The organism is Streptomyces sp. NPDC030799, assembly GCF_055572255.1.
This window is the reverse complement of sequence record NZ_JBVIDS010000019.1, coordinates 1-54705: the sequence shown is the minus strand read 5'-3', so window position 1 is coordinate 54705 and position 54705 is coordinate 1. Positions and strand designations below refer to the sequence as shown.

At 70.9% G+C, this 54705-nt stretch carries 53 protein-coding genes, 3 tRNA genes and 2 pseudogenes (1 of these 58 only partly in view); 32 read left to right on the top strand and 26 right to left on the bottom strand.

All coding sequences use genetic code 11. The features are described 5' to 3' along the window. Positions 1-669 carry the final stretch of an FG-GAP-like repeat-containing protein gene (locus ACZ41I_RS37425; protein WP_468516257.1) on the top strand. The gene continues 807 nt to the left of window position 1, outside the view, so the window shows 669 of its 1476 coding nt (coding positions 808-1476); its start codon lies beyond the left edge, outside the window; it ends in the stop codon at positions 667-669. 50 nt (positions 670-719) lie between these two features. Here the strand turns inward: ACZ41I_RS37425 and ACZ41I_RS37420 are convergent, their stop codons facing one another. Beyond that, the gene (locus tag ACZ41I_RS37420) at positions 720-1589 is read right to left on the bottom strand and encodes a DUF6924 domain-containing protein (RefSeq protein ID WP_468516256.1); all 870 of its coding nucleotides are present in this window, start codon (positions 1587-1589) and stop codon (positions 720-722) included. 93 nt (positions 1590-1682) lie between these two features. Here ACZ41I_RS37420 and ACZ41I_RS37415 point away from each other — a divergent pair. After that, a pseudogene (locus ACZ41I_RS37415) lies at positions 1683-1819 on the top strand (haloacid dehalogenase); the annotation flags it as partial. 67 nt (positions 1820-1886) lie between these two features. On the opposite strand, the gene ACZ41I_RS37410 reads toward ACZ41I_RS37415, so the two are convergent. Both ACZ41I_RS37410 and ACZ41I_RS37405 read right to left on the bottom strand, forming a co-directional pair. After that, a complete protein-coding gene (locus ACZ41I_RS37410) occupies positions 1887-2105 on the bottom strand; it encodes a DUF397 domain-containing protein (RefSeq protein ID WP_468516255.1) in 219 nt (72 codons plus the stop codon). After that, entirely contained in the window at positions 2106-2951 is an 846-nt protein-coding gene (locus ACZ41I_RS37405; protein ID WP_468516254.1) for a helix-turn-helix domain-containing protein, read from the bottom strand. It lies immediately after the preceding gene. Between the two features lie 219 nt (positions 2952-3170). Here ACZ41I_RS37405 and ACZ41I_RS37400 point away from each other — a divergent pair, with 219 nt between their 5' ends. Then, entirely contained in the window at positions 3171-3806 is a 636-nt protein-coding gene (locus ACZ41I_RS37400; RefSeq protein WP_468516253.1) for an ATP-binding protein, read from the top strand. Here the strand turns inward: ACZ41I_RS37400 and ACZ41I_RS37395 are convergent. Beyond that, positions 3803-4561, bottom strand: a complete 759-nt coding sequence (locus tag ACZ41I_RS37395; RefSeq protein ID WP_468516252.1) for a hypothetical protein — start codon at positions 4559-4561, stop codon at positions 3803-3805. The genes ACZ41I_RS37400 and ACZ41I_RS37395 overlap by 4 nt on opposite strands. Before the next feature lie 619 nt (positions 4562-5180). Here ACZ41I_RS37395 and ACZ41I_RS37390 point away from each other — a divergent pair. From ACZ41I_RS37390 to ACZ41I_RS37375, 4 genes are read left to right on the top strand one after another with little or no spacing between them, the layout of a single operon-like run. After that, the gene (locus ACZ41I_RS37390) at positions 5181-5834 is read left to right on the top strand and encodes a hypothetical protein (protein WP_468516251.1); all 654 of its coding nucleotides are present in this window, start codon (positions 5181-5183) and stop codon (positions 5832-5834) included. Between the two features lie 20 nt (positions 5835-5854). Further along, positions 5855-7273 carry a hypothetical protein gene (locus tag ACZ41I_RS37385; protein ID WP_468516250.1) on the top strand — a complete coding sequence of 473 codons (1419 nt, stop codon included), beginning with the start codon at positions 5855-5857 and terminating at the stop codon, positions 7271-7273. Then, positions 7270-9087: a DEAD/DEAH box helicase gene (locus ACZ41I_RS37380; RefSeq protein WP_399768641.1), complete on the top strand. Its 1818-nt coding sequence runs from the start codon at positions 7270-7272 to the stop codon at positions 9085-9087. The genes ACZ41I_RS37385 and ACZ41I_RS37380 overlap by 4 nt, the downstream gene beginning before the upstream one ends. A gap of 44 nt (positions 9088-9131) precedes the next feature. Further along, positions 9132-9599, top strand: a complete 468-nt coding sequence (locus tag ACZ41I_RS37375) for a very short patch repair endonuclease (protein WP_171155861.1) — start codon at positions 9132-9134, stop codon at positions 9597-9599. Here the strand turns inward: ACZ41I_RS37375 and ACZ41I_RS37370 are convergent. Beyond that, on the bottom strand, positions 9525-10859 hold the full coding sequence (locus ACZ41I_RS37370) for a DNA cytosine methyltransferase (protein ID WP_468516249.1): 1335 nt from the start codon (positions 10857-10859) through the stop codon (positions 9525-9527). The genes ACZ41I_RS37375 and ACZ41I_RS37370 overlap by 75 nt on opposite strands. A gap of 324 nt (positions 10860-11183) precedes the next feature. Then, positions 11184-12206, bottom strand: coding sequence for a hypothetical protein (locus ACZ41I_RS37365; RefSeq protein WP_468516248.1), 1023 nt, complete (start codon positions 12204-12206; stop codon positions 11184-11186). A gap of 549 nt (positions 12207-12755) precedes the next feature. On the opposite strand from ACZ41I_RS37365, the gene ACZ41I_RS37360 reads away from it, so the two are divergent. Further along, entirely contained in the window at positions 12756-13559 is an 804-nt protein-coding gene (locus ACZ41I_RS37360) for a class E sortase (protein WP_468516247.1), read from the top strand. A 123-nt stretch (positions 13560-13682) separates the two neighbouring features. On the opposite strand, the gene ACZ41I_RS37355 is transcribed toward ACZ41I_RS37360, so the two are convergent. Then, a complete protein-coding gene (locus ACZ41I_RS37355; protein WP_468516246.1) occupies positions 13683-14519 on the bottom strand; it encodes a serine hydrolase domain-containing protein in 837 nt (278 codons plus the stop codon). Positions 14520-14723: 204 nt separating this feature from the next. On the opposite strand from ACZ41I_RS37355, the gene ACZ41I_RS37350 reads away from it, so the two are divergent. The 3 genes from ACZ41I_RS37350 (at position 14724) to ACZ41I_RS37340 (ending at position 16849) form a co-directional block, all read left to right on the top strand. Beyond that, complete coding sequence (locus ACZ41I_RS37350) at positions 14724-15035, top strand: DUF6412 domain-containing protein (RefSeq protein WP_363216211.1); 312 nt, start codon at positions 14724-14726, stop codon at positions 15033-15035. Between the two features lie 95 nt (positions 15036-15130). Beyond that, positions 15131-15859, top strand: a complete 729-nt coding sequence (locus tag ACZ41I_RS37345; protein WP_468516245.1) for a YidC/Oxa1 family membrane protein insertase — start codon at positions 15131-15133, stop codon at positions 15857-15859. A 129-nt stretch (positions 15860-15988) separates the two neighbouring features. Continuing rightward, positions 15989-16849 carry a fumarylacetoacetate hydrolase family protein gene (locus tag ACZ41I_RS37340; RefSeq protein ID WP_399768655.1) on the top strand — a complete coding sequence of 287 codons (861 nt, stop codon included), beginning with the start codon at positions 15989-15991 and terminating at the stop codon, positions 16847-16849. A 77-nt stretch (positions 16850-16926) separates the two neighbouring features. On the opposite strand, the gene ACZ41I_RS37335 is transcribed toward ACZ41I_RS37340, so the two are convergent. The 3 genes from ACZ41I_RS37335 to ACZ41I_RS37325 all read right to left on the bottom strand — a co-directional run bounded on the left by ACZ41I_RS37335 (position 16927) and on the right by ACZ41I_RS37325 (position 19484). Beyond that, complete coding sequence (locus tag ACZ41I_RS37335) at positions 16927-17793, bottom strand: LLM class F420-dependent oxidoreductase (protein WP_468516244.1); 867 nt, start codon at positions 17791-17793, stop codon at positions 16927-16929. Between the two features lie 90 nt (positions 17794-17883). Further along, the gene (locus ACZ41I_RS37330; RefSeq protein ID WP_468516243.1) at positions 17884-18405 is read right to left on the bottom strand and encodes a heme-degrading domain-containing protein; all 522 of its coding nucleotides are present in this window, start codon (positions 18403-18405) and stop codon (positions 17884-17886) included. Then, positions 18405-19484 carry a Gfo/Idh/MocA family protein gene (locus ACZ41I_RS37325; RefSeq protein WP_468516242.1) on the bottom strand — a complete coding sequence of 360 codons (1080 nt, stop codon included), beginning with the start codon at positions 19482-19484 and terminating at the stop codon, positions 18405-18407. The genes ACZ41I_RS37330 and ACZ41I_RS37325 overlap by 1 nt, the downstream gene beginning before the upstream one ends. Positions 19485-19532: 48 nt before the next feature. On the opposite strand from ACZ41I_RS37325, the gene ACZ41I_RS37320 reads away from it, so the two are divergent. From ACZ41I_RS37320 to ACZ41I_RS37270, 11 genes are all read left to right on the top strand, one after another. Then, positions 19533-20741: an ROK family transcriptional regulator gene (locus tag ACZ41I_RS37320; RefSeq protein WP_468516300.1), complete on the top strand. Its 1209-nt coding sequence runs from the start codon at positions 19533-19535 to the stop codon at positions 20739-20741. Positions 20742-21099: 358 nt separating this feature from the next. Next, the gene (locus ACZ41I_RS37315) at positions 21100-21456 is read left to right on the top strand and encodes a hypothetical protein (protein WP_399768662.1); all 357 of its coding nucleotides are present in this window, start codon (positions 21100-21102) and stop codon (positions 21454-21456) included. Between the two features lie 24 nt (positions 21457-21480). Next, positions 21481-21765, top strand: a complete 285-nt coding sequence (locus tag ACZ41I_RS37310; protein WP_468516241.1) for a hypothetical protein — start codon at positions 21481-21483, stop codon at positions 21763-21765. Positions 21766-21860: 95 nt separating this feature from the next. Further along, on the top strand, positions 21861-22808 hold the full coding sequence (locus ACZ41I_RS37305; protein ID WP_468516240.1) for a hypothetical protein: 948 nt from the start codon (positions 21861-21863) through the stop codon (positions 22806-22808). Positions 22809-22863: 55 nt separating this feature from the next. After that, positions 22864-23619 (top strand): GntR family transcriptional regulator, encoded by a 756-nt coding sequence (locus ACZ41I_RS37300; RefSeq protein WP_468516239.1) that lies wholly within the window; start codon positions 22864-22866, stop codon positions 23617-23619. A gap of 133 nt (positions 23620-23752) precedes the next feature. Then, positions 23753-24877: a TIGR03364 family FAD-dependent oxidoreductase gene (locus ACZ41I_RS37295; protein ID WP_468516238.1), complete on the top strand. Its 1125-nt coding sequence runs from the start codon at positions 23753-23755 to the stop codon at positions 24875-24877. A gap of 6 nt (positions 24878-24883) precedes the next feature. Next, on the top strand, positions 24884-25582 hold the full coding sequence (locus tag ACZ41I_RS37290) for an HAD family hydrolase (protein WP_468516237.1): 699 nt from the start codon (positions 24884-24886) through the stop codon (positions 25580-25582). 130 nt (positions 25583-25712) lie between these two features. Further along, a complete protein-coding gene (locus ACZ41I_RS37285) occupies positions 25713-26492 on the top strand; it encodes an HAD-IIA family hydrolase (protein WP_363216199.1) in 780 nt (259 codons plus the stop codon). Between the two features lie 136 nt (positions 26493-26628). Further along, positions 26629-27186: a hypothetical protein gene (locus tag ACZ41I_RS37280; RefSeq protein WP_399768674.1), complete on the top strand. Its 558-nt coding sequence runs from the start codon at positions 26629-26631 to the stop codon at positions 27184-27186. A gap of 8 nt (positions 27187-27194) precedes the next feature. Continuing rightward, a complete protein-coding gene (locus tag ACZ41I_RS37275) occupies positions 27195-27860 on the top strand; it encodes a class F sortase (protein ID WP_363216197.1) in 666 nt (221 codons plus the stop codon). Between the two features lie 97 nt (positions 27861-27957). Next, positions 27958-28995 (top strand): glycoside hydrolase family 6 protein, encoded by a 1038-nt coding sequence (locus ACZ41I_RS37270; protein ID WP_468516236.1) that lies wholly within the window; start codon positions 27958-27960, stop codon positions 28993-28995. Positions 28996-29036: 41 nt separating this feature from the next. Here ACZ41I_RS37270 and glxA read toward each other — a convergent pair whose 3' ends face one another. The 4 genes from glxA to ACZ41I_RS37250 all read right to left on the bottom strand — a co-directional run bounded on the left by glxA (position 29037) and on the right by ACZ41I_RS37250 (position 34082). Next, a complete protein-coding gene (gene glxA / locus ACZ41I_RS37265; protein ID WP_363216195.1) occupies positions 29037-30974 on the bottom strand; it encodes a radical copper oxidase GlxA in 1938 nt (645 codons plus the stop codon). After that, entirely contained in the window at positions 30971-32956 is a 1986-nt protein-coding gene (locus ACZ41I_RS37260) for a glycosyltransferase family 2 protein (RefSeq protein ID WP_399768681.1), read from the bottom strand. Before ACZ41I_RS37260 ends, glxA begins: the two co-directional genes overlap by 4 nt. Before the next feature lie 268 nt (positions 32957-33224). After that, a complete protein-coding gene (locus ACZ41I_RS37255; RefSeq protein WP_399768683.1) occupies positions 33225-33938 on the bottom strand; it encodes a FadR/GntR family transcriptional regulator in 714 nt (237 codons plus the stop codon). Between the two features lie 70 nt (positions 33939-34008). Further along, positions 34009-34082, bottom strand: a tRNA-Lys gene (locus tag ACZ41I_RS37250). 187 nt (positions 34083-34269) lie between these two features. On the opposite strand from ACZ41I_RS37250, the gene ACZ41I_RS37245 reads away from it, so the two are divergent. The 5 genes and pseudogenes from ACZ41I_RS37245 to ACZ41I_RS37225 all read left to right on the top strand — a co-directional run bounded on the left by ACZ41I_RS37245 (position 34270) and on the right by ACZ41I_RS37225 (position 39557). Continuing rightward, positions 34270-35334 (top strand): peptidoglycan-binding protein, encoded by a 1065-nt coding sequence (locus tag ACZ41I_RS37245; RefSeq protein WP_468319774.1) that lies wholly within the window; start codon positions 34270-34272, stop codon positions 35332-35334. A gap of 59 nt (positions 35335-35393) precedes the next feature. Beyond that, a complete protein-coding gene (locus tag ACZ41I_RS37240; RefSeq protein WP_363216191.1) occupies positions 35394-36536 on the top strand; it encodes an SPFH domain-containing protein in 1143 nt (380 codons plus the stop codon). Between the two features lie 130 nt (positions 36537-36666). Then, positions 36667-37272: a lytic polysaccharide monooxygenase auxiliary activity family 9 protein gene (locus ACZ41I_RS37235; RefSeq protein ID WP_363216190.1), complete on the top strand. Its 606-nt coding sequence runs from the start codon at positions 36667-36669 to the stop codon at positions 37270-37272. Between the two features lie 119 nt (positions 37273-37391). Beyond that, positions 37392-37859, top strand: a complete 468-nt coding sequence (locus ACZ41I_RS37230; RefSeq protein WP_399768690.1) for a DUF3592 domain-containing protein — start codon at positions 37392-37394, stop codon at positions 37857-37859. 40 nt (positions 37860-37899) lie between these two features. Beyond that, positions 37900-39557 (top strand): annotated as a pseudogene (locus ACZ41I_RS37225) (long-chain-fatty-acid--CoA ligase). Here ACZ41I_RS37225 and ACZ41I_RS37220 read toward each other — a convergent pair. The 6 genes from ACZ41I_RS37220 to ehuB form a co-directional block, all read right to left on the bottom strand. Then, positions 39523-39596: transfer RNA gene (locus tag ACZ41I_RS37220), tRNA-Lys, on the bottom strand. The pseudogene ACZ41I_RS37225 and the gene ACZ41I_RS37220 overlap by 35 nt on opposite strands. An 85-nt stretch (positions 39597-39681) precedes the next feature. Next, on the bottom strand, positions 39682-40440 hold the full coding sequence (locus ACZ41I_RS37215) for an IclR family transcriptional regulator (RefSeq protein WP_399768693.1): 759 nt from the start codon (positions 40438-40440) through the stop codon (positions 39682-39684). A 212-nt stretch (positions 40441-40652) separates the two neighbouring features. Beyond that, positions 40653-41435: an ectoine/hydroxyectoine ABC transporter ATP-binding protein EhuA gene (gene ehuA / locus ACZ41I_RS37210; protein WP_468516235.1), complete on the bottom strand. Its 783-nt coding sequence runs from the start codon at positions 41433-41435 to the stop codon at positions 40653-40655. Continuing rightward, on the bottom strand, positions 41425-42075 hold the full coding sequence (gene ehuD, locus ACZ41I_RS37205) for an ectoine/hydroxyectoine ABC transporter permease subunit EhuD (RefSeq protein ID WP_363216186.1): 651 nt from the start codon (positions 42073-42075) through the stop codon (positions 41425-41427). Before ehuD ends, ehuA begins: the two co-directional genes overlap by 11 nt. Further along, entirely contained in the window at positions 42072-42815 is a 744-nt protein-coding gene (gene ehuC / locus ACZ41I_RS37200; protein ID WP_468516234.1) for an ectoine/hydroxyectoine ABC transporter permease subunit EhuC, read from the bottom strand. The genes ehuD and ehuC overlap by 4 nt, the downstream gene beginning before the upstream one ends. Further along, positions 42812-43738 carry an ectoine/hydroxyectoine ABC transporter substrate-binding protein EhuB gene (gene ehuB / locus ACZ41I_RS37195; protein WP_399768699.1) on the bottom strand — a complete coding sequence of 309 codons (927 nt, stop codon included), beginning with the start codon at positions 43736-43738 and terminating at the stop codon, positions 42812-42814. Before ehuB ends, ehuC begins: the two co-directional genes overlap by 4 nt. A 47-nt stretch (positions 43739-43785) precedes the next feature. Between ehuB and ACZ41I_RS37190 the strand changes: the two genes are divergently transcribed. Next, complete coding sequence (locus tag ACZ41I_RS37190; protein WP_363216183.1) at positions 43786-44280, top strand: DUF3830 family protein; 495 nt, start codon at positions 43786-43788, stop codon at positions 44278-44280. Positions 44281-44310: 30 nt separating this feature from the next. Here the strand turns inward: ACZ41I_RS37190 and ACZ41I_RS37185 are convergent, their stop codons facing one another. Further along, the gene (locus tag ACZ41I_RS37185; protein ID WP_468516233.1) at positions 44311-45753 is read right to left on the bottom strand and encodes an amidase; all 1443 of its coding nucleotides are present in this window, start codon (positions 45751-45753) and stop codon (positions 44311-44313) included. A 15-nt stretch (positions 45754-45768) separates the two neighbouring features. After that, the gene (locus ACZ41I_RS37180; RefSeq protein WP_468516232.1) at positions 45769-46719 is read right to left on the bottom strand and encodes a D-2-hydroxyacid dehydrogenase; all 951 of its coding nucleotides are present in this window, start codon (positions 46717-46719) and stop codon (positions 45769-45771) included. Positions 46720-46878: 159 nt separating this feature from the next. Between ACZ41I_RS37180 and ACZ41I_RS37175 the strand changes: the two genes are divergently transcribed. The 3 genes from ACZ41I_RS37175 (at position 46879) to ACZ41I_RS37165 (ending at position 49686) form a co-directional block, all read left to right on the top strand. Beyond that, positions 46879-47670 carry a maleate cis-trans isomerase family protein gene (locus ACZ41I_RS37175; RefSeq protein ID WP_363216180.1) on the top strand — a complete coding sequence of 264 codons (792 nt, stop codon included), beginning with the start codon at positions 46879-46881 and terminating at the stop codon, positions 47668-47670. Beyond that, a complete protein-coding gene (locus ACZ41I_RS37170; RefSeq protein WP_363216179.1) occupies positions 47667-48398 on the top strand; it encodes a maleate cis-trans isomerase family protein in 732 nt (243 codons plus the stop codon). The genes ACZ41I_RS37175 and ACZ41I_RS37170 overlap by 4 nt, the downstream gene beginning before the upstream one ends. A gap of 190 nt (positions 48399-48588) precedes the next feature. Continuing rightward, positions 48589-49686, top strand: coding sequence for an LLM class flavin-dependent oxidoreductase (locus ACZ41I_RS37165; protein WP_468516231.1), 1098 nt, complete (start codon positions 48589-48591; stop codon positions 49684-49686). Here the strand turns inward: ACZ41I_RS37165 and ACZ41I_RS37160 are convergent. Then, complete coding sequence (locus tag ACZ41I_RS37160) at positions 49665-51470, bottom strand: putative bifunctional diguanylate cyclase/phosphodiesterase (RefSeq protein WP_363216177.1); 1806 nt, start codon at positions 51468-51470, stop codon at positions 49665-49667. The two genes, ACZ41I_RS37165 and ACZ41I_RS37160, sit on opposite strands and share 22 nt — an antisense overlap. A 323-nt stretch (positions 51471-51793) precedes the next feature. On the opposite strand from ACZ41I_RS37160, the gene ACZ41I_RS37155 reads away from it, so the two are divergent. Then, complete coding sequence (locus tag ACZ41I_RS37155; protein WP_468516230.1) at positions 51794-53053, top strand: M6 family metalloprotease domain-containing protein; 1260 nt, start codon at positions 51794-51796, stop codon at positions 53051-53053. 145 nt (positions 53054-53198) lie between these two features. Here ACZ41I_RS37155 and ACZ41I_RS37150 read toward each other — a convergent pair. The 3 genes from ACZ41I_RS37150 to ACZ41I_RS37140 all read right to left on the bottom strand — a co-directional run bounded on the left by ACZ41I_RS37150 (position 53199) and on the right by ACZ41I_RS37140 (position 54346). Further along, a tRNA-Lys gene (locus ACZ41I_RS37150) sits at positions 53199-53272 on the bottom strand. After that, entirely contained in the window at positions 53263-53832 is a 570-nt protein-coding gene (locus ACZ41I_RS37145; protein ID WP_363216175.1) for a bifunctional DNA primase/polymerase, read from the bottom strand. Before ACZ41I_RS37145 ends, ACZ41I_RS37150 begins: the two co-directional genes overlap by 10 nt. Before the next feature lie 145 nt (positions 53833-53977). Then, positions 53978-54346, bottom strand: a complete 369-nt coding sequence (locus ACZ41I_RS37140; RefSeq protein WP_363216174.1) for a hypothetical protein — start codon at positions 54344-54346, stop codon at positions 53978-53980. Between the last annotated feature and the right edge of the window lie 359 nt (positions 54347-54705).

The following is a 54705-nucleotide window of genomic DNA, read 5'->3' as shown; positions in this document are numbered from 1 at the left end:
GGGCTGCGCCGGACCCCGGCCACCGTCCGGGGCGGCGACAGCGTCGTGATCGCCGATTTCGACAAGGACGGCTACGGCGACATGGCGGTGGGCGACCCGGCGTACGAAACGGACTCCGAGCGCCGCGCAGGCCGGGTCCAGATCAGCTACGGCGCCTCCGGTGGCGTGGACGAGAACCGCGGCACCAAGGTGTTCACCGAGGACAGCACCGGCATTCCGGGCGGCGTCGAGGCGGGGGACAACTTCGGCGCCGACGTCACCGCGGGCGACCTCGACCGGGACGGATACTCCGAGCTGATCGTCGGCGCTCCCGGCGAGCGGCACGCCACCTGCGAGCACTGCTACATCAGCGGGGGCGGCATCTACGTGCTCAAGGGCTCGGCCAAGGGGACGACCGGCACCGGTGCGGTGTTCTACGGCCACGATGCGGCCGGTCTGCCCCGCCCCGCCGGCGTCTACCGCATCCCCCAACTGCTCAAGATCACAGACCTGAACGGGGACGGCCGGCCCGAGATCGACCTGCCGGTCCGGGCGAACACCTCGGACGTCTGGTCGGTCCCGACGAAGGACGGCAAGCTCGCCGGAACCACCCCCACCCGCGTGGTGAAGCCCCCGGTAGACCCCCAGGTCCCCTGGCCCGGCAGCGAGTTCGGCGTACTCACCCGCTGACCGTTCCCACCCCTGCCCGCAGTCACGCGAAGCCCCCAGCAACAGCGCTGTCAGTAGTGCTCTTTCCGGTAGACGCCGTCGGGGTCGGCACCACGGCCCCACTCGGCAAAGCTGGTGTTCGCCAGTTCCATGTTGACGACGAAGGAACCGGCCGCTGTGAGGGTGATCCTGAACGGATCGTCGTCATCGTCGGGCAGGTTGTTCACGGCCAGCAACGGGAATTCGTCGGAGGCCAGGGCTCGTTCATCGGCGATGAGGACGAGAGTACTGTCGGGCCAGTCCTCGTCATTGCGCCCGATCCGTGCCTGGATCTGCTCCGCCGTGAAGCCGGCGTAGGCGCGGTTGTCGATGACGGCGATCGACTCGTGGTGATCCGAGCTTCCTTCGAGGGCCCGGAGCAGGCGTGCCCACTCATCTGGCTGCGCGAAGGATGTCCTCACCAGGAGCGGACCGGCGGACTCCTCGATCGTGGCGGAGGGCGGCCGGGGCTCGGCCCCCGTACGATCGCCGGGGATGACCTGGATGAGGAAGCGGGGCTTCTTGCCATCCGACGACCGGTCACTGGCATGGACACGGATCAGGTAGGAACCGACTCCTGCGGTGGCGAGATTCTCTCTGCGCAGCGGCTCGTATCCGCTGTCGCACAGGGCGAGGAAGCCGGTCGTGGAGATCACGGTGATCTCTTCGACCTCGTCCCAGCCGCTCTCTGCTCCCGGGTCATCTCCGGCGTAAAGGGTGACGGTGGGGTTCTCCAGGGCGCTTCCGGCGTCGATGCGCAGCCAGTCTTTCTCGGCCGCCAGAAACCTGCGTCCACGCGGCAGTTTGCCGGCGTCGGGGTCCATGATGGCCAGGTCGCCCCACTCCTTCATCTTGAGCGGGCGGGTACGGCCGTCCAGGAGGGGCCAGTTGTAACGCTGCATGAAGAACTCCCGTCGGGCTTGTTGCAGCAAACGCTGCCTGGTACGGCACCAGTTGACCTCGGGATCGGGCCCCGTTCGGCTGCTGGTGCCTCCGTCGGCTACCGCATCGACAACGCCATCCGGCCGGCCGCCGCCGCAGGCATGCATACCGCCTTGGTCCACCGAGGACCGTGGGCCACGGTCCAGTGGCCCACGGCGGAAGCTGAGAGGCCCCGACCATCAGGGTCGAGGGTCGGAGCACTGTGCTGACTGATCAAGGGCTTCAACGCGTCATCGGACTGACAGCCGTCTGTCAAGCTACGTCGACGCGCGGTCAGACGAAGACCGAGCGCCCATCACAAAATTTCTCCACGCAGACGATGAGACAGTGAGGCGAAGGCTGCCAGGGCGCTTAGAGTCCCGTATGAGCAGGCCCCCTGGGACGAGAGCCGCCTCCACGCACTCGGTCGTGTTGCCGCCGCTGTACGACGACTTGAACCAGACAAGATCGGTATCGGGCTGGCGGTCGGCGGTCATTTACAGCTCCTTGCGGGCGCGGTGGATCAGACTGGAGGAGGCCTCCATGTCCAACGCTTGTGCGCGCAGGTACTCGAACGCAAGTCTGTATCGCTCAAGTTCTTCATCCTTCTCCAAGAAGAGGGATCCCGTGTGGAAGTCCACGTAGACCACATCAAGGGTCGACTCCCGGCCGGCGATTACGACGAAGCTGCCGAGTGCTGCGGCGTGAGCTCCCTTGGAGAAGGGCAACACTTGCAACGTGATGTGGGGAGACTCGTTGGCCTCAAGCAGCCGGTCAAGCTGCTCCCGCATGATCTGCGGGGAGCCGACAACCCTTCGGATGACGGACTCGTCCAGGATGGCCCACAGGCGAAGCGGCTTCGGTCGGGCGAGGATCTCCTGCCGCTTCATGCGGATGTCGACCAAGCGCTCGATCTCCTCCACACCTAGGGGTACTTCGTTTGCCTTCTGCAGGGCGGTGCTGTAGTCGCGTGTCTGGAGTAGTCCCGGGACGTAGACGCACGAAAAGTGGCTCTCTCCCACTGCTTCGTCCTCAAGAGTGAGCAGCAGGTTCATGCTCTCCGGGATCGAGTCGGCGAAGGTGCTCCACCAGCCCTGTTGCTTCGCGTCCTTCGCCAGCCCGACAACAGCCCGCCGCTCGGCGTCGGTGGCGCCGTACTCCTGGCACAGGGCATCGACAACGATCCACCTCACCGGCCCCGCCTGGGTCTCGTATCGGCTGACCGTTGCCTTCGACACACCGACGAGCAGTCCGGCCTCCTCAAGTGTCAGCCCTTTCCGGGCGCGCAATTTACGCATCATTGCGCCCAGTTGGCGTCGGCGGGTGGTGGTGCGTTCGGTCATGCGGCTCCTTCGCCGTGGTCCGGCCGGCGGCCAGGAAGACGCCCATCAGGCTAGGCAGCTCCAACGCGAGTCACCATCAAGTTCACCCGATCCATTCTCGTGAGAAGTTGCATAGCAAGACTTCTCCTGTGCCATGCTCACTCACAGACCGCTACGCACTGCATCCGTATGGACACGGTCGGCGCAGGCAGGCGCGTGGCTTCGCGAGGAGGAGTAGCCATGCCCGGCCCCGACCCCACCGACCCCCGTTTCCGCTGTGTCCTGCCGTTCGAAGCGGTGCCGACAGAGGTGCGGCTGCTGCGCAGAGCGGCGGCCTCTCAGATGCACCGCTGGGGAATGCCTACCTGCGTTGAGGAGGCGGAACTCCTCGTCACCGAACTGGCGACGAACGTGGTAAAGCACGTCGGTGAGGGAACGTCGGCCACGCTGGTGTTGGAGTGGAGGCTCGATCGTCTCCGGCTTGAAGTCCACGACAGGAGCCCGGCACTGCCCTCGGTCCAGACGCGCAGCTGCGAGGAGGAGTGCGGCCGAGGGCTTCACTTGATCGCAGCACTTGCATTGGACTGGGGCGCAGTGCCGACGGCCGCCGGCAAGGCGGTGTGGTGCGAGGTGTCGGTCGACTCCGGGAAGGACTGCCGGCGCATCGAGCGTGCGGTGGCCGTTCTGGAGTGGTATCAGGCGAAGGCCCGGACTGTGGCGTGGGCGGGACGTAGTGGCGCTGCGGCACTCGACGAGTCAGTAGTCGAATTGATTGCTGACCTGCTCCACTGGACTGCTGCCCGGGGCCAGGATCCAGACGATGTCCTCGACCGTGTTCAGAGGCATTACGAGGCGGAGCTGGGCGGGGCGGCCTAAGCGGTACGGTGTGGTTTGCGCGTTTGCGCAGCGGTCAGCAGCAGGGCTTCAGCGTTACCTGAGGCGCCGGACCTGAGGAGTTCCAGCGCGGTGCGCAGCACTTCGCGGTCGGGCTGGTCCCGTCCATAGATGTGGAGAAGGTCACTGACGAGATCCTCCTGGCCTTCCTGGGTCAGCAGGACGACCAGCAAGGCTGTCTCTGCCGGGCTGTAGGCGTCCGCCGTATGCCGCAGGAGGGCCAGCACCTCATCCGCTTGCCGGCCGTCGCCGCGCAGAGCTTTCGCTCGCCTCGCGACGTTCCGGGCGGCCTCCGTATCAAGTTCAGTCCGCTGCCGGTACCCCGCCTGACGGGGTACCGGCAGCGGAGCGGCGGCCGGAGCGTGAGACGAATGGACTGGTGAGCCGGCTTCGAGGAGGCTGACCCGTTCCCGCAGCGAGGCGGCTTTTCGCTGCAGCACCGTGTACTTCCGCTGGAGGGAACGCAGGCTGTCGGCCTTCGGTGAGGCTTGCTGGCGCAGCGTGTCACGTTCCGCGCGCAGCTCCTCGTTCGCGCTCCTGAGCTGCTCGTTCTCGTTACGAAGCGCGCGTAGTTCTTCGGACGCCGACTCCAGGTCTGCGCTCAGGTGCGTAGCGATCCCACCGTTCTGCTCGGCCGCCGCCTTCGCGTGCAACTGGCACAAGTCGTCCAGGGTTACGCCGACCTTGATGCCCCTCTTCGAGGCGTCAGCGCACGCCTCCTCGAAGAGGATCTCCACCGATCTTCGCTGGGGAAGTGCCTTTCCGCTGAGCGCCCTAGAAAGGGCGCTTTCGCTCATTCTGAGCCGGTTGGCGGCCTCGCCCTGGGTCGGGCTGTGTGTAGGTACACCGGTGCTCTCTGGCGTGATGAGCAGGAGCGGGCAAAGGCGCTGAAGGGCGGAGGCGAGTTCACGCCTTGCTGGTGAAAGGCCACTGTCGATGGGCTTTTCCGCCCATGCAAATGGAGGGCGACTGTTCCTGCTGTACGGCACGCTCTTGAGACCTCCCCGTCCTCCAGCAAGTTGCCCTGCCAGCAAGCCCGTTGCCAGGTGCCTGGTTCATTCTGCCGTAGTGATGGCGGAGTTGTGCTTGCTTTTGGCGAGCAAGGCTTGCTTTGTGTCGGCAAGTGTTCAAAGGGGATTGAATCTCGGCATCTGTCGTGTTCACTGGACGTCAGCCGCTCTTGAGGCGGGGGGTGGTCGCGAGGCGAACGCTTGTGCAGGAATGGCAGTTCTTGTGCCGCTATGCAGTAGTGCGCGCCTTAAGGCCAGATTCAGGTAATTGCCACATGGGAGGGAACGGATGGCTGCGCTGCCGTCTTGGCGGGACACGACCTACGGGGGCCACAAGCTCGGAACCATGGCGCGCGTCGCGCTGTGGCTCATCCAGGAGGTGAAGGAGAACGGCACCTTCACCAAGGGCGACCTGCGGGCCGCGTTCCCGGACGTGGCGCAGATCGACCGGCGCATGCGTGACCTGCGCGACCGCGGCTGGGAGATCGCCACGAGCCGCGAGGACCCGACGTTGCGCCAGCAGGAGCACCGCTTTCGAACCAGGGGTGCTGACGTCTGGATTCCGGGGCAGTCGAAGGCCCCGGCGCACAAGGGGAGCATCACTAACGCCCAGCGGGCCAAGGTGTTCCAGGACGATGGCTACCTCTGCCGTACTTGCGGCGTGACGGGCGGAGAGACGTACGGCGACGAGGGTTTGGAGCAGGCCGTGCTCAACGTGGCGCGTCGGCCGGTCGTTCAGCCGGACGGCAGCGTCGTCCACCAGCTCGTCACGGAGTGCCAGCGGTGCGGCCGGGGCAACGTGGACCGGACCGTGCACATGGCGGACGTCCTGGTGGAGATCGAGTCGCTGGCTTCGGTAGAGCGGAGGGTGTTCCGCGGGTGGATCGCCGCGGACCGCCGGACCCCCAGCGCGCTGGAGAAGCTGTGGGGGCTATACCACACGCTGCCTGCGGACGCGCGCAGGGCCGTGGCCGACAAGCTCGACGGTACGAACGACTGAGACAGGACGGGACGACTACGATGCGCGAGTTTCCGGCCCCGCCGAGGGCGGCCGAGTTCAGCGAACTGATCAGTAAGAAGGTCGAGGAGGTCAAGGCGGCCGGCGGTACGCGGGAGACCGTGACCGTCGACTGGAATGGGCAGCAGGCCCATGTCGAAGTGATTGATCTGCCGCTGAGCAGCCTCTTCCACAACCCCAGCACCCACCGGATCCGGGCCCAGCGCAGCCACGACGCGGAGCGGGATGCGCTGCTGGACAAGGACCCCTGGTGCGCGGAGAGCCAGGACTACCTCAGCTTCCTGCTCAAGGCGGACCCCGAGAACACGAACGTGCGGGACAAGCACTTCGATGACCTGAAAGACAGCCTTAACCAGTTCGGGCAGAACGACCCCGGGCTCGTGACCCGGCACGGGGTGCTGGTGAACGGCAACACCCGGGCCGCCGCGCTTCGCGAACTCGGCGCTCAGTCGATGCGCGTGGGCGTGCTGCCGGCGTCGTTCACATGGGCCGACATCAACGCTGTCGAGCTGTCCCTGCAGCTTCGCAAGGACCACAGGCGTGACTACTCCTTCATTAACCGCATCATCGCCATGGAGGAGCAGGCGGCGCTGGGCCGTACGCCGGAGCAGATCGCCAAGGACTTCCGGATCCAGGTGCGCACCTACCACCAGGAGCGGTGGATCCTCAGCACGATCCGCGAGCTGAACGAGCGGAGCCGCACTGGCGGCGGCAACGGACTGCGCCTGGTGGACTGGGAGGGCGCGACGGAGCGGCTCAGGGAGCTCCACCGGCTGTACGCGAAGCTGGAAACGGTGGACCGCGACCAGGCCGAGGTCCTGAAGGAGCTGCGCCTGGCCGCGATCCTCCTCAACTTCTCCAAGACGGACGTTCGTCACATCGACGAGGAGTTCCTGAAGGCGGGGCTTGAGCGGCAGTTGCCCATGGGCGGTACGACGGCCGCGCAGCCGCAGTCGGTGTCCATCCCCGGTCTGGGCCTGGAGGTGCCCGCCGCCTCCTCCGCCGTCGCTGAGGCCCGGGCGATGAACGACGAGATCCTCCGCACCGCTGCCCTGGTGAGGAACGGAGCCTCGGACCTCGGTGACGAGCGGAAGGCCGCCGCGCAGGACGCCTGGGAAAGCACGAAGAAGGCGTTCGACGAGGCGATCGACGCGGCGGGCCGCAACGCCCGGCTGCGCAAGCGCAAGCAGCTCGCCCCGGCCCGGCTGGCGGAAGCATGCGCGAGCATCGACCAGTGCGTAAGCGACCTGGTACAGGCACGGACCTCCCGGAGCCTGGACGAGGAAGCGTTCGATGACGCGGTGATCAAGCTGCGGGGCAGCCTCCTCAAGCTCGCGCAGCAGGCCGGCCGCGGGCTGCCGCAGCCGGGAGACGGTGTGGCCTGGCTGCTGGAGGCGGTCGCAGCGGAGGGCTCGCGGTGACCAGTCCCGTCAGCGAGAAGTCGCTGCGTCTCGGGTTCGATGAGACCCGGACCAGGGTGGTCCTGCGGACCACGGAATCGTTCCAGCAGGAACTCGTGCAGCTGGCCGCCCGGTTTCGCACCGGCGGCCAGCTCGGCCCTCTGAGTGCCTCGGTCTCCCTGGACGAGCTGCTCGCGGACCTTGCCCTCCTCGGCACCTGGTCCGACCCGGCCGGCGTGGAGTGGGCGGATGACCTGCGTGAGCTGGTATCCGGTGTGGTCCAGGACGCCCACACCGTGCAGCAGCGACTCGCGGGGCGGGACGCACCCGGCGAGGTCGCGCCCGACGACGTGCTCGCCCTTCTCGGCGACACCTGGAAGGGCGAACTCAGCGAGTTCCAGCGCCGCGACATCGCGAAGCTTCTGTCGCTGCAGCACGGTGCGAACTTCAGCGTGCCCGGAGCCGGCAAGACCCGCGTCGCCCTCGCCGTGTACGCCGCGCAGAAGGCCGCCGGCAAGGTGAGCCGCCTGCTGGTCGTCTGTCCCAAGTCTGCTTACGAGTCCTGGCGTTATGAGACCGCCGAGTGCCTCATCCACCCGCTGCGGATCAACGTCCTGGACGGCTCGTGGGACGAGTGGGCAGAGGTGCTCGTGGTGAACTACGAGCGTCTCGACCGGTCGCTGCCCATGCTGGCCGGGTGGCTCAAGTCGGGTCCCTCAATGATCATCCTGGACGAGGCGCACCGGATGAAGCTGGGCGCCCGGGGGACGTACGGGGCAGCCTGCATGGCCCTGGGCCCTCTGGCCGCGCGCCGGCTGATCCTGACCGGTACCCCGGCCCCCAACGGCTCCCGAGACCTGGAAAACCTGCTGGGCTTCGTCTGGCCGGGGCACGGTCAGCGCACGGTGGTGCAGGCGGTGGCTGGCGGTGACCTCGCACACGCCAGCTCGGTCCTCCGGCCGCTGTTCACGCGCACGACCAAGCAGGAACTCGGTCTGCCACCGGTTCAGCTGGGGCTTCGCTTCGTCGACATGCCACCCCTGCACGACGAGATCTACACGGCTCTCGTGGGCGGCGAGAAGAGCGGCACAGCGCGCGACGACCTGAGCAGCCTGGGCAAGACTGCTCTGCGTCTTCTCATGGCGGCTACGAGCCCGGCCCTGCTCCTTGAAGGAGCCAGCCGGTACGAGCCGCTCGCGTACCAACTGCCGCCGCTGGACGTCCCCGAGGGCAGCTCGCTGTACTCCCTCATGCAGAGCCTCCCCGACTACGAGCTGTCGCCTAAGTACCAGGAAGCCATCGCGATCATCGCGGAGAACGCCGCCCAGGGCCGTAAGACGCTGGTCTGGACGACCTTCGTCAGGAGCCTCACCACGCTGGAACGCCTGCTGGAGAAGTACAGTCCGGCTGTCGTCTACGGCGGCACCGCGGACCGTGAGGAGCAGCTCCGGCGGTTCCGGGAGGACCCGGCGTGCATGGTGCTGATCTCGAACCCGGCGACCTTGGGAGAAGGGATAAGCCTGCACCATGTGTGCCACGACGCTGTCTACGTGGACCGCGACTTCATGGCCGGCCGCTTCCTTCAGAGCCTCGACCGGATCCACCGCCTCGGTCTGGCCCCCGACACGGAGACCCGGGTGACTGTCCTGGCGGTGCGGAACTCCATCGACGAGGTGGTCGCCGAGCGCCTGGAGCGGAAGCTCGACTTCATGGGGCGCATCCTGGACGACCCCACGGTGCAGCAGCTCGCTGACCTGGAGGAGGAGCCCTCGGTGGCTGCCGGACTCGCGCCGAGTGACATAGAGGCACTGCTCAGTCACATGGGAGGTCGCTAGGACGGGCCGCGTGCTGCGGACCTCACGGGACTACCCTCTGCGGTGTGTCCCATGATGCCGAATGGGAGGCCCCGGAAGGTTCCTGGGCTTCGTCCGCAGCACGCCGCCGCAACATGCAGGCGATCCGCAGCCGTGACACCAAGCCCGAGTGGCTCATCCGAAGGCTGGTCCACGCGAAGGGTCTCCGCTACCGCGTCGCGGCCCGGCCCCTGCCGGACCTCCGCCGGACGGCGGACTTGGTCTTCCGTCCGGCGAAAGTCGCTGTCTTCATAGACGGCTGCTACTGGCATGGCTGCCCGGAGCATTACGTGCCGCCGAGGACGAATTCAGGTTACTGGTCCGAGAAAGTCCTGCGAAACATGACACGGGACAGGGACACGGACCAGAAACTGAAGGCAGCCGGTTGGTGCGTGCTTCGCTTCTGGGAGCATGAATCATCAGACGCTTGTGCCGACAAAATCGCCCTCACGGTCCTGAGCCGGCGCAAGGGCGGCGCGGGCGGCGGAGACTGAAATCTCAAGTTGCCGCGGGACGTCTGCGACGGGCAGCGCTCCCGCCGGTTCCATCTGGTACTCGGTGAGAAGTTCCTCGCGGTGTTCAGGACGCAGAACAGCCGCAATGGCCCGGCCAACAGCTTCCGCCACCGGGGGCGGGAACGCGTTCCCGACCTGGCGGTAGCGGGCGGTCTTGCGGCCCTGGAACTTCCAGTACTCCGGGAAGCCCTGAATGATCGCGGCCTGAGCGACGGTGAGCATGGGGCCATTGGGACGGAAGAGGTCGCGCTCCGGGACGCAATTCTCGGGGTCGTTCGCGATTCCCATGCCGTCAACTCCCAGGTCTCGCCAAGCACGCTTGGCTCGTGTGGGACCAAGGTCGGCGCCGCCGTGCTTCTTTGACCCGCCTACGAGAGTGGGGGCGACCGTCTTACCCGAAGTGGCTTCTTCCCACCTCTCGAAGATCTGCTGTCCAGTTTTCTCTCCAGGTCCTGCGGGCTGCCCGTGGACATTCTTGTCCCAGAACTCCTCGCAGCGCGCTTTCATGCTGTCGTAGAGTTTCCCTTGGACCGTTGCCGGATCACGCTTCAGCTCTGTGGGCCACCTGAACTTCTGGTCACCTGGGCTTACTGCGCTCTTGTGAATGGCCACCAAAATCGCGCGCGGCCGCAGTTGCGGAACGCCAAAATAGCTCGCGTCGAGACGCCGCCAGACCGAACGCATGATGACGTCCTGCTCAGTCGCAGAAAGGCCTGGATCAACCTCGGGGACCAGATAGCCGAGGCTGCGAAGCCTTTCGAGGATTGAGATCCGGTAGTCAATGAAGAACTCTGGAGGTTCCAGGATTCCTCGCACATTTTCAATCATCACTGCCTTGGGCAGCAAAGCGTCGATGATGTCAAGCGCTGCGGGAAAAAGGTCGCGTTCATCGTCAGGGCCGAGCCTGTGCCCCGCCAAGGAGAACGGAGGGCACGGCACGCCGCCGGCGAGCAGGTCAAGGTCTCCGCGTTTCAAGCCGAGGTCCTTCAGGACATCCGACTCCAGGAATTCCTTGACGTCCATCGGGCGAATGGCGTCAGCCTTCTCCTGGTCCCAGCCGGGCCAGTCGCCCACGTTGGCCCGCAGGGTGGCCACGGCGTGCGGGTCCCACTCCACGAGCGCGCGGTGGTCAAAACCGGCGTTGTGCAGCCCGACGGCTTGCCCACCGGCGCCCGCGCAGATCTCGATCGAGGTCAATGGCGAGGCGAACTTCGGTCGCTTCTGGCCGCTGCGGGGCATGCAGCTCCTCCTGGATGATCATGTACAGGTCGGGAGCAGTGATCAGCGACTGCTCCCCAGCACCAAGAGTCTCGCATTTCCCGCCAGGTTCATCCGAGCGCCGGCGACAGGCTGGCCACCCATTGTCGAACTGGCGCACGATTTTGCCATACCTTGTGCCCAAGCGTGCTGCGCATGCACTCTTTCTCATCCAGGACCGCGCAAGGCCCGCTTGTGTCACACCGTCGGGCCGCCCGCTTCTTGGGCAGTGCCATGCTTCCTCATGCACGCCGGGTGGATTGAGGGCCTGCGGGACGCGCGGGGTGCCTCTTCAGGGGCGCGTGGTCAGTTTGCTGCGCCGTGACACTGCCCATAAGCCGCCCCCGCCCCACACCAGCACTCCGCCCCCCTCTCTGGAGGCCAGGCGACCGCCCTGCCCCGGGCCGCCAGGGTCGTCGCGTACTGCGGCAGCAGCGTCGCATCACCCGGCGACGAGGCCTCTGATGCCGCGAAGGCCTCGTACGACGGGACCGTGCCCGTGACGATGCCCAGGTTGGCGGTGCCCGACATGGACAGCTCGCGCAGGGACGACTCTATGGTCGACAGGTGGGCCTCGTGGGACGGGTACTCCGCGGACAGGGTCGGGTAGGCCGAGAGGAGTTCCGCCATTTCCGGTGCCGGCCAGTGCAGGACCGCCACCGGGAACGGGCGGGAGAGGGCCTCTCGGTAGGCGCCCAGTTCGGCTCGGAGGCGGGAGATTTCCGCCACCAGTTCCGCCGGGTTGTCCGAGCCCAGGGACCAGAGGCGTTTGGGGTCGTGGAGTTCGTCCAGCGGCACCGGGGACGTGTGGAGGGCGTCCGCCAGGGTGTCCCAGGCGTCGTGCGGCAGGCCCCGCATGCGGCGGACGCGGTGGCGGCCGTAGAGGAGGGGGTGCGTGGCGGGCGCCGGGGCCGGGTCCTCCGTCTGCGGCAGGAACAGGGCCGCCGCCTCCGTGAAGGTCTCCTCCGCCGCCTCCAGCTCGTCGTGCGACTCCAGGGACTCCGCGATGATCACCCAGGGGGCCGGGTCGCGGGGCGCGGTTGCCCGGATGCCGTCGATGATCGCTCTCGCCTCGGCCTCGTGGCCGTACTCCCAGAGGTTCGAGGCCTTCAGCGCCCTGACCAGAGCTGGGCTCTCCAGGCCTTCGGCGGACGACAGCAGGCGGTCGTAGAGCGCGGTGGCCGCGGGGCGGTCGCCGGAGAGTTCCAGGTGGGCCGCCGCCCTCAGCAGCAGGGCCTCGGCGTCCTCGGGATACAGTCCGGCGGTCCGCTCCAGGCGTGCGGCTTCGGCGGTGTGGTCGACGTTCTCGGCAGGCGTGTCGGGGCGCATGAGGGACACCGTACTGCCGGGCAGTGACAAAAGTGAGGCGCGGAGGCGGGGCGTGCGAGGTGGGCGGCTGTCTTCGGTGCCGAGCGAGGTCCAGGACGCGGAGTCGGTATGCAGAAGTCGGGTGGGGTGGCCGAGAGGGCGGGCTGAGGACGAGGGGGAGCAGAACGCCCTTCCGCTGCCGTCGGCCCTCACACGGTGACCCCGTCGATCCGGAGCGTCCGCACCGGTTGCGCCGCGAACGGCACCGAACACCGTCTTCCCGGACACGCATGTGTCCGAGTGGGGCGCGTACAGGTCCGTGCCGCCCGTCGTCACTGTTCCAGCGGGGGACCAGGCCGGCCGGGCCGCCGGTCACCGAGGAGAAGCGGGAGAGGGCGAAGGCCAGGGTCGTGGCCGATGACGAGATGCTTGCCGCCCTCCAACTCGCCGCGGACACAGGGGAGTACGGCCGACTGCACCGCCGCGCCCAGTGGAGCTGCCCCGAACCCCTGCGGCTATGGCGAGTTGTACGCGTTGCGCCTATCGTGCGGGCGGCTCCCGTGGAGGTGGATGCGGATGCCGGTCCGGTCGGGCGTGCGGGTCGTACGGCACAGCGATCGGCGCAGGCGTGCCCGGCGCCGACGGGTGCTCTGGGGTGGGGGCGAGGTGCTCGTCACCCTCGGGGTGCTGCTCATGCTGCTGGTCGTGCACCAGCTGTGGTGGACCAACCGGGAGGCCCGGCGCGGGGCCGAGCGGCAGGTGGAGGCGCTGGAGCGGGAGTGGGCCGGCAAGGGCTCCGGGGGCGGCGGCACGGACGTGCCGTCCTCGGCCGCTGCCTCGCCCACCGCCCCCGCGGCGGCCACGGACTCGTCCCACCCCCGTACGTCCCAGCCGTCGTACGTCCCCGTCGTCCTGCCCCGGCAGTCCCAGGCGTACGCCGTCCTCACCATCCCCCGGCTGGGCCTGCGCGTTCCCGTCGCCGAGGGTGTGAGCAAGGCCGACGTCCTCAACAAGGGGTACGTCGGCCACTACCGGGGGACTCAGCAGCCGGGCCGGGCGGGGAACTTCGCGCTCGCCGGGCACCGGAACACGCACGGCGAGCCCTTCCGGTATCTGCCCGGGCTGCGGCGCGGGGACGACATCGAGGTGGAGACGCGGACGGCGACGTACACGTACGCCGTCGACCAGATCCTGCCGCAGACGTCGGCCACGGACTCGGGGGTCGTCCGGCCGGTTCCGCGCTCCCTCGTCCGGCCGGCGTACGGGTACGACGAGCCCGGCTACTACATCACCCTGACCACCTGCACCCCCGAGTTCACCTCCCGCTACCGGATGGTGGTGTGGGGGAAGCTGACGTCCATGCGGCCCCGCTAGGGGGTGTCGTCGGATCATCCCGGCGTCGCGGGCCCCGGCACGCACATCTGCCGCGTTGTCGTCACTCGCGGGTGGCTGCCGGAGCCGCTGGAGACGGAGCCGGCCCGAGCCCCCGGGCGTGGCTCATGAGGCCCCGGAGCCGCCGCCCCGGAGCAGGTCGACGCCCATCCGGTCGGTGCGGTCCGAGAGGCCGCCCAGCCGGTGCACCACCACCCACCGGCCGTCCGCCATGGCTCCGGCGAAGACCGAGGCGTGCCGGGTCGCGCCGTTGTGCCAGACCAGCGCGCCGGTCGTCTGCCAGGAGGGAGCGGGATCTCCCAGCCGCCGCTCGACCGCCAGCCGGACCAGCAGATCGGCGACCGCGCGCGGGGTGGCCCACAGGCCGCCCGCCGGGAGGATCGCCCCGTCCATGGTCCAGGGCCTGCGCTCCCTGCCGAACAGCCCGGGGGCGAGCAGACGCCGGCCGGGGTCGGGCCGGACGCTCACCTCGTCGACGTCCAGTGGCCGCAGGACGTGCTCGGCGAGCAGTTCCTCGTACGGCGCACCGGCCGCGCTCACCAGCGCCGCGCCCAGCACGGCGTACCCGAGATTGGAGTACTCCTCCTGCTGTCCCGGTGGCCGGACCGCGACCTCGTCCAGCCGGCCGAGCAGCCGGTGCAGGGCGGCATCGTCGAACGGGGCGTACGGATCGCGGCCCCCGGTGCCGGGCGGGAGGCGCGGCAGTCCCGAGGTGTGCTCGGCCAGGTGCCGCAGTGTGATCCCGGTGGGGGGTACGGCGGGGAACCAGCGCTCGACCGGGTCGTCGACGTCGAGCAGGCCCGCGGTGGCCATGCGCATGAGCACCGTACCGGTGAGCACCTTGGTGAAGGAGCCGATCTCGACGAACCGGTCTGCCGCGTGACCGTCACTGACCCGTACGGGAGATGCGTCGCTCAGGACGCAGGTGGGAGTGCGCGGCACGTGGGGGTCCTTCGGGGTGTGGCGGGCGGTGTCGTCGGGCCGGTGGGCCCCGCCCATTGTCGGTCAGGGGCCGCGGCGGCTCGTCCGTCAGGGGCCGCGGAGCGTGCTTTCTCTCATCACCGGTCGCTGTACTGCCTGTTCCCGCTGGTCAGGTATAAAGGGCAGGGAGACGTCGGCAGTTGTGACCGCGGGGAGGGGAGTCGAGTGGTCCGCAGTCTTGCGCGGTCGCGTGCGCTCGCCCCGCTGCTGCTTCTGCTGCTGCCGGTCATGCTGCTCGACACCGGCAATCTCTCCGCGACCGTGGCCCTCGCCGCGACCGCCGCCGCCGGATCCGCGCTCGCCCTCTGCTCCCTGCTCACCGCACGCTCGGCGCCCGCCGTCCCGCCCACCCGGGTGCGTACGGCGATCCGCGACCGGGCCCGCCGCACGGCCTTCCTGCCGCAGCGCGATCCCGACGCGCCCGGCCGGCGCCGGCCCAGGGCACCCGGACAGGCCCTTCCGGCGACCGCCGCGTAGGGCCCGTCCGTCTTCTTCGTACGTGACCCCGCGCGGGTCGTCATGCCGTTGATCCACTCCGTTCCGGCACGACGAGACCCCCGGAGGGCTCACCCATGTCCGTCTTCTCCGTCTTCGCCCGCCTGGTCGAGCAGCTCGCCGACCTGCTCCAGCCGCTCTTCCACGCCTCCGCGGCCGCCGCCGCGATCGTCCTGTTCACCGCGCTCGTACGGCTCCTCGTCCACCCCCTGTCCCGTGCCGCCGCCCGCGGCCAGCGCGCCCGCGCCGCACTGCAGCCGAGGATCGCCGAGCTGCGCGAGAAGCACGCCAAGGACCCGCAGCGGCTGCAGCGGGCGGTGCTGGAACTGCACGCCGAGGAACAGGTCTCGCCGCTCTCCGGCTGCCTGCCCAGCCTGCTCCAGCTGCCCGCCTTCTTCCTGCTGTACCACCTCTTCTCCAGCTCCACGATCGGCGGCGGGAGCAACGGCCTGCTCGGCCACCGGCTGTTCGCGGCGCCGCTCGGCGCGCGGTGGTCCGACGCACTCGCCGGGGGCGGGGTGTTCGGCCCGGCCGGGCTGGTCTACCTCGGGCTCTTCGTGCTCGTCGCGGCCATTGCCACCTTCAACTACCTGCGTACCAAGCGGACGATGGCGGCCAACCCTGCCGTCGCGGTGGGCGCCGGGGGCGGTGAGCAGGTGCCGGGGCTCGGCGCGGTCAACAAGGTCATGCCGTTCATGTCCTTCTTCACCCTCGTCACCGTGGCCGTCGTACCGCTCGCCGCCGCGCTGTACGTCGTCACCAGCACGGCGTGGAGCGCGGTGGAGCGGGCCGTGCTGTACCGGTAGGAACGTGCGGTTACGGTCCAGTACGTGAACAGGGTCTTGCGGAGTGGACAGCGGGATTGGAGGATCGGCCAGTCCTCCGATGGCTGCACACATCGGTCCGGGCGCCCCGCGATCGAGGGAGATGTGACCATGAAGCTGCTGCGAGTCGGTCCGGCAGGCGCGGAGCGGCCTGCGCTGTTCGACGACACCGACGACACCCTCAGGGACCTGTCGGGCATCGTGGACGACATCGACGGCACGCTCCTCGGCGACGAGGCGGCGCTCGCCCGGGTACGCGCGGCGCTCGACTCGGGCGAACTGCCTCACCTGGATGCGACGGGGCTGCGCATCGGGCCGCCGCTCGGCCGCATCGGGAAGATCGTGTGCATCGGGCTCAACTACCACGACCACGCCCGCGAGACGGGTGCCGAGCCGCCGGCCGAGCCGGTGGTCTTCCTCAAGGCGCCGGACACGGTGGTCGGGCCGAACGACACGGTGCTGGTGCCGCGCGGTTCGGTGAAGACCGACTGGGAGGTCGAGCTGGCCGTCGTCATCGGGCGTACCGCCCGCTGTGTGGAGTCGGCCGAGGCGGCGCTCGGGCATGTCGCGGGGTACGCAGTGGCCCATGACGTGTCCGAGCGGGAGTTCCAGATCGAGCGCGGCGGGACCTGGGACAAGGGGAAGAACTGCGAGACGTTCAATCCGCTGGGGCCGTGGCTGGTGACGGCGGACGAGGTGCCCGATCCGCAGGACCTGTCGCTGAAGCTGTGGGTCAACGGGGAGTTGAAGCAGGACGGTACGACGGCCCAGCAGATCTTTTCCGTGGGCGAGGTCGTGCGGTACGTCAGCCGGTTCATGACGCTGTATCCCGGGGACGTGATCAATACCGGGACGCCGGCGGGGGTGGCCATGGGGCAGCCCGAGCCGAAGCCGTACTTGAGGGCCGGGGACGTGGTCGAGCTGGAGATCGCCGGGCTCGGCCGGCAGCGGCAGGAGTTGAAGGACGCCTGAGGGGGCGGGGCTGCGCGAGTTCGGCGGCCGGGGGTCCGCCGCCGCGCAGTTCCCCGCGCCCCTCGGGGTCGGTCCGCTCACGCCAGGAGAGAAGCCAGGCGGCGCCACTCCTGCCTCGGGAGGGCGTCGCGCTCGCCCCCTGTCACCACCTGGAGGGCCAGGTGGTCGGCGCCCGCCTGGTGGTAGGTGTCGATGCGCTCGCGGATGCGGTTCTCGTCGCCCCAGGCGAACAGGGCGTCGACCAGCCGGTCGCTGCCGCCTTCGGCCAGGTCGTCCTCGGTGAAGCCGAGGCGCAGCCAGGTGTTGGTGTAGTTCGGCAGGGCGAGGTAGAGGGCCAGGGCGCCGCGGGCCAGGGTGCGGGCGCGATCCGGGTCGGTTTCGAGGACCACCTTCAGCTCCGGGGCGAGCAGCGGGCCCTCGCCGAGGATGCCGCGGGCCTCGGCGGTGTGTTCCGGGGTGACCAGGTACGGTACCGCGCCCGCCGCCCGGTCGCTGGACAGCTGAAGGGTCTTCGGGCCGAGGGCGGCCAGCACCCGGCGGTCCGCGGGCACCCCGGCCGTGTCCAGCGCGTCGAGGTAGGAGACCATCGCCGCGTAGGGACGGCGGTACTGGTCGGCGAGCTTGGCGTGGCTCACCCCGAGGCCGAGCAGGAAGCGGCCGGGGTGGGCCTGGTCCAGCTCGGCGAAGGCCGCCGCGCTCGACTCCGCCTCGTGCTGCCAGATGCTCTGGATGCTGGTGCCGACGGTGATGTGCCCGGTCGCCTCCAGCAGCGGTACGGCGTTGGCCGCCGAGCTGCTGCCGCCGAGCCAGAGGGCGCCGTAGCCCAGCGCCTCCAACTCATTGGCCGCCTCGCCCAGTTCGCTGCGCCGGGCGGGGTCCTCCGAACGCAGGCCGACGCTCCAGATGCCGTACCGGCCGATCCTGTCCTTGAGTGCGTCACTCATCGTGCGATCCCTCCGCGGGTGCCGAACCTTGATCGTCAAGCGTTACGGCCAGTGCAACCGGAGGGACCGCCCGCTTAATCCCGCCGGCCGCTACCGGTCGAGGAACGCCTCCAGCGCCTCCACCACGAACCGGTGGTCCTGCAGCTGGGGAAGGCCGGAGACGGTGACCGCGCCGATGACGCCGGCGTTCTCGACGCGGATCGGGAACGAGCCGCCGTGGGCCGCGTAGACGTCGGGGTCCAGGCGGGAGGAGTCCTCGAAGGTCGTGCCCTTGGCGCGGAAGCGGGCGCCGACCAGGTAGGAGGAGGCGCCGTAGCGCTCCACCACGCGGCGCTTGCGGGCGATCCAGGCGTCGTTGTCCGGGGTGGAGCCCGGCAGGGCCGCGTGGAAGAGCTGCTGCCCGGCGCGGTGGATGTCGACGGCGACCGGGGCCTGGCGCTCCCGGGCCAGCTCGACGAGGAGCGAGCCGAGGGCCCAGGCGTCGTCGTGGGTGAACTGCCGGAGGACCAGGCGGCGTTCCTGCGCCTCCAGCTCCTCGACGGACGGGGTCAGCTCCGGGGTGTCCCTCGGGGTGACCTGCGGATGGCGCTGAGGGTGCTGCTGGTGCTGCATCAGAGGGTCACCGTCACCTTGTTCAGGGCGGACCTGCGGGCCGCTTCCAGTACGTCCAGGGCGGCGGCCGCCTCCAGCGCCGTCACCGGGTTGGGGCCGGCGCCGGTCAGGGCGCGCGCGACGGCCGCGTAGTAGGCGGGGTAGTCGCCGGGGAGGGTCGGTACGGGGGTGCCGCCACCGGTCACCGGTGACTCTCCGGCGCCGATACGGCCATAGCAGGACTCGGGCTCGGCGCCCCACTGCGGACCCGGGCGCAGGCCGTCGCGCAGGGCCGCCTCCTGCGGGTCGAGGCCGTACTTCACATAGCCGGCACGGGAGCCGAGCACCCGGAAGCGGGGGCCGAGCTGGGCGGTCGTCGCGGAGACGTAGAGGTGGGAGCGGACGCCGTTCGCATGGGTGAGCGCGATGAAGGTGTCGTCGTCGGTCTCGGCGCCGGGGCGGCGGCTGTCCGTCTCGGCGTACACCTCGGTGGCCGGGCCGAAGAGCACCAGGGCCTGGTCGACGACATGGCTGCCGAGGTCGTAGAGCAGACCTCCGATCTCTGCCGGGTCGCCGGACTCGCGCCAGCCGCCCTTCGGCTGGGGGCGCCAGCGCTCGAAGCGGGACTCGAAGCGCCATACGTCGCCCAGGTCGCCCTGGGAGAGCAGCCGGCGCAGCGTCAGGAAGTCGTTGTCCCAGCGGCGGTTCTGGAAGACCGACAGGAGCAGGCCGCGCTCCTCGGCGAGGGCGGCCAGGTCACGTGCCTCGGCCGCCGTGCCGGCGACCGGCTTGTCCACGACGACCGGCAGGCCCGTCTTGAGAGCGGCGGTGGCGAGCGGGACGTGCGTCCTGTTCGGGGAGGCGATGACGACCAGGTCCAGCCGGTCCGCGCGCTCGAACAGCTCCTCGGGCGTGGCGACGGGCGTCACGTCGGGGAACTCGGCGCGGACCTGCTCCTGCCGCTGCGGGTGGGAGGTGACCACGGTGTCCAGGGCGAGACCCTCGGTGGCGGCGATCAGCGGGGCGTGGAAGACGGAGCCGGCGAGGCCGTAGCCGATCAGGCCGACGCGGAGGGGGGTGTCAGTCGTGCGTCCTGTCATGACACCCACTTTCGCAACGCTGTTGCCAAAGTGCAAGCGGTGGGGACAATGGGTGCCGTGGACAGGACGAGGGCGAAGACGCGGGCGAGGGCGACGACGGGGTCGGGGAGCGCGGCGGGGAGCGGTGGGCCCGCGGGGGCGAATCTCGGCGTGGTGCGCAGCCACAACACCGCGCTGGTGCTGGGACTGCTGCGGGACGCCGGGGCGGGGGGCATCAGCCGGCTCGAACTGGCCGAGCGGACGGGGCTGACCCCGCAGGCCGTCAGCAAGATCACCGCGCGGCTGCGGGAGCAGGGGCTCGCGGCGGAGGCCGGGCGGCGGGCGTCGACGGGCGGCAAGCCGCGGACCGTGCTGCGGCTCGTGCCGGACGCCGGGCATGCGGTGGGGGTCCATCTGGACCGCGACGAGCTGCGGGTGGTGCTGGTCGATCTGGACGGGACCGTGGTGGGTGAGCGGCGGGCCGCGCTGGATCTGGGGGCCGGGGCGGAGGCTGTGCTGGGGGCGGTCGTCGGCGCGGTGGAGGGCGTGGTGCACGACGGGCTCGGCCCGGGTGCGAAGGGGCTCACCGGCGCCGGGGCGCCGGCCGGCGCGGGGACGCTGCTCGGGGTGGGGGTGGCGTTGCCGGGGCCGCTCGACCATGCGCGGGGTGTGCTGCACCGGGTCACCGGGTTTCCCGAGTGGGACGGCTTTCCGCTGCGCGACGCGCTCGGGGAGCGGTTGCGGGTCCCGGTCGTGGTGGACAAGGACACGAACGCGGCGGCGCTCGGGCTGTCGGCCGGGGGTGAGGGCGGATCCTTCGCGTATCTGCATCTCGGTACGGGGCTCGGCGCCGGGTTGGTGATCGGCGGACGCGTGCACCGGGGGGCGCGGACCGGGGCGGGGGAGTTCGGGCACCAGGTGATCCAGCTGGACGGGCCGCTGTGCGAGTGCGGGAACCGGGGGTGCGTGGAGGTGCTGTGCCTGGCGGCGGTGGCGCGCGGGGAGAACGGGGAGGCGGCGCGGGTGCTGGGGGTGGGGGCGGGGAATCTGGTCGGGCTGCTGGACATCGATGTGGTGCTGCTCGGGGGGCGGACGGTCGCGGCGGCGCCCGGGGTGTTCGCCGGGGGCGTCCGGGAGGTTCTCGACGCCCGGGCCCGGAGGGAGGGGGTGCTCGGCGGGACGGTGCCGGTCCGGGTTGCCCCGGGCGGGGAACGGGTCGTCGCCGAGGGTGCGGCGCAATTGCTGCTGGGGCCGCTGTTCGGGCGAGGGGACGCCTGAGGCAGCCGGCCGGGCGCCCTGCGCTGTGGCCGGCCGGTGGCTGGGCCGCTTGCCGGCGCCGGCGGGCGGCCGGCGGGCACCGCCCCGGTGGCCGGGCTGCTCGCAGCGGCGGCGCAGTGCAGTCGACGGCACCGCAATCCCGGGGGCGCGGGTGGTGTCGATGTGCGGCCCCGCCGCGATGGAAGTCCCCCCGGGTTCGAGTGAAGCCGGGAACGTGGGGGAGCGACCAGCCGCAAAGCATCCGCAGAACCGCCTCCTGTCCGCCCCGCATGACGCGTCGCGGGCACCTCGGCACGTGGACCAGGGCCGCCCTGGGTACTCGGTGCGCCGGCCTTTCCGCAGGGCGAGGAGGCACCACGTGCACGCGACCAGGACGAGAACGATCGCCGCTCTGCTGGCAGCCGCCGCGTTCTGCCTCGCGGTGCCCGCCCAGACCTCCGCCGGCACCGGGGCGCCCCGCACACCCACCCCCTTCTGCGGCACGGACCGGGCTTCGGGCCTCGGGGTGTCGGCCACCGAGAACGTGCCCTGTGCCGGCGCGCTCCGGGCGGCGGCCGCCTACACCAAGGTCTGGCACGGCACGAAGGGCGCACCCGTCGAGGTGCGCGCGGCCGGGGCCACGTGGAAGTGCCAGGAACGCCAGGGCGACCCCAACCCGTACCAGCAATGCGTCGACACGCAGGACGACACCCGGATGGTCCTGCTGTCCTCCTGATCCCGCACCCCGGAGGTTCATCCCATGGTGTCCGTACGTCTGTCGGCGGCTGCGGCCGGTGCCGTGCTGCTCCTCGTGTTCTCCCCGGCGGCCCATGCCGCCTCCGCGCGCAGCACGGACATTGCCTGTGACCGGGCCGTCGCAGCCGCCGACCAGGCCCGACTCGACTACGAAGCCCTGAAGACGGGCATCGAACGCCGGATCGCCGATGGAGGCCATCCGGACCAGTCCGAGCTGCAGGCGCTCCGGGACGCCGACGCCCAGCGCGTCGCGACGGCCTCCCAGGCCCAGCGCATCTGCGGTTCCTGACGCACGGGCAGCGCAGCTCCGATCGGGCGGAGTTCCGGCCCGCCGTGGAGTGGCGTCCGCGGTCTTCGCGCGTGACCCGGCATGGTCATGTGTTCATGCGACTGTGCACGTCCCTGTCCCTCTGCCTTGCCGCAGCCGCCGCCGTAGCCGTGCCCGTGTCGTCGCCGGCACCCGCCTTCGCCGGCACGCCCCCCGCCTGCGTCGGCGCCGACGCGCACTCCTTCCCGCTGACCTCCCGGATCCGCGGCGGCCCGGACTCCTACGAGGCGGGCGGCGGATACGGCACCTGGTACCTCGACCTCACCAACACCACCCGCCGGACCTGCACCGGCGTCCACCCGGTGGTCGTCCTCGTCGACGACAAGCGCGCCCTGAAGCCGGACCAGCCCGAGCTGGAGTTCTACGACGGCCCCCGGGCCCGGCCCGTGACGTTCGAGAGCACCGACGAGCACGAGCTGGTCGGCGTGCTCGACGGCGAGGGGTTCGACGGGTTCGCCGTACCGGCCGGCGGGACCGTCAGCGTCAAGCTCAGACTCGCGCTCCGCTCCGACGTCGCCGCCGACCGGGTCACCGCCACCGCCGCCGTGGTCCAGCGCCGGGGTGACGACGGGGACTGGGTCGGGGAGTCCAACGCGTACCGGTTCGGAATCAGCGGTCAGGACGGCGCGGACCCACCGCCGGACACGACGCCGGACCCGACGCAGAACCCGACGCAGGGCGCGACGCCGGATCCGGACGGTACGCAGGAGGGCGGCGGCGTGGGGCCCAGCGCGTCCGGCAGCCCCCCGTCCGCACCGGGCACCGGGACCACCGCCACCGCCACACCCGATCCGTCCGTGACGCTCGCCCAGGAGGCCCAGGAGGCCCAGGAGGCCCAGGAGGCCCAGGAGGCCGAGGAAGCCGGGGACGCCGGGGACGCCGTGGCGTGGACCCGCGAGCTGGCACGCACCGGGCCCGGCCGCGCCGGCGGGCTGCTCCCGGCCGCCGCCGTGCTCCTCGGCGCCGGCGCAGGAGCGTTGCTGCTGGCCCGCAGGCGCCGCTGAGCCGCGTACCGGGGTCCGCTGGGGCGGCACCCGTCCGGTCTGCGACGATCCCTGCGTGGACTACCCGAACGACCAGGCCCCCGGCGCGCCCGTCCGCTCCGGCATCCCCGAGCACGGCCGCATCCCCAAGTACTACGCGGTCAAGGCACGCATCGCCGCCCTGCTGGAGGAACTCGGGGAGGGCCGCGTCATCCCCACCGAGCGGGACCTCGCCGAGCGGTACGAGGTCGCCCGGGAGACCGTGCGGCAGGCCGTGCGGGAGCTGGTGCTGGAGGGCAGGCTGAGGCGGCGCGGCCGGGGGACCGTCGTCGCCGGGCCCAAGCTCGCCCAGCCGCTGTCCCTCGCGAGCTATACCGAGGGCGTGCGCAGGCAGGGGCGCGCCCCGGGTCGTACCCTCGTCACCCTCGACCGGTTCCCGTGCCCGGACGCGCTCGCCGCCGAGACCGGGCTCACCCGGGGCGAACCCGTCTGGCACCTGGAGCGCGTGCTGCTCGCCGACGAGGAACGGGTCGGCCTGGAGAGCACGTACGTGGCCGTCGCGCGGGTGCCGCGGCTGGACAGCGACTTCGACCCCGACTCTTCCTTCTACGGCTACCTCACCACCCAGGGCGTCTCCTTCGGCGACGCCGACGAGCGGATCGAGACCGTGCTGGCCACACCCCGCGAAGCCCTGCTCATCGGCACCCCGCCCGCCCTGCCCATGCTGCTGATCCACCGGATCTCCCGGGACACGGAGGGACGGCCGCTGGAGCGGGTGCGGTCGCTGTACCGGGGCGACCGGTTCTCGTTCACCACGCATCTCAAAGGCTGAGAAATCCACCCATGGACGGCCTCCATTGTTGTCACGAGAAGATAACGGGTCTAGCCCAAACGCGATGGGTCGTTCACGCTCTCGTTGTCAGCCGGATGTTTCCGGTTCCCGGATCGCGAGGAGCGTTGCCGCCGTGAGAGTGACAGTCGTCGGAGCAGGCGTGGTGGGCACCATGCACGCCTGGCATGCAGTGCAGCGCGGCCATCGGGTCGTCCAGATCGAGCGCGAGGCCGAGGCGCGCGGCGCCTCGCTGCGCAACTTCGGGCAGATCTGGGTCAGTGGCCGCGCCGGCGGAGAGGAGCTGGAGACCGCGCTGCGGGCGCGGGAGCTGTGGGAGGGCGTCGGTGCGCGGGTGCCGGCGCTGGGCTTCCGGCCCAACGGATCCCTGACCCCCGTCCGGGGCGCTCTGGAGCTCGCCGTCGCCGAGGCCGCCGTGGCCCGCCCGGACGCCGCCGCCCGCGGCTACAAGCTCCTGACGCCGGGCGAGGCCCGCGCCCTCAACCCGGCCCTGCGGGGCGACTTCACCGCCGCCCTGTACTGCGAGCGGGACGCGGCCGTCGAGCCCCGCACCGCCCAACTCGCCCTCCGCGCCGAGCTGTTGAAGTCCTCGAACTACACCTTCCTGCCGGGTCGGGAGGTCCGCGAGGTGGTCGGCGCCGGGACGGTCCGCGACGACCACGGGGATGTGCACCGGGCCGACGCGGTCGTCCTGTGCACCGGCGCCTGGCTCGGCGGACTGGTCCGCGAACTCGCCGGCCCGGACCTGCCGGTGCGCCGCGTCCGCCTCCAGATGATGCAGACCGACCCGCTCGGCGAACCGCTGACCACCTCGGTCGCCGACGCCGACAGCTTCCGCTACTACCCGGCCTACGCCTCCCCGGCACTGGACGCGCTCAACGACGGACAGCCGCAGCCGGAGACCGCCGCCGCGCACCGGATGCAGCTGCTCATGGTGCAGCGCGCCGACGGCGGCCTGACCGTCGGCGACACCCACGAGTACGAGCACCCCTTCGCCTTCGACACCGTCGAGGAGCCCTACGAACACCTCACCGGCGTCGTCGAGTCCCTTCTCGGCCGGCCGCTGCCGCGCATCCGCCGCCGCTGGGCGGGCGTGTACGCGCAGTGCACCGAACCCGGCCGGGTGGTGCACCGCGAGCAGGTGCGCGAAGGGGTGTGGCTGGTCACCGGGCCCGGCGGGCGCGGCATGACCTGCGCCCCCGCGATAGCCGAGACCACCGCGAACGAACTGGGCTGGTGAGCACCCATGACCGACATCACCCCCGACATCCGTCTCGTCGTCCTCGACATGGCCGGCACGACCGTCGCCGACGGCGGACTCGTCGAACGCGCCTTCGAGGCGGCGGCCATCGAACTGGGCGTCACGCCCGGCTCGGCCGAGCACGCCGGACACCTCGCCCACGTCCGCGCCACGATGGGCGAGTCGAAGATCTCCGTCTTCCGGCACCTGTTCGGCGACGAGGACCGTGCCCAGCGCGCCAGCACCGCCTTCGAGAAGGCGTACGGCGACCTCGTCGACGCCGGCCTGGTCGCACCCGTGCCGGGCGCGCGGGAGAGCATCGAGGAGCTGGCGGGCAGCGGCCGTACCGTCGTGCTGACCACCGGCTTCGCCCGCGTCACCCAGGACGCCGTCCTCGACGCGCTCGGCTGGCGCGGCCTCGTCCCGCTCACCCTGTGCCCGGCCGACGCGGGCGGGCGCGGGCGGCCGTACCCGGACATGGTCCTGGAGGCCTTCGTCCGCACCAAGGCCGCCGAGGACGTACGGCAGGTCGCCGTCGTCGGGGACACGTCGTACGACGTGCTCAGCGGCGTACGCGCGGGGGCCGGACTGGTCGCCGGTGTGCGCACCGGGGCCCACCGCGACGACGCGTTCCGCGCCGCCGGTGCCACACACGTCCTCGACTCCGTCGCCGGCCTGCCCGCCCTGCTGTCGGGAGCGCGCTGACATGGGCACTGGTCCTGGGTGATCGACGGGGTCCGGATCACGCAGGTCTGACTAGGCTGGGGGCGTCGGTACGCCGTGGTTCCGGCGCCCCCGCTTTTCTTGACCGTACGTACGCCAGGAGACGCACAACATGGCAGACCGCAAGCCGATCGAGTCGTGGCTGACCGACATGGACGGTGTCCTGATCCACGAGGGCGTCCCGATTCCCGGAGCCGACGCCTTCCTGAAGAAGTTGCGCGAGTCCGGCCGGCCCTTCCTGGTGCTGACCAACAACTCGATCTACACCGCCCGTGACCTGCACGCCCGGCTGCGCCGGATGGGCCTGGACGTGCCGGTGGACAACATCTGGACCTCCGCGCTGGCCACCGCCCAGTTCCTGGACGACCAGCGCCCCGGCGGCAGCGCCTACGTCATCGGCGAGGCGGGCCTGACCACCGCGCTGCACGACATCGGCTACATCCTCACCGACCACGAGCCCGACTTCGTGCTCCTCGGTGAGACCCGCACCTACTCCTTCGAGGCCCTCACCAAGGCCGTGCGGCTGATCAACGACGGCGCCCGGTTCATCGCCACCAACCCCGACAACGTCGGCCCCTCCATCGAGGGCGACCTGCCCGCCACCGGCTCGGTCGCCGCCCTGATCACCGCCGCGACCGGCAAGAAGCCGTACTTCGTGGGCAAGCCGAACCCGCTGATGATGCGGGCCGGGCTCAACGCCATCGGGGCGCACTCCGAGACCTCCGCGATGATCGGCGACCGCATGGACACCGATGTCCTCGCGGGCCTGGAGGCCGGGATGCGCACCTTCCTGGTGCTCAGCGGCGTCACCCAGCCCGACGACGTCGACCGCTACCCCTTCCGGCCCTCGCAGGTCGTCGACTCCATCGCGGACCTGGTCGACCTGGTCTGACCGGGCCTGACCGCGTCCGACCGGGCCTGACCAGGGATTTTCAAACCCCGATCCACCCATTCGGAGCAAAGGGGCGCCCCCCGAGGATGCGGGGGCGCTCCGGCCGGGGGAGCCTCCTGATATCTGGAGGTTCACGATGGGCTCACTACGCCTCACGTTGTGTACAGGGATCCTGGCCGTCACCACGTTCGCCCCGGCCGCCCATGCGGCCCCCGCCGCCGACGCGGGCTCGGTCTCCGTGACCCCCGCCTTCCCCGGCCCCGGCGCCGACGTGTCCGTGCGGGTCCGCGGCTGCTCCGGGCAGCAGGCCACCGCCACCTCGGCCGCGTTCGTCTCCGACGCGCGGCTGACCGGCAGCCAGGGCGCCCTGTCGGGCGAGACCCGCGTCCGTTCCTCCCTCGCGCCGGGCGTCTACGACGTCAGGATCGCCTGCGCCGGCTCCGTGATCACCGGCAAGGTCACGGTGGGCGGCGGGGGAGCCGGGCAGTCCGCGGTGCCCGGCCGGCCGCCCACCGGTGACGCCACGCCCGTCGCCCCCGTCAATGCGGGCGGCGGTGGCACCGCGCACTTCGCCACGGTGGCCACCAGTGAGTCCGAACCCGACACCGTCCAGTCGGTGACCGGGCTGGTCCTCGCCGGTGTCGCGGCGGTCGCCGTCGGACTCGGCGCCCGCCGCAGCCGCCGTACGCGCTGAAGCGGCCCATGTCCGAAGACCGTGGGCGCACCGGCACCGGGCGGCTCCTCACCGGCCTCACCTGGGCACTGCTGCTGCTCGGGCTGTGGCTGTGGGGGCGCGGGCTGACCGGCGTACCGCACGCAACGGACGGCCCCGCAACGGGTGACCTGTTCGCCCTCCGGCCCGCCGGACCCGCCCGGCTGCCCCGCCCGGCCACACCGCTCGGGGACGCCGTGCCCCAGCGGGTGGACATTCCCCGGCTGCGGGTGCAGGCACCGGTGGTGAGCCGGGGCCTGGACGCCCAGGGCGCCGTCGACCCGCCGCCCCTGGACCAGCCGGGTGTGGTCGGCTGGTACGGCGCCGGCGCCGCCCCCGGTGCCCGGGGCGCGGCGCTTCTGGTCGGGCACGTCGACACCGCCACCCGGCCCGCGGTCTTCTACCGGCTCAGCACGCTCACGCCCGGCGAGACGGTGCGGGTGGTCCGCTCGGACGGCACGGTCGCCGAGTTCACCGTCGACGACGTCCGCGTCCTGCCCCGCGCCGGCTTCGACGCCGACCAGGCCTACGGCCCCCACCGGCCCGGCCGCGCCGAGCTGCGCCTGATCACCTGCGGCGGCTCCTTCGACCGCGCCGGCCACACCTACACGGCCAACGTGGTGGTCTCCGCGTACCTCACCAAAACCACCCGCTGACCCCCGTACGCCCCGCCACGCGACCTCGTGACGCACCGGCCGGATATGCCACGATTGGCACCCTGACCAGTTCGCCCAGGGGGCCGGGGGGATTCGTATGTACGACAGCAGGGGGGCCCGTTCTTCCGCGCGTGCGTCCGCGGTGGCGGTGCTGGGGGCGGCACTGCTGCTCGCCGGATGCACCTCCGGAGGCGGTGGCGGAGGCGGGGACGAGCAGGGAGACCCGGCGGCCCGCATCACTCAACAGCCCAAGGCCGCCGACCCGTTCTGGGTCAACCCGGACGGCACCGCGGCCCGCCGGCTCGCCGCCTACGCCAAGTCCGGCAGGAAGTCCGAGGCCGAGCAGATCAGAAAGATCGCCGAGCAGCCGGTGGGGGAGTGGATCGGCCCCGAGAACCCGGAGAAGGAGGCCCGCGGCTTCACCGAGGCCGCCGAGAAGTCCGACCGCACGGCCCTGCTGGTCCTCTACGACATCCCGCACCGCGACTGCGGCCAGTACTCCCAGGGCGGCGCCGCCGACGGCAACGCCTACCGCGCCTGGATCGACGGCGTGGCCCGGGGCATCGGCGACCGCTCCGCGATGGTCGTCCTCGAACCCGACGCCGTCCTGCACCTCGTGGACGGCTGCACCCCGGCCCGGTTCCACGAGGAGCGCTACGACCTCCTCAAGGGCGCGATCGCCAGGCTCAAGTCCCTGAAGAACACCAAGGTCTACCTGGACGCGGGCAACGCCGGCTGGGGCCACCCCGACCAGATCTACCAGCCGCTCCAGCAGGCGGGCGTCGACCGGGCCGACGGCTTCTCCGTCAACGTCTCCAACTTCTACTCCACGCAGGACTCCATCGCCTACGGCAAGCAGCTCTCGTCGAAGGTGGGCGGCAAACACTTCGTCATCGACACCAGCCGCAACGGCAACGGCCCCTACACAGGCGGCGACCCGGCCCAGCGCTGGTGCAACCCACCGAACCGGGCCCTGGGAGAAACCCCGACGACGAAGACGGCAGACCCGCTGGTGGACGCCTACCTGTGGGTCAAGCGCCCGGGCGAGTCCGACGGCACCTGCAAGGGCGGCCCGAAGGCGGGGGACTGGTGGCCGGCCTACGCTCTCGAACTGGCGAAGAACAGCCGGCCTTGAGGGCAGCGCTCCCGCACCCCGACGTCAAACCCGCGGGAGCGCTACGGCACCTTCACCCATTGCGCCTTGCTCGGCGTCCCCTGATCGTCGTCCACGAACAGCATGTACCACCCGGACTGGACCAGATTCCGATTCTTCGGCACCGTCACCGTGATCCTGTCCCCGGCGGTCTTGAAGTCCAGCGCGATCGACCGCTGATCCACATCGGTCACGTGGGTCGAGGCGCTGGGCCGGATCAGCCGCACCTTCTTGATGCCGGCCGCGTGCTGCGACGTGAACGTCCCCGAAGCGCCCCGCGCGATGGTCTGCGGGCCTCCACCGAGCGTCGGCCGGGAATCCCGGTACAGATACGGCGGCGTGTAGATCTCGATCCGCTGCTCGAACTTGCCCGGCTTCGTGTTCGCCTTGTCCCCGTACAGCGAGTCGGACCCGAAGAACATCACCCGCCCGTCCGGCAGCAGGATCGACCCGGAGTGGTAGTTGCGCCCCACCAGCGGGTCGGCGACCTGCGTGAAGCTGTTGCTGTCGGGGTGGTACAGCCGCGCCTGAAGGATGTCGGAGTCGCTGCGCCCCCGGTAGTCCTCCGAGCCACCGGACACCAGGACCGTGTCGTCGGGCAGGATCGAGGACTGCGGATACCGGGTGCCCTTCTCCAGCTGGGGCCCGTCCACGAACTTCGGATTCCCGGCCTTCAGATCGATCAGCCGCGTCCTGTTGCTCGACAGCTTGGACTCACCGACACCGCCACCCCCGATCACCATGAACTTCTCGTCCTGCGCCGGGGGCAGCAGCACGGTCCCGGAGGTCTCCATCATGTTCGGATCGCTGAGCCCGGGCAGCTTGGTGAACTTGTTCGTGTCCACGTCCCAGATCCCGGGATCACGGCCGACATTGTCCGGCCCGTACCCGGCGTTCGAACCCGAGTAGAAGATCTTCCCGTTCTGCATCAGGAACAGCGCCGGGTACGTCGGGAACTGGCGGATCTTCCGCGTGTACGTCCACTTCTTGGTCTTGGGATCGAAGATCTCGTTCTTGCCCGGCACCAGCTGGCCGATGTCGTCCAGGCCGGAGACGCTGAGGATCCTGCCGTCCGACAGCGTGGTCAGCGTCGGGTACCAGCGGGCCTCGTTCATCGGGTCGACCTTGATGTACCGCTCGGCGACCGGATCGAACTCGTAGGCGTCGCGGATGCCCTGGAAGTCCTTCTTGTCGAGCGCGAGTTTCTGCGCGATGCCGTAGGTGTTGCGCGCGTCGACGCCGGTCAGCCCCTGGATCCGGTAGTTGTCCTGGGTGCCGGTCTCGTACTGGGTGCCGCTCTTCTGCGCCTCGACGTAGATACGCCCCAGGCCGGGGTCGTTGCGCAGGAACGCGCCGGTGTTCGGGTCGAAGACCTTCTTCGCCCGCGGGACGAGCACCGGGTCCTTGGACACGAAGGTCTTGCCGCCCGCCTTGCCGGTGAACTTCGTGCCCGCGGGCAGCGTGATCGGCTTGTCCGGGTTCTCGTTGTGGACGATCATCAGGCCGCCGGCCTTGGTGACGTCACCCTTGAGCTTCTCGTACCGCTTGGTGCCGCCCGCGATCAGCAGGTTGCCGTTGGCGAGCTGGGTGTGGCCGGTGCAGAACAGGTCGTTGGGCGTGGGGATCTTCTTGATCGTGCCCTTGACCGGGTCCCATATCCGGGTGTCGAACTTCTTCTGGTCGAAGTTGTCCTGGTTGTTGCCCGAGCCCGCGACCAGCAGCACCTTGCCGGTGTGCAGGAGCGCCGCGTGGATGGTGTCCTGGCGGTACTCCGGCGGGAACTCGATGATGTCCCAGTGGCCGTTCTCGGCCTTGTACTCCGGTCTGTTGATCTTGTACTGGTGGTACTGCGCGGTGCCGAAGCGGTACACCCACGGCCCGTTCATCCCGGCCAGCGCGAGTACCACCGCCGTACCGATCGCGAGTCGACGGGCGCGACGGCGGCCTGCCTGGTCCTTCATTCCTTACGTCCCCCAAGTCCGCCAAGGGCGATCTGCATGGTCTGTTCGTTCTCCCCGGTCCTGGCCGCCTGTCCGGCGGCCGCCCAGGTGGGCCGCTGCTGGGGCACATGCGGCGGGTGGGCCGCGTACGGCGCCGGTACCGCGTCCTGCGGTTCGGCGGCCGGCCCGGCCGCCGCCGGCTCCGGCTTCCGCTTGTCCTGCCGCAGCGCGTACTGCCAGGCGAAGATCGGCGAGGCGGTGACCAGCAGGGCGAAGGCCGCCCAGGTGATCATCGCGGGGTGGGAGTGCCCGAACGCGAAGCCGGCCGTGAGGGAGCCGGCGAAGACCAGGATGAAGAACCAGTGGATCCGGAAGGTCCCGAACAGCGTGTCGGGGCTCGCCGATTCGCCCTTGGGCGTCACCACGAACTTGCTCTTGCGGCGCAGTACCGCGTCCATCAGGGAGCGCGCGTAGACCGGCGCGGACAGGGCGGACATCACCATGCCCGCGACACCGCCGGAGCCCTCCGGCTCGTGCGGGGAGACGTTGTGCCGCCGGTTCCAGACGTACAGGCCGATCTGCAGCGCGGACGCGTTGCCGTACAGCATCAGCCACACGGTCGGGTCGATGTTCACACCCGAGGCGCCCAGGCCCAGGAACAGCGCGCAGCTCAGGGCCGCGAGGATCCAGTTGAGGGCGGACATCGGATAGAAGATGATCATCATTGTGTAGTTGAAGAGCTTGCCCGGTCCCAGCGTGAACAGGCCCTTCCAGTACTGCTTGAGGATCGTCTCGTACGTGCCCCGGGACCAGCGCAGCTGCTGGGTGAAGAAGTCGGTCCAGGCGTTCGGGCCCTCGCCGACGGCCAGCACGTCCGGGGTGTAGACGGACTTCCACTTCCGGCCCGTCGCGGGGTTCTTGGCGCGGTGCATCTCGAAGCCCGTCGCCATGTCCTCGGTGATGGAGTCGTACAGGCCGCCGATCTGCTTGAGCGCCTTGATCCGTACGGCGTTGGAGGTGCCGACGAACATGGGGGCGCCGTAGCGGTTGCCGGCGCGCTGGATCAGGGCGTGGAAGAGGAACTGCTGGGACTCGGCGGCCTTGGTGACAAACGTGTCGTAGTTGCCGTACACCTGCGGGCCGATGACGAAGCCGACGTCCGGGTCGCGGAAGTAACCGAGCATCCGCTCCAGGTAGTTGGGCAGCGGCACGTGGTCGGTGTCGACGGAGGCGAAGAAGTCGTAGTCGTCGCCGTGCGCCTCCAGCCAGGCGTTGTAGTTGCCGTGCTTGGTCTTCGCCCGGTGCGGTCCCTTGGGCTGGTTCCACCGCGCGACGCCCTTGCGGGAGAAGTGGTGCACGCCGAGCCGGGCGCAGACCTCCTTGACGGCCGGGTCGTCGCCCTCGTCCAGCAACCACACGTGCAGCAGCCCCCGGTGCCGGAGCTTCACCGCCGCCTCCAGGGTCTTCGTCACCATCTCCAGCGGCTCCTTGCCGGGGACGAAGGAGGTGAGGAAGGCGACGCGGGTGCCGGTCTCGGGGACGACCGGTATCGGGTCGCGGGCGACGAGTGTGGCGTGCGCGTTGGACAGCACGTTCATGCAGCGGAAGAACTCGATCAGGCCGATCGAGACGAGCATGACGGTGTCGAGGGCCGGCAGGAAGTCGTGGGCGGGATAGTCGCGTTCGGTCCAGTGCTCGGGCTGGAGCAGCCAGAACAGCAGGACCAGCGAGAGCACGGGGGCCGCGCCCAGCATGAGCGCGGCGCGGATGCGGTGCGGCTCCTGCGAGAGCAGCGACCGGTACTGGACCTTGTACGGCTTGGTCGGGTCGGGCTGGGTGAGGGGGCCCGCGAGCCGGCTGTAGTGCTCGTAGTCGTATCTCGGCAGGCTCTTCCTCATCCGGCGGAACTGGCCGGTCCGGTGCGTGACCGCCCTGAGCTGTGTGGTCTGTGACGGGTCGTTGTGAGCGTGGCTCGGTCCGGCGCCCGGCGGCGTCGACGTCATGAGTCATTCCCCCCACACGCAGGTCACCGCGTGTCTTGTCGCTGTGGTGGCTCGCAGTCCCCACGTCTTCCCCACCTCATAGACATGGGACGGCGACCTTCCGGTTGCATGATGCCCCCCTCGGCATCGATTCATGAGCGGGGCCCCCTCCCCGCCGTGCGGCAACCGTTCGCTTCCCCCCAACTGGCGCGAAAGGGCGGCAGCTTGGGCATCCAGGGTTCTACGGCGCTCCGCATGATCGCAAGACGCGAAACGCGTTGTTTACCGGTCAAACCCGTTCATTGTGGGGCTCGCGAGGCGGGGGTGCGCCGGTGGTGGAGAGGCGGGCACGGATGTTGCCGAAGTGGTCTCTTATGGCCTCCTCCGCCCGCAGCGAGTCGCCGGACCGGACCGCGTCGAGGATCTCCCGGTGCTGGCGGCAGGTGACCCTGGGGTCCTGCGGCACCTCCACCAGATCCCGCTGCACCCGGTGGAAGGCGTCCCAGAACGCCTCCAGCACCTCGCTCAGCAGCACGTTGTCCAGCCCCCGGTAGAGGGTGGCGTGAAAGGCACGGTCGGTCTCGGCGAGGCCGGCTCCCTGCGCGGCCTCCTGATCCATACGGTCCACGAGGGCGTCCAGTTCAACGAGGTCCGCCTCGGGCAGCCGCCCGGCCAGCCGTGAGACCAGCCCGGTCTCCACGGCCTCGCGCAGCTCCAGCAGCTGCAGCAGCGAGTCCTCGCCCCGGTAGTGCCCGGCGACCGTGCGGAAGGCCAGCCCCTCGATCATCGGCGCGAACGACATCGAGCCGACGTACGTCCCGAAGCCGTGCCGGATCTCCACGATCCCCATCGCCTGCAGCCCCTTCAGGGCCTCGCGCACCGAGTTCCGGCTCGCGCCGAGGTACTCCATCAGCTCGGGCTCGGTCGGCAGCGGGGCTCCCGAGGGCAGCCGCCGGTCGACGATCAGCTTCTTGATCCGCTCCTGAAGGTCCCGGGCTGCCATGGCGAGAGGGTATCCGGCCAATCGGGGCATGCGAAAAGCCCCTCGCTTCCGCGAGGGGCCTTCCGGTCGGTGCGCCGCCAGGGACTCGAACCCCGGACCCGCTGATTAAGAGTCAGCTGCTCTAACCAACTGAGCTAGCGGCGCCTGCTGACAGAGATAACTCTACATGACCTTCGGGGGTGCCTCTGACCACCTGCGGGGGGCCGGGGGATCGCCCCGCAGGGCCGTGTACATCGTTCGGACCGTCAAAGTGGCGGCCGGATGGACAGTTGAGAAACTGATCATCGTGCACAAGCGCGGACAAATCACCCCCGAATGTGAGGTAGATCGCATGACCACTCCGGTGTTCGAGGAGGTCGAGCCCGCGAGGGACTGCGACTGCCCTGGTTGCGTCGAAGGGCGGCGGATGAGTCCCCGTCCGTCGTCCGGTCGTTCCACCGGCCGCCCGGCGGCCTGCGGAGTCGTCGTCATGGCCGCCGCGTCGGCCGTTCTCGGCGCGGTCACCCCGGCCGCCGCTCTCGCCCCCGGCCGGCCCGCCGAGCAGCGCCCCCACGTCCCCGCCGACGGCGACACCCAGACCCCCCAGGGCGGCAGATCCCCGCTGCACGGCGCGGCGGGCAAGCCGGCCGAGCTCACCGCTGCCCCCATCCCCGTGACCACCCGGACCGACATCATCAAGCGGGCCAAGGTCTGGGTGGCCGCACAGGTGCCGTACAGCATGTCGCAGTACTGGTCCGACGGCTATCGCCAGGACTGCTCCGGCTATGTCTCCATGGCCTGGAACCTGGGGAGCAACGAGTGGACGGGCAGCCTCGACCAGTTCGGCGTGAAGATCACCAAGGAGGAGCTGCAGCCCGGAGACATCCTGCTCTACCACAACCCCGACAACCCGGAGAAAGGCTCCCACGTGGTGATCTTCGGCGGCTGGACGGACTCCGCGCACACCACCTACACGGTCTACGAGCAGACACCCCCGCACACCCGCAGCCAGCCCACCCCCTACCCCTACTGGACCAACGCCGACAAGTACGTCCCGTACCGCTACAAGGGCGTGACCGCGGAGACGGCGGGCGCCCAGCGGACCGACGGCAAGGCGGAGGTTCCGGGCCGGCCCGCCTCGCACGGGGTGCCCGGCTATCCCGGCCGGAGCCTCTTCCGTCCGGGGGCGGAGAACGCGTATGTCACGCAGCTGCGCCGCCGGCTGGTGGAGAAGGGGTTCGGCAGGTTCTACGCCACCGGCCCGGGTCCGCGCTGGAGCGAAGCGGACCGGCGTGCCGTGGAGGCCTTCCAGCGTGCGCAGGGCTGGCGCGGCGGCGCGGCGGACGGCTACCCGGGGCCGGAGACCTGGCGACGGCTCTTCGCGGACGCGGACCGCGGCCACCAGGGCGGCCGGTGACCGCCTGATCCTTCCGTCCCCTGTTCATGACGTATCTGGCGCGGAGGCTGGAGCAACGCATGAGTACGACCACGTCACACACGCCGCCCGAATCCGAGGGGCAGCCGGAGGGCGCTCCGGTGCCGGGCGGGCGTCCGGCCCGGCTGATCCAGAACGAGGTGACCACCGAGATCCCCGTCCATCTGCTCTTCCGTGACGACCCCGACCCGGTGAACCCGGTGAAGGTGCCGCTCAAGCCGGCGGTGGTGGCCCGGCGGCAGGGCACCGGTGAGCAGCCGCGCCTCGGCCGCCCGGCACCGGTGCGCCGCCGCCCGCTGCCGGAGGTCGACCCGGAGCTGGTGGAGCGTCCGGCGCGGGCGCTGCCGGGGATGGCCGGGGTGCTCGCCGGGGCCTGCGGATTCACCGGGTGTCTGGCGACCTCCTGGTGGACGGGGCTGCTTCCGTCGGCCGCGGTGCAGGCGCTGGGGCTGCCCGCCTGTGCGGGCGCGGGACTCGGCCCGGCGCAGTGGGCGGCGTACGCCGGGGCCGGGGCGCTCGGGATGCTGGGCTTCGCCGGGCTGGCCCGGGGGCGGTCCGGGCGGGCCTGGGTGCTGGGCATGTTCGGCGGCTACCGGGGGACGGTCCGGCGTACCGGGCTGGTGTGGGTGAATCCGCTGCTGCCGCGCCGCCGGGTCGATGTGCGGCTGCGGCACTGGCGCAGCGAGCCGATGCCGGCGGCGGATCCCGACGGTATGGCGCTCAGGGTGGTGGTGCTGGTGGTGTGGCGGGTGCGGGACACCGCGCGGGCCGTACTCGGTGTCGAGGACCACGAGAAGTATCTGCGCGAGTGCGTGGAGGCGGCGCTGGCCCGGGTTCCGGTGGAGCCGGCGGGCGGGACGCGGGGCGGGGTGACGGCGGCCGGGGACGCGCTGACCCGGCTGGTGGCGGAGGAGACCGCGCCGGTCGGTGTGGAGGTGTTCTCGGTGCAGCCGATCCGGGTGGAGTACGCCCCGGAGGTCGCCGCCGCGATGCACCGGCGCAGGGTCGCCGCGCTGGACGCCCGGCAGCGGGCCAGCATGCTCAGCTCGGTGGTGGACTCGGTGGAGGACACGGTGACCCGGCTGACCGTGCGCGGCCTGGTGGAGCTGGACGACTACGAGCGGAAGGTGCTGGTGCGGGACCTGACCGTCGCCTTCTGCTCGGGCCGCGGGGAGCCGCTGTAGCGCGGGGCCCGCGACGGGTACGGGCGCGCCTTTTGTATGGACACTTTCAACCAACGCCAATAACCTGGCACTTGGTCTAGACCTACCTGCACAGCTCACCGAACTCCCCACGTTCTCCAGGAGCGGCAGTATGCGCACCAGGACCAAGCTGTCCGCGGTCGTGCTCGGTGTGGTGACCGCCGGAGCGTTCGCGCTCTCCACCGGCGGCGCCAGCGGGCACGGCTACACCGACCTCCCCATCAGCAGGCAGAAGCTCTGCGCCAACGGCACCGTGACGGGCTGCGGCGACATCCAGTACGAGCCGCAGAGCGTCGAGGGCCCCAAGGGATTCCCGGCCGCGGGGCCCGCCGACGGCCAGCTCTGCAACGGCGGCCTGAGCCGGTTCGCCCAGCTCAGCTCACCGACGACCCCGTCCGGCGGCGCGTGGCCGGCCACCCGGGTGACGGGTGGCCGGACATACACCTTCCGCTGGCAGTTCACCGCCATGCACGCCACGACGGACTTCAGGTACTACGTCACCAGGCAGGGCTGGAACCAGAACCACGCCCTGTCCCGCTCGGACCTCGACCCCACCCCGTTCCTGACGGTCCCCTACCACGGCCAGCGCCCGCCGCAGACCCTCAGTCACAGCGGCACCCTGCCGACCGGGCTGAGCGGGCACCACGTCATCCTCGCGGTGTGGACGATCGCCGACACGGGCAACGCGTTCTACGCCTGCTCGGACGTCACGTTCTGAGGACCGCTGCGCAACGGCGCGGAAACTGAGGTTCCCTTGAGGCGGACCGCCCCTACCGGCGGGTACGTTCCTCGCACGCCGGCCGAACGGGGGCGGCGTACCGACCTCGGGGGAACCTCATGTTCGAGCTCTTCTTCTACGCCGTACCCACCGTCATGATCGCCGGCCTCGGGTACGCCGCCTTCCGGCTGCTGCGCCGCGCCCGGGGGATCAGCAGGATCTGGGCGCACGGCCTGACCGCCGAGGCGCGCTGCCTGCGGATGTACACGACGACCCACGGGGGCGGCGGTGACACGTCCGTGCGGACGAGCCTGCACCACGTCTACGAGTTCACCACCCGCGAGGGCCGCACGGTCCGCTTCGAGGAGGAGAACGGCCCGGCGACCGTCGTGGAGGGCGACTTCGTCACCGTGCGGTATCTGCCGGAGGAGCCCCAGCGGGCCACCGCGCGCCCGCCGGCGCCCGGCAGGCTCGCCGCCGGTACCGGCTTCGGGGTGGCCTTCCTCGGGGCGGCCATCGCCTTCTGCGTGTTCTTCATCGCCACTGCCCACATGATGTTCTCGGAGGCCGACGGGCTGATGCCGTGACCCTCCTCATCTGACGCTTTATCAGTTACCGTGCGCTGCCATGGACTCCGAGGCGTGCACGGTCGCCGAGCTGGTCGCGGCGCGGTGGGGCGACCACCGGCCGGGGCTCAGGTGTGAAGCGCGGATGCTGACGCAGCACGAGGTGGCCGCCGGTGCCGCCGCACGGGCCGCCCTGCTGACCGACCTGCTGCCGCCCGGTGCCGTACCGCATGTCGGCGTGCTCCTCGACAACACCGAGGAGTTCCCCCTGTGGCTCGGCGCCGCCGCCCTCGCCGAAGCGGCCGTCGCCGGGATCAACCCCACGCGCCGGGGCCCCGAGCTGGCCCGGGACATCCTGCACACCGAGTGCTCGCTGCTGGTCACCGAGCGGGCCCACCTTCCGCTGCTGGCGGGCCTGGACCTGCCGGGGGTGCGGATCCTCGTGACCGACGGCGAGGAGTACGGCGGGCTCCTCGCCCCCTACGCCGGCGCCGTGCCCGACCCGTCCCGCGCCGCCCCCGCCGACCGGCTGCTGCTCTGTTTCACCTCCGGGTCGACCGGCGCCCCCAAGGCCGCGCTCTGCTCCCAGGGCCGGCTGGTGGCGGCCGGGCAGGCACTGGTCCGGCGGTTCGGGGTGCGCCCGGACGACGTGCACTACATCTGCATGCCGATGTTCCACGGCAACGCGGTGATCGCCGGCTGGGCGCCCGCGCTGGCCGCCGGTGCGGAGGTCGCGCTGCGCCGGCGGTTCTCGGCGTCCGGGTTCCTCGCCGACGTACGCCGCTACCGGGCGACCTACTTCACCTATGTCGGCCGGGCCATCCAGTACATCCTCGCCACCGAGGAGCGCGCGGACGACCGGGACAACCCGCTGCGGACGGGCTTCGGCACCGAGGCCGGCGCGGTGGACGCGGTCGCCTTCGAGCGGCGCTTCGGGGTGCGGCTCGTCGAGGGCTACGGCTCCTCCGAGGGCGGCGCGGCGATCCAGTGGACGCCGGGCACACCGAAGGGTGCGGTGGGACCGGCCGGGCCGGGGCTGGTGGTCCTCGACCCCGGCACCGGGCGCGAGTGCCCGCCGGCCGTGTTCGACACCGCCGGGCGCCTGCTCAACGGCGACGAGGCGATAGGGGAGCTGGTGAACCGGGGCCCCAACCCCTTCGAGGGCTACTGGCGCAACCCGGCCGCGGAGGCCCAGCGGCGCCGGGGAGGGGCGTACTGGACGGGCGACCTCTTCTTCCGGGACTCGGCGGGATACCTCTACTTCGCCGGGCGTGCGGGTGACAGCATCCGCGTGGACGGGGAGAACCTGGCCGCCGCGATGATCGAGAACATCGTCGCCCGGTACGAGGGCGCGGCGGCCGTCGCCGTGTACGGGGTGCCGGACCCGGTGACCGGGGACCAGGTGATGGCGACCATCGCCGGGACCTTCGATCCCGAGGGCTTCGCGCGGTTCCTGGCGGCCCAGCCCGATCTGGGGACGAAGATGGCGCCCCGGTTCGTGCGGGTGGTGGAGCGGATGCCGGTGACGGCGACGAACAAGATCCACCGGGGGCTGCTCAGGCGCGAGGGGTACGCGTGCGCCGATCCGGTGTGGTGGCGGCCACAGGGCGAGACGTCGTACCGGCGACTCACCGCGGAAGACGCCGAAGGGCCCCTCGCTCGTGCGAAGGACCCTTCGTCCATGTGCGCCGCCAGGGACTCGAACCCCGGACCCGCTGATTAAGAGTCAGCTGCTCTAACCAACTGAGCTAGCGGCGCATGACTCTCGCCTGCTGCGTTTTTTGTCTTCCGCGGCTGGCGACGAAGAAAATACTACCTGGTCCTGAGGGGTGCTCGTGACCACCTACAGGGTCAGGGACAGCAGCACCGGTGCCGCGTTGCGGTTCAGGGTCTCCGCCGCCTGCCTCAGCCGGTGGGCGTGCTCCACGGGAAGCGACAGCGCCAGGCAGCCCACCGAGGAACCCGCCGTGATCGGGACCGCCGCGCAGACCGTGCCGACCGCGTACTCCTGGAGGTCCAGGACCGGCACCGTCGGCGGCTGGGACTCCAGGCGGGACAGCAGCAGCTTGTCGCTGGTGATGGTGCGCGAGGTGAGGCGCGCCATCTTGTACCGGGACAGGTGGTCGCGGCGGGCGTTGTGGTCCAGCTGGGTCAGCAGGCTCTTGCCGACCGCCGTGGCGTGGGCGGAGCAGCGGAAGTCGACCCACTCGTTGACCGCCGGGGTGGTGGGCCCGGCCGCGTACTGGGTGACCTTGACCTCCCCGTCGACGTACCGGCTCATGTAGATCGCCGCGCCGACCGAGTCGCGCAGCCGGTCCAGGGTGTGCTGGAGCTTCTCGTGCAGGGCCCGCTCGCGGTCGTGCGCGGAGGTGAGGCGGCGCAGGGTGTCGCCGGTGACGTACGCCCCGTCGGTGATCTGCTCGACATAGCCCTCGCGGCGCAGCATGCGCAGCAGGGCGGTGAGCCGCTCGGGGCCCAGGCCGGTGTGGCGGGCCAGCTCGGTGTCGGTGACGCCGGCGGAGTGGCGGGCGACGGTCTCCAGCACGCGCAGCGCGTCCTGGGCGGAGTGGTACGGGGCGGTAGGCTCGTGCATCAGCGCCACGGTGGTCCCCCTGCGCTCGCCTGTCGGTGGCCGCGAGATCCGGTTGGCGGATCGCTTCCACGATAACGGGCAAACCCCCTGGCGGGAGAGGGGGTTGGCGAGATTGTTCCGCCCGCCCGCCCCTCCCAACTGCGGCGCAGATCCCCTGTCATATGCCGAAGACATGACCCACCGGTCGGACCTCGGTGTCTTCCCCCTTCCACGCCCCGTAGTCACAGCACCGCGCTGAGGAATTCCCGGGTGCGGTCCTGCTCCGGGTCGGTGAAGATCTTCTCCGGGGGGCCCGACTCGATCACCCGGCCGCCGTCGAACATCAGCACCTGGTCGGAGATGTCGCGGGCGAAACCCATCTCGTGGGTCACGCAGAGCATCGTGATGTCCGTGCTGCGGGCGATGTCCCTGAGCAGGTCGAGCACGCCCGCGACCAGCTCCGGGTCGAGCGCGGAGGTCACCTCGTCCAGCAGCAGCACCCGTGGCCGCATCGCCAGCGCCCGGGCGATCGCCACCCGCTGCTGCTGCCCGCCGGACAACCGGGTCGGCCTCACGTCGCACTTGTCGGCCAGCCCCACCAGGTCCAGCAGCTCCCGGGCGCGTTCCTCGGCCTCGTCCTTGGACATGCCGAGGACCTGCACCGGGGCCTCGGTGATGTTGCGCAGCACGGTCATGTTCGGGAACAGGTTGAACTGCTGGAACACCATTCCGATCTTCTTGCGGACCTCCCGGACCTGCTTCTCCGGCGCCGGGAACAGCTGCTCCCCGTCGACGGTGATCGTGCCCTCGTCCGGCTTGGTCAGCGTCATCAGGAGTCTGAGGATCGTGGTCTTGCCGGATCCGGAGGGGCCGATCAGGGTCACGTGCCTGCCCGCGGCGACGGTGAAGTCCAGGTGGTCGAGCACGGTGTTCGCGCCGAACCGCTTGGTGACGTTCGCGAGGCGGATCAGCTCGCCCGGCTGGGCGTCGGTCAGGGGCGGCTGCGGACGGGTCTCAACGGACAAGGCGTCGCTCCAGGGCTCGCAGGAGAAGGGAGGCCAGGTAGGAGATGAGGATGAAGGCGGCACCGATCACGGTGATCGGCTCGGTGAACTGGAAGTGCTGCTGGGAGAAGAGCCGGGCCTGCTGGAGCATCTCCGGCACGGTGATCACCATCAGCACCGGTGTGTCCTTGAGCATGGCGATGACGTAGTTGCCGAGCGCGGGCACCACCCGGCGGATCGCCTGCGGCAGGATCACCCCGGTCCAGGTCCGGCGCCGGGGCAGGTTCAGCGCGGTCGCCGCCTCCCACTGACCGGCCGGGACCGCCTCGATACCGGCCCGGTAGACCTGCATGGTGTACGTCGAGTAGTGCAGGCCGATCGCGACGACACCGGTGGTCAGCGCCGAGAAGGTCAGACCCCACTCGGGCAGCACGTAGAACAGGAAGAACAGCTGCACCAGCAGCGGGGTGTTGCGCACGAACTCCGTGACCACCCCGACCGGCCAGCGCACCCACCGGGCCGGCGTCCGCATCAGCAGCGTCCACACCAGCCCGAGCGTGAAGGACACCAGCGAACCGAGGGCGAGGGCCTGCAGGGTGACCAGCAGCCCCTGCCAGAAGGCCGGCATGAAGTCACCGACGGCGTTCCAGTCCCACTTCATGCGGCACCTCCGCCCACGCCCACGCCGCCCGCGGCGCCGACTCCGGTCGTCTGGGCCCGCTTGAGCTCACGCGCCGCCCACTCGGTGCCGGGATCCTTGCCGACCCCGGCTTTCAGCCGCTTCTCCAGCGAGCGCATCAGCCGCGTCAGCACGAAGGCGATCGCGAAGTAGATCAGCAGGATGTACGTGTAGATCTCCGCGCTCTGCTGCAACGCCAGCCGCACCAGGTTCGCGCTGAACGTCAGATCGCCCATGCCCATGACCGACACCAGCGCGGTGCCCTTGAGCAGCTCGATCAGCAGGTTGCAGAAGGTCGGGATCGTCTCCGGCACCGCCTGCGGCAGCACGATCAGCCGCAGCCGCTGCCAGGGCGTGAAACCGAGCGCGACGCCGCCCTCCTTCTGCGCCGGGTCCACCGCGTTGAGCGCGCCGCGCACGATCTCCGAGCCGTAGGCGCCGTACGTCAGGCCGAGCGCCAGCGTGCCCGCCCACATCGGCACCAGCTGCCAGCCGAAGGCGAGCGGCAGCACGAAGTACACCCAGAAGATCATCACCAGTGCCGAGGTGCCGCGGAACACCTCGGTGTAGAAGCCGGCGACGAACCGCACGATCCACAGCCGATGGGTGCGCGCGACGCCGACGACGAAGGACACCGCCACGGTCAGCAGCGCGCTGAACACCAGCAGCTGGATCGTGGTCCAGACGCCGTTGAGTACGAGTTCCCACAGTCCCGAGGTCATCCGCCGCACAGCTCCTTCGCGGTGAGGTCGGTCATCTCGGCCCTGGTGAACCCGAAGGGCCGGAGTATCCGGAAGAGCTCCCCGCTCCTCTTGAGCTTGTGCAGCTCGGCGTTGAAGGCGTCCCGCAGCCTCGTCTCGGTCGGCCGGAACGCGAACGCGCCGCCGTCGACGTGCGGTTTTCCCTTGACCAGCGGCGCGAACGGCGCGGTGGCCTCAGCCCTGCCCGACTTCTTCGCCACTTCCCGCGTGGTGATCGCCGTACCGGCGAAGACGTCGGCCCGGCCCGTCTCGACGGCGTTCAGCCCGGCGACCTGGTCCGGGACGATGAGGATGTCGCCCCGCTCGTACCCGGCCTCGACCGCGTACTGGATGTCGGCGTATCCGGTGCCGGTGGCGAACTTGGCCTTCTTCGCGACGACGTCCTTGTAGGAGTGCAGGCCCAGCGGGTTGCCCTTGCGCACGATGAACGAGTCCAGCATCTGGTAGTCCGGATCGGCGAAGATGACCTGCTGGCAGCGCTCCGGATTGACGTACATCCCGGCCGCTACGACGTCGAACTGCTGCGAGTTGAGCCCCGGGATCAGCGAACCGAACTCGGTCGGCACCGGCTGGATCCGGTTCACCCCGAGCCGTTTGAAGATCACCTTCGCGAGCTCGGGGGCCTCACCGGTGAGATGGCCGTCCTTGTCGATGTACCCGAACGGGATCTCACCGGCGATCCCGAGCCGTACGACGCCCTGCGCGCGCAGCCGTTCGAGCAGGTCGCCGCCCGGCCTGCCGGAGGCCTCGGCCACCCGGGTGCAACCCGCCGCACCCAGCACCCCGAGGGCGGCGAGCCCACCGAGCCCGCCGAGCAGGGACCGCCGGGTGTGTCTGTGTTCCGACCGAATGGTGTGTACGTCGTTCCCAAGTGGTGGAGCCATGGCGGCGCGGCTACCCAAGCGCTCTGCGGCTATGCACCCTGGTTTTCATGGCCGATCGATTCGTCACCGTCTCGCTCGACAAGCGGGACGTGCACTGCACGGCACGACTGCTGACCGACCGCGCGCCGCTGACCTGCGCCGCGGTGTGGGAGGCCCTGCCTCTGACGGGCGACGTCTACCACGCCAAATACGCCCGCAACGAGATCTACGCCCTCTTCCCGCCGTTCGCCTCCACGGAACCCCCACTGGAGAACCCGACGGTCACCCCGATTCCCGGCGACCTCTGTTACTTCACCTTCGCCGGCGCCGAACTCGGCACGAAGGCCTACGGCTACGACCGCGAGGTCCGCCCCGGCACCACGGTGGTCGACCTGGCCCTGTTCTACGAGCGCAACAACCTGCTGCTCAACGGCGACGTGGGCTGGGTGCCCGGCATCGTGTGGGGCCAGGTGGTGGAGGGCCTGGAAGCGATGGCCGAGGCCTGCAACGACCTGTGGCGCAGCGGGGCGGCGGGGGAGACGCTGAGCTTCCGGCGGGCGTGAGGACCGGCCGGTCATCAGGCTCCCCGAACGTCACCGCGCTTCGCGATCTGCGCCGACCTGCACCCCCTGAGCCACGACGCCGGTGACCGGTGCCGCCGACACCACCCCGGCCTCGTACAACGCATGCGCCGCCCGCAGCACCAGGTCGTCCCGATGCCGGGCGGCCGCCAGTTGCATCCCCACCGGCAGCCCCTTCCCGTCCGTCCCCACCGGGACGGTCGCCGCCGGCTGCTGGGTCAGGTTGAAGGGGTAGGTGAAGGGCGTCCAGCCCGTCCAGCGACGGAAGGCCGAGTGCGCCGGCACCTCCGGTCCCGCCTCGAACGCCGTCACCGGCAGCGTCGGCGTCACCAGCAGGTCGTAGCGCTCGTGGAAGCGGCCCATGCGGCGGCCGAGGTCCATGCGGGCGTCCACCGCGGCCAGATAGTCCAGCGCGCTGTACCGGGCGCCCTGGGCGCAGATCTCGCGCAGGCCGGGGTCCAGGAGCCGGCGGCGGTGCGGGGAGAGGCGTTCGGTGAGGCGGGCCGCTCCGCTGAACCACAGGACGTGGAACGCCTCCACCGGCTCGCTGAAGTCGGGGTCGGTCTCCTCGACGTACGCCCCGAGGTCCGCGAGGCGCGTCACCGCCTGCCGGACGGCCGCAGCGACCGCCGGCTGGACCGCGACCTGCCCGCCGAGGGACGGGGAGTACGCCACCCGCAGTCCCCGTACGCCCCCGTCCAGCGCCTTGCGGAAGGGGCCCGGCGCGGGCGGCAGCGCGGACCAGTCACGCGCGTCGGGTGCGGCGATGACGTCCAGGAGCAGGGCCGCGTCGGCCGCGTCCCGGGTCATCGGGCCCGCGTGGGAGAGGGTGCCGAAGGCGCTGGCCGGGTACAGCGGTACGCGCCCGTACGTCGGCTTCAGGCCGAAGATGCCGCAGAACGCGGCCGGGATTCGGATGCTGCCGCCGCCGTCCGTGCCCAGTGACAGCGGGCCCGCGCCGAGCGCCACCGCCGCCGCGCTGCCGCCGCTGGAGCCGCCGGCGGTGCGGGAGGGGTCATGCGGGTTGCGGGTGATGCCGGTGAGCGGGGAGTCGGTGACGCCCTTCCAGCCGAACTCGGGGGTCGTCGTCTTGCCGAGGAACACCGCACCGTGCTCGCGCAGCCGGGCCACCGACGGAGCGTCCTCGTCCCAGGCGCCCTGCTCGGAGATCGTCTTCGAGCCGCGCAGGGTCGGATGGCCGCGCATGAGCAGGAGGTCCTTCACCGTCACCGGTACACCGTCCAGCAGTCCGGCCGGCTCACCGAGCCGCCAGCGCTCCGCCGACTCCCGCGCGCGTGCCAGCGCGTCCTCCTCGGTGAGCCGCACGAACGCGTTCACCACAGGCTGGATGCGCCGGGCCCGCTCCAGGGCCTGTTCGGTCACCTCCACGGGACTGAAATCGCCCTTGCGGTAACCGTCGAGGAGCTGGACTGCGGTGAGGTCGGTGAGCTGCATGCACCCTCCAAGAGGTCAGTGCCCGGGCACGTAGCCACGCTGTTTGTCGACCACGTTCACCAGTGATCTGCCCGCTGCCCAACGGTCGTACAACTCGACGAACTGCGCGCCCAGTTCGTCCCGCCAGCCGATCGTGTCGCCGCTCATGTGCGGGGAGACGATCAGCTCCGGCAGGGTCCACAACGGGCTGTCCCCGGGCAGGGGTTCGCTGGTGAACACGTCCAGTGCGGCGCCCGCGATCCAGCGGCGGGTCAGGGCGTGGGCGAGGGCCTCCTCGTCGACCAGCTGGCCCCGGCCGACGTTCACGAAGAACGCCGAGGGCTGCATCACGCCGAACCGGCGGGCGTCGAACATGCGGTACGTCGCCTCGGTGAGCGGCGCCGCCGCGATCACCCAGTCCGCGCGGGAGATCAGCCGGTCCAGGTCGGCCGGGCCGTGGATGCCGGTCCGCGGCACCCGCCCGACCAGCGCCGTCGTCACACCCAGCGCTTTCAGGGTGCGCACGATCGCCCGGCCGATCGGGCCCGAGCCGACCACGCACGCGCGCGTGCCCGCCACCCGCCGGCCCTCCCGGTGCCGCCAGGTCCGCTCCCGCTGGTGCTCCAGCGTGCGCGGCAGGTCCTTGGCGACCGCCAGCACCAGCGCCGCCACGTACTCGGCGATCGGCTGGTCGAAGATCCCGCGCGCGTTGGTGACCACCGTGTCGGACGCGGCGAGTTCCGGGCACATCAGGTGGTCGACGCCCGCGCTCGCCGTGTGCACCCAGGCCGGCCTGGGCCCGTCCCCCGGCCAGGCCTCGCGGACCGCGTGCGAGGCGAAGTCCCAGACGAGGAGGACGTCCGCCTCCGGCAGCCGCTCGGGCAGGTGCGCGGCGTCCGTGTGCACGATCCGGGCGCGGCCGGTGAGCCGGCCGAGCCGGGGCGGCGGCTCGGCGTCCAGGACGAGGACGGTGGGGAGGGTCGTCATACGGGGCGGCTCCCGGCGTCTGACTGGCGTGACAGGCGTCCGACGTGTGCGGTGACATGCGCGGATTGACCACGCTCGCACCCGAATCTACCTTCGTCAACACGGGCGTACTCGCGATCCGTTGCCCACTCGTCTCCCAGCGTGAGGCCGGTGCCAGCCATGGACGTCTCCTTTCTCGGCGGCCCCCGCCCCCAGCGCGGTGTCGGCGTGGTGGCTCCCTTCGACTTCGCGCTCGACCGCGAGCTGTGGCGCTGGGTGCCCGACGAGGTGTCGCTGCATCTGACCCGCACCCCGTTCGTGCCGGTGGAGGTGAGCCTGGACCTGGCGCGGCTGGTGAGCGAGCACGAGACCCTCGCGGACGCGGTGCGCGCGCTGACCGCGGTCGCGCCCGAGGTGGTCGCCTACGCCTGCACCTCCGGCAGCTTCGTCGGCGGGAGCGCCGGGGAACGGGCGATGCGCGCGGCGATGAGCCTGGCGGGCGCGCCGCCCTCCGTGACCACCTCCGGTGCGCTGCTGGAGGCGCTGGCCGAGCTGCGGATACGACGGGTCGCGCTGGTCACGCCGTACACGGTGTCCGTGACCCGCGCGCTGGAGGACTTCGTCGCCGAGGCCGGTGTGCAGGTCACCGGGTGCGCCTTCATGGGGCTGACCCGGCACATCTGGCAGGTGCCGTACCGGGACGTCGTCGCCATGGCGCGGCAGGCGGTCGTCCGCCCCGGCACCGCCGACGCACTGTTCATCTCCTGCACCAACCTGCCCACGTACGACGTGATCCCCCAGCTGGAGGCCGAACTGCGCATCCCGGTGCTCTCCGCCAACCAGGTCACGATGTGGGCTGCGCTGCGCCGGATGGGTACCCGAGCCGTGGGCCCCTATCAGGCGCTGCTGGACGAGGCCGCGCGTGCCTGGCCCCCGGTACTGCCCGAAGAGACGCAGGAAGGCTGGACATGACCGCACTCGGATTCCTCTACCCGGGCCACTCCGCCGAGGACGACTATCCACGCATCGAGCAGCTCCTGGGCAGCGACATCCGGGTGGACCTGGTCCACACCGACATCGGCGAGGACGCGCACCGGGTGGCGGCGCTGCGCGAGATGGGGTCCGCCGAGCGGCTCGCGGCCGGCATGGAGGGGCTGCGGCTGACCGGTGCCGAGACGGTGGTGTGGGCCTGCACCAGCGGTGGCTTCGTGCACGGCTGGGACGGCGCCCAGCAGCAGGTGCGCACGCTCGCCCGGCTGGCCGGGATGCCCGCGTCCTCGACGTCGTTCGCCTTCGTGCACGCGGCCCGGGAGATCGGGGTGCGGCGGGTCGCGATCGGGGCGACGTATCCGGAGGACGTGGCCGCGCTGTTCGCGGACTTCCTGCGGGCCGGGGGCCTGGAGGTGACCGGGGTGCGGTCGTCCGGGATCATCACGGCCGCGGAGGTCGGCACGTGGGGCGAGGAGGACGTGCTGACGCTGGCGCGCGCGGCCGACGTCCCGGACGCGGAGGCGGTACTGCTCCCGGACACGGCGCTGCACACGGCCGCGCATCTGTCGCTGCTGGAGAAGGCGCTGTCCAAGCCGGTGCTCACGGCGAACCAGGTCTCGGTGTGGGAGGGGCTGAGGCTGGCCGACCGGAGGGTGAACGCGCCCTCACTGGGGAGCTTGTTCACTCGGGAGCCGCTGGTTCAGGTCTAGCACCCGGAGCTCCGCCACGGCCCCCGCCAGGGGGCTCCGCCCCCTGGTCTCCCGTTTCCCGCTCGTCCCACCGGTCCCACCCGTCCATCCCTCTCGGCAGGCCGGGAGGGCGCCGTCACGGAATAAGCGGAGACTGCCTCCTGTTACGCCCCGCAGGACATCCCCCCGCCACGAACAGGAGGCCCACACCGTGCCGGCAGACGAGGCAGACGAGATCCGGGGCACCGCGCACGGCGCCGCCCCCGTGCCCCTCTCCGTACTGGACCTGGTGACCGTCGGCGCGGGCAGTACCGCCACCGACGCCCTGCGCACCAGCGTGGCGCTGTCCCGGCTGACGGAGTCGCGCGGCTTCCACCGGTACTGGGTCGCCGAGCACCACTCCATGCCCGGCGTCGCCTCCTCCTCGCCCGCCGTGATCCTCGCCCACCTCGCCGCCCACACCGACCGCATCCGGCTCGGCTCGGGCGGCGTCATGCTGCCCAACCACGCCCCGCTGGTGATCGCCGAACAGTTCGGCACGCTGGAGGCGATGGCGCCGGGGCGGATCGACCTGGGCCTCGGCCGGGCGCCGGGCACGGACGGCGCCACGGCCGCCGCCCTGCGCCGTACCGACACCCTGAACGAGGGCGCCGACGACTTCCCGCAGCAGCTCGCGGAACTCACCCGCTTCCTCGACGACGACTTCCCCGACGGGCATCCCTACCGGCGCATCCACGCGATCCCCGGCCCCGTGCAGGGCAGCGCCCCGGGCGGCGTGCAGTCCCCGCACCGGCCGCCGGTCTGGCTGCTCGGCTCCTCAGGCTTCAGCGCCCGCCTGGCCGGCATGCTGGGCCTGCCGTTCGCCTTCGCGCACCACTTCTCGGCGCAGAACACCGTCCCGGCCCTGGACCTGTACCGGCAGACCTTCCGCCCCTCCGCGGTCCTCGACGAGCCGTACGCCCTCATCGGTGTCTCCGCCCTCGCCACCGACGACGCGCGTGAGGCCCACCGCCAGAGCCGGGCGGTGGCCCTGAACATGCTCCGGCTGCGCACCGGCCGACCGGGTCTCTTCCCCGACCCGGAGGAAGCCGAGAAGTACGAGTTCAGCCCGAGGGAGGAGGAGTTCATCACCTCCTGGACGGCCAACATCGTGCACGGTACCGCCGACGAGGTCCGTTCGGGCCTGGACGATCTGCACAAGCGCACGGGCGCCGACGAGCTGATGCTGGTCAGCCACGCCCACCGTGGTGAACTGCGGCTGCGCTCCTACGAGTTGATCGCGGACGCCTACGGATTGCCGACCGCGTAGGTCTGCTCGCCGAGGAGTTCGGAGATACGATCCGGCGGCACCGGACGGGAGTACAGCCAGCCCTGGCCGGTGTCGCAGCCGATGCGGCGCAGCCGGGTGGCCTGGGCCGAGGTCTCCACGCACTCGGCGGTGACGGTGATGCCGAGCCGGTGGGCCAGCTGGATCATCGCCTCGACGATGACCTCGTCGGCGGGGTTGGCGGTGATCGCGGGGTTCTTGTCGGCCTCGTACTGGAAGCCGCGCACGAAGGAACCGTCCAGCTTCAGCGTCGAGACCGGCAGCCGGCTGAGGTAGGCCAGGTTCGAGTAGCCGGTGCCGAAGTCGTCGATGGCGATGCGCACGCCCATGTCGCTGAGCGCCTGCAGCGCCTGCAGCGGGCGGCCGGCCGAGCCCATCACCGCCGACTCGGTCAGCTCCAGCTGGAGGAGGTGGGGGGCGAGTCCCGTCTCGGCGAGGATCTCGGCCACGTCGGCCACCAGATCGGAGTCCCACACCTGGCGTACGGCCACGTTGACGCTGACGAAGATGGGCGGTTCGTCGGGGTGGGCCTGCTGCCAGCGGCGGGCCTGGCGGCAGGCGGTGGCCAGCGCCCAGCGGCCGAGCTGCACGATCGAGCCGTCCTCCTCGGCCAGTCCGATGAACCGATTCGGCGTCAGTGTGCCGAACTGAGGATGATTCCAGCGGATCAACGCCTCGACGCCGGACAGGCGTCCGTCCTCCATGCCGACCAACGGCTGGTACTCCAGGGCGAATTCACCCCGTTCGATAGCGGGACGCAGGGTGGAGGACAGGGCCTGACGGGTCATCCGGTGCGCGTTGCGCTCGGGGTCGAACAGGGTCCAGCGGGCCTTTCCGTCGGCCTTCGCCCAGTACAGCGTCGTATCGGCCGCCTGCATCAGACCGGTGGCCGTCGTACCCGCCGCATGCCGCTCGACCACACCGATGGACGCGGTCAACGACAGCCGCTGCCCGGCCAGATCGAAGGGTTCCTCCAGCGCCTTCAGCGCCGACTCGGCCAGTTCGGCGAGCTGTTCGGTGCCGGTGGAGTCCTCCACGAGCAGGGCGAACTCGTCACCGCCGAGCCGGGCCACCAGCGGGGTCACCGCGCGGGCGTAGCCGGCTTCGTCGGCCACCCGGGTCAGGCGCTCGGCGACGGCCGCGAGCAGCCGGTCGCCGACGCGGTGGCCGAGGGTGTCGTTGACGGCCTTGAACCCGTCGAGGTCCAGATAGCACAGGCCGATCCGGCCGGTGCCGCTCTGCTCGTACGACTCCGCCTCCAGCGCGGCCGACAGCCGCTCGAAGAACAGCGTGCGGTTGGGCAACCGGGTCACCGGGTCGTGCATCTGCAAGTGCCGCAGCCGCGCCTGGAGTTCGTGGCGGGCGCTGATGTCGGCGACGGACAGCAGGACCCCTGTCTGCCCGCTCAACGGGGCCACGGTCACCTGCACCCAGACCGAGTGCCCCTCGGGATGTTTCAGCCGGCGGGTGCAGCGCAGCTTCGCCTGCCGGCCGCGCAGCACCTCGCGGTAGGCGTGCCAGCTGCGGGTGTCCGAGGCCAGGTCCACCAGGTCGGCGGCGACCCGCCCGGTGAGGGTGTCCGGATCGGTGCCGAGCAGCTCGCCGAAGGCCGCGTTGGCGCCGGCGACGAGGCCGGCGCGGTCCACGACGGCCATGGCGAGCGGGGCCGTCGCAAAGACACACTGGTAGGTGGTGTGGTCACTGTCTGTAACGGCTGACCGGTCGAGGTCTGCCGCGGGCGTCGGCCCTTCGGACGTTCCGCTCACCGCTCGCTCCCGCAGGTGCACTCGATCGATGTCCGTGCCGGAAAGTGTGCCGATCATAGAGGCTGGCCCCGGGCCCTTCCAGCCGGTGTCCAGTGTCCCGGACCGAACACCGGTTCTGACAGATCGTTTCTGCCCGCGCCTGGGCGGGTTCTTCAGGCCTCCGACCAGTTGTGACGTTCCGTGAGTGTTCCGGGGTGTCGGGCGCCGGAGCGCGCCGGAGCATCAAGGGGGCGCACTCACCCTTGTGGTGCAGGTAAACAGGGCATAACGCACCACACCCCAGCAATCTGGATGCGGGTCCTGCCGAACCGCGTCCGGAGGTCATGCCCGTGCCCATGCTGCGCAGCACCGCCGCCGTGTGCACCACGCTGTCGGCGCTCGCCGCGACGTCGATCCTCAGCGGCCCGTCGGTCGCCGAGCCCTTCTCCACCATCCCCTGCGCCCTGCACCGCACCGACGCCCACCACTCCGAGGGCGTCGACACCTGGAACCCCGACTACGCCCGCCCCACCGGCGTGCTCGACGCCGTGATGGTCTTCCTGTCCTTCCCGGACGCCGCCCCGCGCACCACCCCCGCCCAGCTGGCCGCCGACCACTTCCCTGCCACCAGCCGCTACTTCGAGCAGGCCTCCTACGGCAGGTTCACCCTCCGCCCGCACCCGCTGCAGCACTGGCTGCGCATGCCCCGGCCGTCCACGGCCTACGCCATAAGGCGGGACTGGAGCGTGGAGGACCGGGCCGCCTATCTGCGCGACGCGTTCCAGGTGGCCGACCGGGAGGTCGACTTCTCCCGCTACCGGATCGTGTACTTCGTCGCCGATCCGGACGCGCCCGGCGTCGACTCGGACGCCACGAAGGTCGTGAACCTCGACACGCCCGTGCATGTGGACGGCACGGACGTCCGCCGGGTCGTCACGGTCTTCGAGAAGCACCCGCCGGACCGCCTCGTCCTCGCCCACGAGACCGGCCATGTGTTCGACCTGCCGGACCTCTATCACCGCCCCGTCGACGGCAAGGGCGACTGGGACACCTATGTCGGCGACTGGGACCTGATGGGCAGCCAGTTCGGGCTCTCTCCCGACCTGTTCGCCTGGCACAAGTGGAAGCTGGGCTGGCTGGATCCGCGCCAGGTGATGTGCGTGCACGGCGCGGGGCCGACCCGGCTGACCCTGGAGCCGCTGGAGGCCGGGCCGGGGATCCCGGTGCGGGGCGCGGCGGGCACTCCGGCCTTCGGTCTCGGGCACGGGCTGAAGCTGGCGATCGTGCGCACCGGACCCGACAGCGCCCTGGGCTTCGAGGCGCGCGGCCCTGCCGGCAACGACCGGGCCGGCTGCCGGCAGGGGGTGCTGGTGTACCGGATCAGAAGCGGAGCGGAGTCCGGCGGCGGCCCGGTGGAGGTGGTGGACGCCCACCCGCACACCGAGGGCTGCTGGGAGGACTCGGTCTACCCGCCCCTCGCCGACGCCCCGGTCGCCCTCGGCGAAAGCTTCACCGTGCCCGGGCAGGGCGTACAGGTGGAGGCGGAGGGGAGGACGGCGTCGGGGGCATGGACGGTACGGATCACATCACGCCTCGCCGATTGATCCGGTGCGCTCCGGCCGACGCTCACTGGACCGACCTGATGGGGGTGTGGGTGGCGAAGCCCCCACAACGCGGCGAAGCCGCGCAATAACAGAGATGGCGAGCCAGGTCCGCGTTCTCCGCGGACATGCCTCGCCATCGTCATCGTGCGCCGCCAGGGACTCGAACCCCGGACCCGCTGATTAAGAGTCAGCTGCTCTAACCAACTGAGCTAGCGGCGCCTGCTGACGTCGTAGACCTTAGCACCCTGGTCGGCGGGAGGAAAAATCGATATCCGCACTGCCGCGCGGGCCGCCCGTACGGCCGCCCAGAGCACCACCTCGGGGCCCGGCAGCCAGGGGTGGCGCGTGTCCGGGGCGACCAGCCAGCGGGCGGTACCGGCGCCGTCGTCCCCGGTGGGCGCGGGCACGGTCACCGCGTCGCCCGTGCCGTGGCACAGCAGCGGCGGCACCGCCTCCGTGCGGTTCGAGCCCCACTCCTCCCATGCCAGCAGCGAGGGCAGCCGCTGGGCGGTGCCCGGCGCGGCGAACAGCAGCACGCGGCCCCGGAACACCGCGACCGGCCCCGAGCCCGGGCCGTCGTCCCAGAGCCGGTCCAGCATCCGGCGGCCGAAGATCGCCGGCGCGCTCACCACGTCGAAGACGGTGCCGCAGGGCAGGACGACCGGGGCGTCCGGGCGCTCTTCCCAGAGGGCGAGCGTGCTGCGCGGATACGTTGCCGCCGAGGCGAGCCAGTCGACTCCGTCGGAGGTGACCCGGGTGACGTTCGGTGCGCTGCTCATGCCACCCAGATGTACCGGGGGTGAGCGGGCCGTTCTTCTGAGTTGCCGAAAGTCGGGACAGGGCCGGTGGAGGAGGAGTATCTTGCCCCCCTGGCATATGCCAGATGGGGTTACTCGCGGGCTCGGTGTTGACGCGGGCGCGGGATCACACGGGGTCGGCGGATGTCCGGCCCTCGGTGTTGCCGCGCATCAGGTCCCGCCCGAACTCGACCATCTTCTTCGCGTAGTCCTCGGTCCACTCCGCGCGCTCGGCGATGTCCGCCGGGGTCAGCCGGTCGAACCGGCGCGGGTCGGCGAGCTGGGCCGCGGCGACGGCCTGGAATTCCACGGCCCGGTCGGCGGCCGCGCGGAACGCCTGGGTCAGCTCCGTCGCCCGGGCCAGCAGCGCCCGCGGATCCTCGATCGACTCCAGGTCGAAGAAGTGCTCCGGGTCGGAGGCCGCCTCCGCGGGCTCGAAGATCAGAGGCGCGGGGCGTAGCCGCGGTTCGTTACGACGCGGCGTGGGCTCCGCCATGTCCTGTCTCCTCCTCGTACGGTTCGCTGGGCACCGCCTTCAGGTGGGCCACCGTCCATTGTCCCGCGCGAGCGCAAGGGCCCCTCATGGCCGTCGGCTCACGCGGTGTTTTGCCAGATGCGCCAGCACCGCGTGGTTCGCCTCCCAGCCGTCCGGGCTGTGTTCATCGGCCGCCTGCGGCGGCGTGCCGGACTCCGTCCGGCGGTTGGGGGGGCGGACGCGGAGGTGTGGTGGTGCGGCGCTCCTGGTCCCGGTCATGGCCGTCGGCTCACGCGGTGTTCCGCCAGATGCGCCAGCACCGTGTGGTTCGCCTCCCAGCCGTCCGGGCTGTGTTCATCGGCCGCCTGCGGCGGCGTGCC

What these genes read in the sequence shown, in the direction of transcription:
- ACZ41I_RS37255 (WP_399768683.1), bottom strand. Translation starts at nt 33,938, where the DNA reads ATGGCAGCCCGGGACCTTCAGGAGCGGATCAAGAAGCTGATCGTCGAC.
- ACZ41I_RS37140 (WP_363216174.1), bottom strand. Translation starts at nt 54,346, where the DNA reads ATGGCGGAGCCCACGCCGCGTCGTAACGAACCGCGGCTACGCCCCGCG.
- ACZ41I_RS37335 (WP_468516244.1), bottom strand. Translation starts at nt 17,793, where the DNA reads ATGAGTGACGCACTCAAGGACAGGATCGGCCGGTACGGCATCTGGAGC.
- ACZ41I_RS37305 (WP_468516240.1), top strand. Translation starts at nt 21,861, where the DNA reads ATGCGACTGTGCACGTCCCTGTCCCTCTGCCTTGCCGCAGCCGCCGCC.
- ACZ41I_RS37190 (WP_363216183.1), top strand. Translation starts at nt 43,786, where the DNA reads ATGGCCGATCGATTCGTCACCGTCTCGCTCGACAAGCGGGACGTGCAC.
- ACZ41I_RS37235 (WP_363216190.1), top strand. Translation starts at nt 36,667, where the DNA reads ATGCGCACCAGGACCAAGCTGTCCGCGGTCGTGCTCGGTGTGGTGACC.
- ehuB (WP_399768699.1), bottom strand. Translation starts at nt 43,738, where the DNA reads ATGGCTCCACCACTTGGGAACGACGTACACACCATTCGGTCGGAACAC.
- ACZ41I_RS37330 (WP_468516243.1), bottom strand. Translation starts at nt 18,405, where the DNA reads ATGCAGCACCAGCAGCACCCTCAGCGCCATCCGCAGGTCACCCCGAGG.
- ACZ41I_RS37185 (WP_468516233.1), bottom strand. Translation starts at nt 45,753, where the DNA reads ATGCAGCTCACCGACCTCACCGCAGTCCAGCTCCTCGACGGTTACCGC.
- ACZ41I_RS37275 (WP_363216197.1), top strand. Translation starts at nt 27,195, where the DNA reads ATGTCCGAAGACCGTGGGCGCACCGGCACCGGGCGGCTCCTCACCGGC.
- ACZ41I_RS37230 (WP_399768690.1), top strand. Translation starts at nt 37,392, where the DNA reads ATGTTCGAGCTCTTCTTCTACGCCGTACCCACCGTCATGATCGCCGGC.
- ACZ41I_RS37410 (WP_468516255.1), bottom strand. Translation starts at nt 2,105, where the DNA reads ATGACCGCCGACCGCCAGCCCGATACCGATCTTGTCTGGTTCAAGTCG.
- ACZ41I_RS37290 (WP_468516237.1), top strand. Translation starts at nt 24,884, where the DNA reads ATGACCGACATCACCCCCGACATCCGTCTCGTCGTCCTCGACATGGCC.
- ehuD (WP_363216186.1), bottom strand. Translation starts at nt 42,075, where the DNA reads ATGAAGTGGGACTGGAACGCCGTCGGTGACTTCATGCCGGCCTTCTGG.
- ACZ41I_RS37400 (WP_468516253.1), top strand. Translation starts at nt 3,171, where the DNA reads ATGCCCGGCCCCGACCCCACCGACCCCCGTTTCCGCTGTGTCCTGCCG.
- ACZ41I_RS37170 (WP_363216179.1), top strand. Translation starts at nt 47,667, where the DNA reads ATGACCGCACTCGGATTCCTCTACCCGGGCCACTCCGCCGAGGACGAC.
- ACZ41I_RS37310 (WP_468516241.1), top strand. Translation starts at nt 21,481, where the DNA reads ATGGTGTCCGTACGTCTGTCGGCGGCTGCGGCCGGTGCCGTGCTGCTC.
- ehuC (WP_468516234.1), bottom strand. Translation starts at nt 42,815, where the DNA reads ATGACCTCGGGACTGTGGGAACTCGTACTCAACGGCGTCTGGACCACG.
- ACZ41I_RS37175 (WP_363216180.1), top strand. Translation starts at nt 46,879, where the DNA reads ATGGACGTCTCCTTTCTCGGCGGCCCCCGCCCCCAGCGCGGTGTCGGC.
- ACZ41I_RS37240 (WP_363216191.1), top strand. Translation starts at nt 35,394, where the DNA reads ATGAGTACGACCACGTCACACACGCCGCCCGAATCCGAGGGGCAGCCG.
- ACZ41I_RS37320 (WP_468516300.1), top strand. Translation starts at nt 19,533, where the DNA reads ATGGGTGCCGTGGACAGGACGAGGGCGAAGACGCGGGCGAGGGCGACG.
- ACZ41I_RS37245 (WP_468319774.1), top strand. Translation starts at nt 34,270, where the DNA reads ATGACCACTCCGGTGTTCGAGGAGGTCGAGCCCGCGAGGGACTGCGAC.
- ACZ41I_RS37345 (WP_468516245.1), top strand. Translation starts at nt 15,131, where the DNA reads ATGTCCGTCTTCTCCGTCTTCGCCCGCCTGGTCGAGCAGCTCGCCGAC.
- ACZ41I_RS37420 (WP_468516256.1), bottom strand. Translation starts at nt 1,589, where the DNA reads ATGCAGCGTTACAACTGGCCCCTCCTGGACGGCCGTACCCGCCCGCTC.
- ACZ41I_RS37180 (WP_468516232.1), bottom strand. Translation starts at nt 46,719, where the DNA reads ATGACGACCCTCCCCACCGTCCTCGTCCTGGACGCCGAGCCGCCGCCC.
- ACZ41I_RS37340 (WP_399768655.1), top strand. Translation starts at nt 15,989, where the DNA reads ATGAAGCTGCTGCGAGTCGGTCCGGCAGGCGCGGAGCGGCCTGCGCTG.
- ACZ41I_RS37370 (WP_468516249.1), bottom strand. Translation starts at nt 10,859, where the DNA reads ATGCCCCGCAGCGGCCAGAAGCGACCGAAGTTCGCCTCGCCATTGACC.
- ACZ41I_RS37360 (WP_468516247.1), top strand. Translation starts at nt 12,756, where the DNA reads ATGCGGATGCCGGTCCGGTCGGGCGTGCGGGTCGTACGGCACAGCGAT.
- ACZ41I_RS37385 (WP_468516250.1), top strand. Translation starts at nt 5,855, where the DNA reads ATGCGCGAGTTTCCGGCCCCGCCGAGGGCGGCCGAGTTCAGCGAACTG.
- ACZ41I_RS37390 (WP_468516251.1), top strand. Translation starts at nt 5,181, where the DNA reads ATGGCGCGCGTCGCGCTGTGGCTCATCCAGGAGGTGAAGGAGAACGGC.
- ACZ41I_RS37145 (WP_363216175.1), bottom strand. Translation starts at nt 53,832, where the DNA reads ATGAGCAGCGCACCGAACGTCACCCGGGTCACCTCCGACGGAGTCGAC.
- ACZ41I_RS37405 (WP_468516254.1), bottom strand. Translation starts at nt 2,951, where the DNA reads ATGACCGAACGCACCACCACCCGCCGACGCCAACTGGGCGCAATGATG.
- glxA (WP_363216195.1), bottom strand. Translation starts at nt 30,974, where the DNA reads ATGAAGGACCAGGCAGGCCGCCGTCGCGCCCGTCGACTCGCGATCGGT.
- ACZ41I_RS37365 (WP_468516248.1), bottom strand. Translation starts at nt 12,206, where the DNA reads ATGCGCCCCGACACGCCTGCCGAGAACGTCGACCACACCGCCGAAGCC.
- ACZ41I_RS37285 (WP_363216199.1), top strand. Translation starts at nt 25,713, where the DNA reads ATGGCAGACCGCAAGCCGATCGAGTCGTGGCTGACCGACATGGACGGT.
- ACZ41I_RS37260 (WP_399768681.1), bottom strand. Translation starts at nt 32,956, where the DNA reads ATGACGTCGACGCCGCCGGGCGCCGGACCGAGCCACGCTCACAACGAC.
- ACZ41I_RS37270 (WP_468516236.1), top strand. Translation starts at nt 27,958, where the DNA reads ATGTACGACAGCAGGGGGGCCCGTTCTTCCGCGCGTGCGTCCGCGGTG.
- ACZ41I_RS37325 (WP_468516242.1), bottom strand. Translation starts at nt 19,484, where the DNA reads ATGACAGGACGCACGACTGACACCCCCCTCCGCGTCGGCCTGATCGGC.
- ACZ41I_RS37155 (WP_468516230.1), top strand. Translation starts at nt 51,794, where the DNA reads ATGCCCGTGCCCATGCTGCGCAGCACCGCCGCCGTGTGCACCACGCTG.
- ACZ41I_RS37280 (WP_399768674.1), top strand. Translation starts at nt 26,629, where the DNA reads ATGGGCTCACTACGCCTCACGTTGTGTACAGGGATCCTGGCCGTCACC.